Genomic DNA, 56371 nt, shown 5'->3' on the forward strand with positions numbered 1-56371 from the left:
GTGCGCTGGTTCGACGCCCTCACCGTGATGATCGAGTCGGGCGCGACGGTGCTGGTGGAAGCGCCGCCGGCGCAGGTGCTCACCGACATCGCCCGCGAGCAGTTTCCGGACGTGGCCGCGTTGAGTGCTTCGACGCTGCCTCTCGAACGGCTGATCCCGATCGTGCGGCGACGCCTGGACGAGGATGCGTAAATCGCACAAATACGGCGTTTATGCGCATAAAGTGAGATCAGGTTTCCAGCAGCCGGAAATCGGTGCCGGATCCAATAAGCAACGCTCGCCGATCTTCGTCGATACACACCCAATCCCGCAGTCATTTGAGCGCAACTACCGCCTTCCCCGCAATTCCGGCATCACAACCCGGAACGTGAGGTTCAGCCGCTCGCCGCTCACCGCCGGCTCCTTGGGCACGCGATGTCGCCACTGCGCCTGAGTCGGGCCGCGCATCACGAGAAGGCTGCCGCCGGTCAGCCGGAATGAGCGCGTGACTCCCGTCGCGTTGTGCCGCAGATCGAAGCGCCGCGTTGCACCCAGGCTCACCGACGCAATGACCGGCTCCGGACCCAGTTCCGGCTCATGGTCGGCATGCCAGCCCATGCTGTCGGCGCCGCTGCGGTAACGGTTGAGCAGCACGCTATTGAAGCGCGTGCCGCACAGGGCCGATACGGCGTCGCGCAGTTCCGCCACGGCCGGCGTCCACGGCTGAGGCACGTTGCGGATGCCCGAATAGACATAGACGGCATCGGGCTCGCCGAGCCACGCCGTGAGGCGCGGCTGATCCACCCAGCCGCCCGGCGTGCGGATACGTTCCCGACGCCAGTCCGTTTCGGCCACGATGCGCGCAAAGAGGATCGTGGCCTGCTCGGGGGCGAGCCAGTTGGGATGCCACGCCACGTCGGGCTGCGGCGCGTCGTCGAAGAGGTCGAACATGAAAAGGGGTTGCGTGCGCGAAATCAGGCGAATAGTTGCAGTGTTGCACGGAAAGCGCGCGCACGACGCCACCCGCACGCATGCGCACCGGCTTTCGGGATGCGACGCTCAGGTAAAGAGGGCGATATAGAAAACGATCGCGCCGACGAGCGCGCCGACGAAACAGAAGCTCTCCGGCGTGGCGTCGGTCGTGCGCGAGCGCAGCCAGCCGCTGACGACGCCGAACAGACCCGCAATGCCCAGCGTGACGAACACCATCACGACATAGAACAGCGCGGTGCGGCCAAGCTCCGAGATATCGATGTGTCTGACGAACAGGTAGAGTGCCAGCGCCATGACCGATAGCACGACGAGCGGCAGCATGACATGACTGCCCTCGTAACCGACATGGCGACCATGGTGCGCCTGGCCTGCGGGCTTGATGGCTTTCATGATCTGTCTCCCCCTCGGCGTCCCACATACTGCGCGGGATCTGATTCGAGCATAGTCCATCGAAGGGTCGTATTCAATGGACGTTTAACAGGCCCGTGCGAGCGTTCGGGAATGACCGAGGCACAAGGTCGTGCCGCGCTGAAACAGGCGAACGCCCGCCCCGCGCCATCAGAACATCAAGGCGCACCGAAGCGGAACAGTGCGCGCACAGTCCAGCGGCGCCACCAACTACCGACAGGTATCGGCGGTGCGGCCGGCCAGCCGCTTTTCGGCGGTTCCGGTTCCGCGCGCGGCGACACGGAGGCGACGTCCCCGCTGTCGTCGGGTGTCGCATACGCCCAATACTCGTAAGGATGAAAGATTCGCGCGAGCGACAGGGGCGCATCGAATGTCCCGCGCGTGCCGTGCAGCGTCGAAATTTCGGTTCGGGACCGGCTTGCGCGCCGGGTTGGATAAAGCGCCGCGTCTTGTGCGTCGTGGCGGTCAAGCGATGGCTTCTTCGCGTTCATGTTCGTCTCCGTTGAGGATGCCGGGTTGTCGATGCCAGCAAACGGAGACGCCACAAAAACAAAAGGCCTCGTCCGCATTACCGGCGAGGCCTGTTGAGCTTCACTTCCTGGAATCTAGCGCAAACAGGCCTCCGCTGGCACGCCCGAGCAGGCGCCCATATGGCCTCGATTGACGATAGGGAGAAGATTGAAGGTCAACATGGAATCGAGTTTCAACGGGTTTGGTTGCTTTGTCAACAAAGTGCCTGTCGCCTGGCCGCGACAGGCCAACGGCTCGTCGACACTCACAGCCCCAGGTCGTCGATGACCTGCTCGCCGAGCGCAAACCCGGTGGAGGCGCCCGTTCCGCCCGTCACCATGACGAGGCGAATGTGATCGTCGGGCCGGTCCACCAGCACGCGACGTCCGCTCGACGACACATAGCAGCCGGTCCAGCGATTCGCCACCGTGCGAGCCGGCAGATCGAACACGCGATCGAACTCCTCGAGGATCAGATCGTCGAAACGCGCCTGCGCAAACGGCGCCGGCGCATCGCCATACACGTGGCTATCGCCCACGACGAGCGAGCCGTCGGCGGATTGCACCGCGATCAGGTGAATACCCGCGGCGCGGTATTCGCTCTCCTCCTCGTCGAGCCGGCGAATCAGCGCCTGCGCTTCGGGCAACGCCGCGAAGCCTTCGTAGCGTGCGAGGCTCTGATCGGACATCACCGCCGCACCGAACGCCGACTGCGCGCCGCCAATGGCGAGCCGCAGCATCTGCAGCGTGCAGATGCGCAAGCGGTACGGCGCGATGCGCTCGGGAAAGAGCGTAGAGAGGTCATCGCCGGGACAAACGATCACGGCATCCGCATGAATGGGACCGCGGCTCGTTTCGACGCGCTTGCCGTCCACTGCGAGCACGGCCGTATTCCAGTGAAACGCAACGCCGTGCCGTTGCGCGAGCCACGCGGCGATCTTTGGCAGTGCTTCCGATGATTCGACACGCAGTTCGTGCGGGCTGTAGAGAATCTCGCTGGCCGCGTCGAGCCGCAGCGCCGGCACGATGGCTGCCGCCTCGGTGCGCGAGATCAGCTTGCAGCCGGCAGCCATATCCGTTTCCAGGAAGGCATGCAGCACGTCGGCCGCCTCTCCCCGCCGCGCAGGGATCACCGCGCCGCGATGCTGGACCGCTATGCCGGCCTCTTCGGCCACCTGCATCCACACGTCGCGGCTGCGCATCGCGCGCGCCCAGTGATCGCCGGCTTCCTGTCCCGTCACGGTGACGAAACCGAAATTGCGGATGGAAGCGCCGGTGGCGCGCGCACTGCGATCCAGCACGGCGACGCGTTTGCCCTTGCGCACCGCCGCCAGCGCGACCGCCAGCCCGACAATGCCGCCGCCGACCACGGCGACGTCGAAATGACCGTTCATGCGGACCTCCCCATCAGATGAATGCGAAAGACAAGATGGGACGCGGCGCCGCGGAACGGGACACACAGGCCCCGGCATGAAATCGACATGAGCATGGTTGCGCAATGGGACGTAAAGAACGGGCGCGCGAATATACCCGATCTTGAAGGCATCTGTGTGACAAGCCCTGCACCCTGTCCGCCAGGCCGTGGCTGCGGTCACGGAGGTCGGGATGAACGAGACGGTTACGCGAGATTGCGTTGCTTTAATGTTATGTTATAACATATCCGACACAGCGTCGGCGGTCGCCAGCCGCTTTCTCAACCGATTACAAGAACATGAAACGCCACACTCTCATTTCGGGCGCTACGTTGCTGCTGTTTGCAGAGACGTTCTCGCTCTCCGCCATGGCCGCAGGCCCCTCCCTGACGGGCACCGTCACCGACGCGCAGGGCCACGCGCTCGATAACGCGACCATCTCGGTCCAGGACGCGGACGGCCGCACGCTCGCGCAAACCCATACCGGCCACGACGGCCGTTTCGTTGTGCAAAATGTCCAGCCCGGCACCTATGCCGTCACGGTGGACGCGAACGGCTTCGGCACGAACACGAGCATCGCCACCGTCGACAAAAGCGCGCCGCCGCCCATGAAGGTGACGCTCGAAAAGGGCAGCACCATGGACGTGAGCGTGCAGGCGCAGCGGCTGAACGAGGCCCGCAACGGCTTGCAGCCCGACATCGGGGCAAGCGTCTACCGCTTCACGCAGGAGGACATCCAGAACTTGCCGCAAGGCGACAACACGCCGCTCAACCAGGTGCTGCTGCAGGCGCCCGGCGTGGCCAACGACTCGTATGGCCAGTTGCATGTGCGCGGCGATCACGCCGACCTGCAATACCGGATCAACGGCATCATCATTCCGGAGCCGATCAGCGGCTTCGGGCAGTCGCTCGACACGCACATCATCGACCAGGTGAACCTGATCACGGGCGCGCTGCCGGCCCAGTACGGCTATCGCACCGCCGGGATCGTCGACATCACGACCAAGACCGGCGATCTGGGCAACGGCGGTTCGATCGACGTCTATGGCGGCAGCCACCAGACGCTGCAGACGAGCGCCGACGTCTACGGTTCGCAGGGGGCGCTCAGCTACTTCTTTACCGGTACGCTCGGCGTGAACAACCTCGGCATCGAAGCGCCGACCTCGGACCCGGACCCGCTGCACGATCACACGCGCCAGGGCAACGGCTTCGGCTACCTGTCGTATCTCATCAATCCGCTCACGCGCCTGAGCGTGATGTTCGGCACCGCGGCGAACCAGTTCGAACTGCCCGACACGCCCGGCCTGCCGACCAATTACGCGCTGGCCGGCCACACCACCTTCAATTCCGCGAGCCTGAACGAAACGCAGTCGGAGCTGAACAACTTCGGCGTGGTCGCGCTGCAGGGCACGAACGGCGGCGCGCTCGACTATCAGGTGGCCTTTTTCACGCGCTATACGCGAACGCAGTTCAACCCCGACGAAGTCGGCGACCTGATGTTCAACGGCGTGGCCTCGGACGACTTCCGCAGCAACCAGGCGGAAGGCGTGCAGGTCGACACGACCTGGCGCCTCAACGACGCGCACACGCTGCGCGCCGGCCTGATGGCGCAACAGGAGCACGCGGTGTTCAACGACAGCGTCGCCGTGTTCCCGGCCGACGCGAACGGCAATCAAACGTCCGACGTCCCCTTCACGATCAACGATTCGGGATCGCAGACCGGCTATCTGTACAGCGTCTACCTGCAAGACGAGTGGAAGCTCACGCCGAAGCTCACGCTGAACTACGGCGTGCGCTATGACGGCATGAACGAGTATGTGACCGCCCACCAGTTGAGCCCGCGCATCGGCCTCGTGTACCAGCCGACCAATGCGACCACGCTGCATGCCGGCTACGCGCGCTACTTCACGCCGCCCGACTTCGAGCTCGTTTCCGCTTCCACGGTCACGCGCTTCAACGGCACGACCAACCAGAGCGAAGTCACCACGGACAGCCCGGTCCAGCCCGAGCGCGACCATTACTTCGACGTGGGCATCTCGCAGCGCCTCACGCCGGCACTCACCGTGGGGGTCGACGCTTACTACAAGATCGCCTCGAACCTGCTCGACCTCGGCCAGTTCGGCACGGCGCTGATCTATACGCCGTTCAACTACGCACGCGGCCGCGTCTACGGTATCGAATTCACCGGCAACTACAAGGCGGGCAACATCAGCGGCTATCTGAACGTCGCGCTGAGCCGCGCCCAGGGCGAGGATGTCACGTCCGCTCAATTCAACTTCGGCGCGGCCGAACTTGCCTATATTTCGGATCACTGGGTATATCTGGACCACGACCAGCGCGTGACGGTCTCGATGGGCGGCGCTTACGATTTCGGCAAGAACACCGTCACCGCGGATGCGATTGTCGGCAGCGGTCTGCGCAGCGGCTTCGCGAACACCGACAAGCTGCCCTGGTACGGTCAGCTCAACCTCGCGCTCATTCGCCACTTCAACGAGCCGATCGTCGGCAAGTTCGATGCGCGCGTCGTGCTGATCAACGCCTTCAACAGCGTGTACGAACTGCGCGACGGTTCGGGCATCGGCGTGGAAGCCCCGCAGTACGGGCCGCAACGCGCGGTCTATGCGGGCGTCACCAAGCTGTTCTGATAGCCCTCCTCAAGGAATCCGGACATGAACGACTGGACTGCTTTCTCCGACTCCGCGCGGCTTGGCGGCTGGGCCATCTACCCGCTCACCGTTCTGGCGATTGTCGCTCTCGCCATCACGCTCGATCGCGCCTATGCATTCTGGCGCTTCGGCCGCATGCCGCGCTGGGCCGACGACACGTCCGCCGCGCCGGCAGGCGTCGCCCCCACTCGCCTCGTCGCCGAATTCGCCTCCGGGCTGCCGCCCCGTCACGCGCTGGGCCGCATCGGCCGCTTGCTGACCGATGCGCAAGCGCCGCTCTGGCGCATCGAGACGCGCATCGAAGCGGCCGCGGCGCAGATCGAGCGGGACATGAGCCGCGGCCTGTGGCTGCTCGAAACCATCGTCACCGCGGCCCCGCTGCTCGGGCTGCTCGGCACGATCGCCGGCATGATGCACTCGTTCAGGCTATTTGGCGGCAACGGTCTCGTGAATCCTGCGGGCGTCACGGGCGGCGTGGCCCAGGCGCTGATCGCCACGGCGATCGGCCTCGTCATCGCGCTCGTTGCGCTGTTCGCGTTCAACTTCTTCTCGCGACGCATCGACCAGCTGATGGACGAGATCGAGTCGTTCGCCAACGAAGCGCTCAGCGACATGCGCCTCGCCACCGAACGCGCCGGGCTGCCGGCATGAAGCTGCGCCGTTCGCGCCGCTCGAAGCGCGGCCGCATCGAGATCATTCCGATGATCGACGTGATGTTCTTTCTGCTGGCCACGTTCATGCTGGCTTCGCTCGCGATGCAGCGGCTCGACGCCGTGCGTCTCGACCTTCCGCAAGGCCGCGCCGAGCAGCTTGCGCAGGACGAGCCGCTGACACTCTCGGTCGATCGGTCCAACCAGGTCTTCGTCAACCGGCAGCCGGTGCGGCTCGACGAAGTCGCGCCCGCCATCGCGCGCCGCTTGCGTCCCGACGGCAACGTGATCGTCGCCGCCGACGATCACGCCTCGCACGGCATCGTGGTGAAGGCCATGCTGGCCGCGCGCCAGGCGGGCGCCGTGCACTTCCTCGTCGCCGTGCATCGTGAGTAGCGGTACGCGCAGGCTGTTCGCGCTGGCCGACCACGACCGCGTGCGGCTTGCCGCGGCCATCGTTCTTGCCGCGGCGCTGTGTCTCGCGTTGCTGGATCGCGTGGCGGGCTGGCTCAGCGCACGCGAGCGGGTGGCGCCGAGTCCGGCGATCGAAATGCGCCTCGTGGAGATCGCGCCGCCGGCGCCCGCTCCTGCACCGGCAGCGCGTGCCGCGGCGGCGAAGCCCATGCCTGTGCGCACGCCGGCACCGCCAACCCATGCGGCCGCACCGCATAGCCATCCGCCGCCGCTCATGGCGGCGCGCGACGAAACCCCTGCGGCTAACGTACCCGCTACTACACCGGAAGCACCTGCAGCACCGGCAACGCAGGCAGCACCACCCACAGCGGCCTCGTCGAACGCCGCTGCGGCCGGCAACGCATCGTCGGAAGGCGCCGGCAGCATGCGAGCCCGAGTCCTGGCCCAGCCCATGCCGGTTCTGCCCGACGACCTGCGCGAGCAGGGCTATGCGCTCACGGCCGTCGCCCACTTCAAGATCCATCCGGACGGCAGCTTCGAGGTCGAGCTCGCGAGACCCACGCAGAACCCGCGGCTCAACCAGATCCTGCTCGAAACCCTGCACCGTTGGCGCTTCTTCCCGGCCATGGAGAACGGGCACCCGGTCGAGAGCGAGCAGGACGTGCGCGTGCACTTCGTGGTGAGCTGAGCGGCACGACCCATCCGACGTCTCGCCGAAATAAGGCACGGCAACGGGGCGCGCGCCGATACCTGCCGGCGGGCAAGCAGGTATCGCCTGCGAGGGAGTAATCGCTTACACTTTTGCTTCTCCCGACTCCCCCCGTGCGCCCTTCGGGCGACACCGCCATGCCCCAGCCCATGCGCCGCCGTCTCGTGATCGCCAGCGCCCTGGCGGCTGTCGCCGCCGCGTGCCCGGCGGTCCGCGCCGACGAGCGAACCTGCAAGATCGGCCTTGTGCTCAAAGGGCTCGACGACCCCTACACGACCGCGATGATCACGGCGGCCAAGGTCTTTCAGGCTCACTCGCCCTACCCGTTCACGCTGGTCGTGCGCGGGACCGAAGGACAAACCGATGTCGACCCGCAGATCGCGCTCGTCGGCGCACTGGCCGAAGAAGCCGTGAACGCCATCGTGCTCGCGCCGGCCGATTCGCGGGCCCTCGTGCCCGTGGCCAGCCAGTGCATAAGGCGCGGCATGCTCGTCGTGACGATCGACAACCCGCTGGATGCCGATGCCCAACGCACCGCCGGCGTGACCGTGCCGTTCATCGGCCCCGACAACCAGCGCGGCGCACGTCTTGCCGGCGACTATCTCGCCCGCCTTCTGCACCCGGGCGACGAGGTCGCCATCATCGGGGGCGTCTCGACGGACCGCAATGCACAGCAGCGCAATGCGGGCTTTCGCGAGGCCATGCAGAGCGCCTCCGCACGGATCGTGGCGGTCGAGCCGGGAGACTGGGAATACGGCGCCGGGCGGATCGCGGCGGCGGCGATCCTCGCGAAGTATCCGCGCCTGCGTGCGCTGCTCTGCGGCAACGACAACATGGCGCGCGGCGCGGTCGACGCGATCCGCGCCGCGCATCTGAAAGGCCGCGTGCTGGTTGTCGGCTATAACGACAGCGCCGCCGTCAAGCCGATGCTGGCCGACGGACGCGTGCTCGCCACGGTCAACCAGTTCGAGGAAAAACAGGCCGTGTACGGCATCGACGTGGTCTTGCAGGCGCTCGAAGAACGGCATACGCAGGCCGACTTGCCGGAGTTCTTCGAAACGCCAACCGCGCTCGTCACGCGAAACGGGAAATAGCGGCAAAGCCCTCGCGCGGGAACCGCGAGCGCCGGCCCCCTCAGCCCGCGGGATTCTCCTCGTCCAGATGCGGCGCCGCGCCTCCGGCCGGCATCCCGATGATGCTGATCTGGAACGTGGACGTGGCCGCCAGCGATTCGAGACCCGGGTCTTCAGGATATCGAAGCAGTAACGGCAGGAACACCGATCCGCCGATCACGGCGCGGCGGCTGTTGTCCGCCGGCCGCAAACCCCAGACGTCCTGGTAGACGAGCGGCACGGCACGGCCGTCGCGCTGCGCATCGCCAACATAGAGCATGACGTGGCCGCCGATGTAGATGAGCGTGCGCATCGGCTTGCCGTGCCGGGCCAGGTAGTCGAGCCGCGCCGCGGGCGTGAGCGACGAGAGGTCCGTCATCTCGCCGGCGCTCATCTGTGTCGACGAATGCCGCGGCAGCCACACGCCGAAGGCGGCGAAGATGCTTTGCAGTTCCGCCGAGCAGTCGTTGTCGAAGTTCGTGTTGCCCCAGCCGTAGGGACGCCCGATCAGCGCCTTGAGGAGCCACGCGAGATGGCGCGGCGTTGCGGCAAGCGGCGCCGGCACGATCGCGGTATCCGCCAGCGCCGCCATGCGCACGGCGGCACGGCCGTCCGTATCGCGCACCGGCACCGCCGCGAGGCGCGTGCCGGCCGCGGGCGCGCCTTGCAGCGGCAGCAGCGTGCCCGCGGGCGCATCGAAGCGAAACACGCCGCCCGTGTCCCGCACGCCCGCAAGCGCCCCGATGACGACACCCGGCGTCTGCCGCGTCATGGCGCGCCAGCGTGCGACGAACGCATCGTCGACATAGGCGAGGCCGTCGCTCTTCACCCAGCCCTGCACGTCGGGCGTCTGCACGTAGGACCAACTGCCGTCCGCGCTCGCGCCAAGCACGTAGAGCGGCGTGCCGGGCCGCGCGGCGCTCACCTGGAGGTTGTCGAAGGGATAGCCCTCGCCGGCAAGGTGACGGCTGTAGAACGACGGATCGAGCGTCGGCAGTTCGCGCACGAGCAGCGCGCTCGTTGCGATGGCGCGCTTCGACGCGTCGTAGGTCGCCGCGCGCCGGAACTGCGCCGGGTCGACCTGCTGCGCGATCGCGTCGATCCATGCCTTCGTGTGCGGCCGGAAATTCATGCCGTAGCCGATGCGGCGCGGCGACTGGTCCGTGTTGTCGTAGGCGTCGAGCCGGCGCGTCTGCAGCGCGACGATGTCGCTGCCTCCCTCGCCGTACACGCGATTCCGGATATAGGCCGGATTCCACGGCGAAGGATCGCCCGGGCCGCTGCCGAAGTAGCGGGCGTAGAAAGCGTCGAACTGGGCGCGCTGTTCGTCGGACGAGAGAAACGGTGTGTCGTAGCCGGGGCTCGAAGGATCGATCCAGTGATCGACGTTCTGGTCGTAGTTCTCCAGCGGGAAAAGCGTAATCGGATCGACAGGCTGCGCTGTCGACGCTTGCGGCGCGATGGCGGGACCGCCGGCACAGCCGGTCAACGCGCTGGAGACGGCCAGCGCCGCCGCGAGTGCCCAGGCACGCGCGCGCAAGGGTGCGGTGCCCGGCGCGGCATTACCTGGCGGATGGCCGGAGGAACGAAAGACGGCGTGCATGAATGACCAGAGATGTCGGCGAGGTGTCGATCATACCGCCAGTCACCGGTCACAAGGCGCATGCGTCGGCGGGCAATGCCTGATCTCGCCAACCCGGTTGGCGAACACGACTCCGGGCTTGCGTTCGCCGGCACGGACGGCCCGCACGCCCGCTTCGCCGAGCCCTTCCAGCCGGATACTTCATGAAAAGGCCGACTGATAGACCTTCGGCGTCACGCCGGTTTGTTGCTTGAACACCCGCGTGAAGTGCGCCTGGTCCGCAAAGCCGGTTTGCGCGCCGATCTCGGCAATGGACCTGCCTTCGCGCAACATCGGCATCGCATTGCGTATGCGCTCCTGTTGCTGAAAGGCATGCGGACTCAAGCCCGCTTCGCGCACGAAGGCGCGCAGCAGCACAAACGGCGTGACGTCAAATTCGGAGGCAAGGGTCGACAAGGTCAGCCGCGCGTGCAGGTCTTCGCGCAGACGGCGCTTGACCGCCCGTATCAGAGCCGGCTCGCGGCGCACCACGGGCAGGTTGCCGGAGCGGCCCGCATGCCGTGCGTACAGACCCACGACGGCGCAGGCCAATGCCTCACTGCGCTTGAAGCGGTCGTGATCGGTTTCCGAGCACCAGTTCACGCCATACAGGTGCCGCGATAGTTCGGCGTCGACAATAAACGGGCTCCGCAATGCGAAACGCTCGCGCCGGGCAATGCCAAGACGCTCGCAGTAGGCGGCCAGCGCGGCGGGCTGCACATGCTGGACGCGCATCTTCCACTGCCCATCGTCGCCGGCCGCGCCCGCGTGCACGACGTCGGCATCGATGACGACTACGTCGCCACGGCGGCACACGCGCCGCTGGTCACGAACCTCGACCGCCAGGGCGCCGCCGGTAATCACCGCGAGGCAATGCGTGTCGTGCGCGTGCGGCGGATAGCGGTGGCCGAAGAACTGGCCCTTGAGCATGACGGCGTCCATGACGTCGGGTGCGCGCCAGAGCTTGATCGGATGGGGCGGCGCTGTAGCTTTCATGATGAGACGGACCGCGGAAAAGATCGGAACACGTCATCTTATTCCTCAAACTCAGGCGAACAGCGAAAAACCGCCGACCAGTTTGCCGACCTTGTTCCTCGGCCCGATCAGACCGACGGCCAGATACCGGAGCCCATCTCCGCGGTATGTCTCGACGGCATTCAGAAACGCGCCGTAGTCGGTGGTGGCCTGCCCTTGTACCGGGAAATCCACCACGTCGCAGTGCGGGAGCGACTTGTGGCGCAGCTCGCTCAACTGAAGCGTCGTCGCCTTGAGCACCGGAATGCCGACAGGGATGAGCCCGGGGTGCGAAGTGCCGTCGTGCTCGCGCAACGGGGCCCCAACTATGTGACCGTGACGCTGGCCTAGCGTGAACGCCACCACCGCGGCCGCGTTCGACGCTTTGCCGGGCGGCAGCGATTCGTCGACGACGATCACACAACGCTCCGGTTTCTGCGGAGCCTCCGGGCCGTTCGAAGTCCGTGCTGTGCTTTGCAATGCCTCTCTCCTGGGAAACTAACGGTGGAGAGCATGCTAGGGGCTTCGCGGCCCAAAGTATTGAACGATTTTGCAGCGGGTCGATGCCGGCATCAGGCATGCCGCAGACCGGCAACCTCAGTTTTTCAGTCGATAGCCGGTTTTGAAGATCCACGCGGTGATCCCGACGAACGCGGCGAGAAACGCCGCCGTCATGGCGAGACTCACGCCGACATCGACGTCCGCGAGTCCGTAGAAGCTCCAGCGAAAACCGCTGATGAGATAGACGATCGGATTGAACAGCGTGATCACCCGCCACGCCGGCGGCAGCATGTCGACGGAGTAGAAGCTGCCGCCGAGGAAAGTCAGCGGCGTGATGATCAAGAGCGGCACGATTTGCAGCTTCTCGAAGTTGTCCGCCCAGATGCCGATAATGAAGCCGAGCAAGCTGAACGTGACCGCCGTCAGCAGCAGGAACAGCGCCATCCACAGGGGATGCTGGATCTGAATCGGCACGAAGAGCGTTGCGGTGGCGAGGATGATGAGCCCGAGCAGGGTCGACTTGGTCACCGCCGCGCCGACGTAGCCAATCACGATTTCGAAATACGACACGGGCGCGGACAACAGCTCGTAGATCGTGCCCGTGAAGCGCGGAAAGTAGATGCCGAACGAGGCGTTCGAGATGCTCTGCGAAAGCAGCGACAGCATGATCAGGCCCGGCACGATGAACGCGCCGTAGCTGATGCCGCTCACTTCGCGCACGCGCGAACCGATTGCGGAGCCGAACACGATGAAGTAGAGCGAGGTCGAGATCACGGGCGCGATGATGCTCTGCATCAGCGTGCGCCTCGTGCGCGCCATTTCGAAACGGTAGATGGCGCGAATCGCGTAGAGGTTCATAGGGAAGTCACCTGCCCTTTGCCGTTGTCCGCGCCCGACGGTTCGGCGGGCAGCGAAGCGGCCCTCGGGTCCTTGCTGACGAGACTCACGAAGATGTCCTCCAGCGAACTCTGCATCGTTTTCAGGTCCGTGAAGCCAATGCCGGCCTCGCTCAGGCTCTTGAGCAGCGCGATGATGTCGTTGTGCTCGCTTTCTGCGTCGTAGGTATAAATGAGCTCGGCGCCGCCGCCGGCCAGTTCCAGGCGCCAGTTGGCCAGCGCGGCCGGAATTTCGGTCAACGGAGCATCGAGCTGCAACGTCAGCTGTTTGCGGCCCAGCTTGCGCATCAGCACGTCCTTGCGTTCGACCAGCATGATCTCGCCGGTGTTGATCACGCCGATCCGGTCGGCCATCTGTTCCGCCTCGTCGATGTAGTGGGTCGTCAGGATAATCGTCACGCCGTTTGCCTTGAGCCCGCGCATGAGCTCCCACATGTCGCGGCGGAGTTCGACGTCCACGCCCGCGGTCGGCTCGTCCAGAAACAGAACCTGAGGCTCGTGCGCAAGCGCCTTCGCGATCAGCACGCGGCGCTTCATGCCGCCCGAGAGCGTGAGGATCTTGCTGTTTCGCTTCTCCCACAGCGACAGGTCGCGCAGCACGCGCTCGATATAGGCGGGGTTGGGCGCCTTGCCGAACAGGCCGCGGCTGAACGATACGGTGCCCCACACCGTTTCGAACGCGTCCGTCGTGAGCTCCTGAGGCACGAGGCCGATCAGGGAGCGCGTATAGCGGGTCTGTGACGATATCGTGACCGCCGACGCGCACGCAGCCTTCGCTCGCATTGACGATGCCGCAGATGATGCTGATCAGCGTGGTCTTGCCGGCGCCATTCGGTCCCAGCAGCGCGAAAATCTCGCCGCGGTGAATGTCCAGGTTGACGCGCGTGAGCGCGCGGAATCCCGACGCATAGACTTTCGAGAGATTCTCGATGGAAAGTATGGTTTGCATAGACGCGACATTACCAAAAGCGCGCTTGCCGCGTGGAAAAGCGACCCGCCGACCCGGGCGCAAAAGCCCGCCGCGCCGCAAACGCCATCCTCCGCATGCCGCGTCGCGGCGCGCTTCCAGACCAAGCCCTAATTTTTTTGGTTTGGACTCGCGCGATTAACCGATCTGGTCTACTCTCCGTTCAATCATATGAATTGATTGAGGGGACCCCGTGCTCACGTCCGTCAAGGGCGACAAGGCCTGGGCCACCGGCCTTGTGCGACGCATTTACGTGCTCAGGGCCCTCGGCTACGCGATAGGCTCTGTGCCCGTGCTGTCCTTGCTGCATCTGCAGCATGCGTCGCCATTGCTCCTCGTCGGCGTTCTGGCCGTCTGCCTCATCTGGCCGCATGTCGCCTACGCGCACGTGCGTCCCGCCGCCACCCATGCGCCCGGCAACGAGCGCTGGAACCTGCTCTTCGACTCGGCATTCGGCGGCTGGCTCGTCGCGGCCGTGCATTTCGAGCCCGTCGCAACGGTCGTCATCCTGTTGATGTTTGCGCTCGACACCATGGCGATCGGCGGGTGGCCTCTCTTCATTGCCGGGATCGGCGCAAGTGCCGCCGGCCTGATGGCCGGGGCCGCGCTGTTCGGCCTCGCCTTCTCGCCCCTGGACGGACGGATCGCGCCGGCGTGGCTGCCCATCATCTTCGTCTATCCGCTCCTCTTCGCCAAAACGACCCACGACTTCTCGGTGAAGCTTCTCGATCGCTCGCGCCGTCTGCGCGAACTGAGCGAATGCGACAGCCTGACGGGGCTCCTGAACCGTACGGCGGTCAGCGCGAGATTGCAGGCACTGCTTGTCGACCCCAACCGGGACGGCGGATCCGTCCATGTCGTTTTCCTCGACCTCGATGCCTTCAAGACCGTCAACGACGCGCTCGGGCACAACGTCGGCGATCTGCTGCTCGTCGAAGTCGCCGCGCGTCTGCGGGCCTGCGCCCGCCCGGGCGACCTGGTCGGCCGCTACGGCGGCGACGAGTTCGTCGTCGTCGCGGCAGGCGGGCCCGACGACACGGCGCGCTTCGATTTGCCCGATGCCGTGCTTGCGGCAATGGCGGCGCCGGCGCTCATCGGCGGGCATGAGCTCGTGGTCAGCGCGAGCGTTGGCGTCAGCGTGTATCCCATGGACGGAAACGATGCGGGAACGCTGATCCCCTACGCCGACATGGCGATGTACGCGGCCAAGAATCGCGGCCGCAACTGTTGGGAACGCTACCGGCCCGAGATGCGCGCGGACGCCGACGCGAAGCTCATCCTCTCTGCACGGCTCAGAAAGGCGATCGACGCCGGTGCGCTGCGGCTGCATTACCAGCCGCAGGTCGACATGCGCGACGGTCGCGTGCTTGGCGTGGAAGCACTCGTGCGTTGGTACGACGAGATTTACGGCGAGATCGCCCCGGCGGAATTCGTCCCGATTGCGGAAACGTCGGGATTCGTCGCGAGACTCGGCGAATGGGTGCTGCGCGAGGCTTGCCGTCAGTCCGCCCTGTGGCGGCGCATGGGGATTCCTCCCGTGCGCGTCTCGATCAATCTGTCGCCGCTGCAGTTGCAGCGCGCGAACATTGTCGAGACGTTTCAGAGCATCTTGCGGGAGACGGGCGTCGATCCGAACCACGTCGAGCTCGAAGTGACCGAGACCGCGCTGATGCAGCAGCCCGAAATTGCCGTGCGCCGGCTTCACGAGTTTCGCCGCGCCGGTATCAGCGTGGCGATCGACGATTTCGGCATGGGCTACTCGAGCCTCGGCCAATTGCGCGCGCTGCCGGTCGATCGTATCAAGATCGACCGGGCGTTCATGCCGGGCGCCGCTGCGCACGGCATGGCGGAAAGCGACACCGGCGCGATCGTGAAAGCAATCGTGACGCTTGCGGGGGCGCTGGGCTTATCCGTCATCGCGGAAGGCGTCGAGACGCTCGCGCAGCAGGAGTTTTTGCTGGCGCTCGGTTGTGTGGAAGCGCAGGGCTACCTTTTCAGCAGGCCGCTCGATGCCGAGAACATCACGCGTGTGCTGGCCGACGGCGGGCCGCTGCCGCAGCCGTCGCTGGCGGCGCATGGCGACAAGGTTGTGGTTTGAGGGGGGCTGCAGCGCGGCCGAGAGCTGCCTGCCTTCGGCCGTCATCTGATAGCCCCCGTCGCCGCGCTCCACGAGACCGGACGCCCGCAATTCCGCAAGCCGCGTATTGAGCAGCCGGGCATTGGTGCCGCAGGCTTCCTGAAGCGCCCGAAACGTCAACGCCTCGCCGCGAAGTTCCCACAGTATCCGCAGTGTGGTGCGCCGCCCGAGCAGGTCCAGCACGACCATGATCGGCCGCCCGGTTGTCGAGCCGCGAACGGGTTGTCCAGGACGTGGGATTCTCATGCTGCACTTTCTAAAGCCTCGTCCGCGGGCTGTCGACGCTGCACTAGCCCGTGACCGCGAACCGTTCCATCAAAGACCGCAGTCGACGCTCCTGAGTGTCCAGGATCCCCGGCGTCGACTGAAGTTCAAGCACCCGTCCGCGCCAGTAGCCCGGACCGAAAATCTCCATCGTCTGGTCCGCGCACATAGCGGTTTCGAGGTGGGCAATGGCGGTGTCGAGATTGTGGACGGTATAAGGGCTGGGTGGTCTCCTCGCCGTCTCCGTCTTTGTTGTCGCAGGAATCGGTTTTTTGCGCGCGGCCCGCTTATCCCCGAAGCAAGGTCCGCGCGTGCGGCATTTGTTTTCCGGCAGCGAACTCATGGTGGCGTTCCCTATCGTCCGACCTGAGACGACTCCATCGTGCCCGGCCCGGCGCTCGCGCAAAACCGGCCATGCCGAGGGAAAACCGCCTCCGGAAGGGGGCCCCGGACGAGTCCCCCGCTTTGGGGGGATAGCATCCCGAACGAACGCGGGTACCATGGTCACGACTGGAGAAGCGCCGATGGACAACCTGTATTTCCGCCACGTACTGCTCGTAGAAGACGAAGGCCTGACGCGGATCGCGATGAAGAGCCTGATCCTGACCGCGGAGCCGACGCTCGACATCGACGAAGCCGGCTCGTATGCGGCCGCTGTCGAGCGGCTGCAAAGCAAGGCTTACGACCTCGTTTTTCTCGACTACCAGATCGGCGACGATCGCACCGGGCTCGACCTGCTGCGCTGGCTGCAGGAGAACGAGCGCGCCGCGCATGTGGTGATGCTGTCCGCGCAGGACGACCGCGAGACCGTGCTGGACTGCATCAAGCATGGCGCCGGCGGCTTCATTTCGAAGGCCAGCGAGGAAGGGGGGGCGGTTTTCCGCGAAGCCCTGCAGACCATTCTGAATGGGCGTGTCTACCTGCCCAACAGCGTACTGGGCAAAGGCGGCCATACTCCGCAGCCCCCGGGCCCGAACAAGGGTATTCCGATCGACTCGCTGAATCTGCCGCCGCGCCTCGCGCAAACCCTGCGTTTTCTCCTGCAGGGCATGTCGAACAAGGCCATCGCGCGAAAAATGAATATCACGGAGAACACCGCGAAGGAGTACATCAGCGATCTGCTGAGCCGCTTCAACGTATCGCGGCGCACCTTTCTGATCGTTGAAATGGCACGCCGCGGCATCGAGGTTCCCACCGTCGCGGACAGCACGGCGGTCTAGCACGCGCGCACGGACGCCTCCGTCAATTCGAGCATGCGCGCGATCAGCACGTCGGCGGATAGCGGCTTGCTGAGCACGCACCGCTCCGGCAACACGCCCTGTGTGCTCGCCCCTGCTTCACCCGTCACCACAAGACACGGCACCGGCCGCGAAAAATGCCGCGCGAGGAGCCGCACGACGTCGTGTGCGGTCGACTTCTCCGGCAGCCGGTAGTCGCTGATCACCAGGTCGGGCACGCGCTCGACCGTCTGTAGCAGATCGTCGAACTCGGCCACGGAGCGGACGGAGTCGAACAACACGCCCCATCTCGCCAGCAGCGCCTCCATCGACGCGCGTACCAGGCTGTCGTCCTCGACCAGCAGCACGTAGAGACCGCGCAGCAACGACGGTGACGGCGACGACGACGCATCGGCAGGCGATATCGGGGTGTCCTCGAGCGCCAGTTGATCGGCCACCGGCATGCGCACCGAAAAGCGCGATCCTCGTCCCTCGATCGACTTCAGTTCGAGACGGTGTCCATCCAGCAACGACACCACCGCATTCACGATCGACAAACCGAGCCCAAGCCCTTTCTCGCGGTCCCGCTCGGGGTTGCCGATCTGCACGAACGGCTGGAAGATCGCGTCCCAATGCTCCGAGGCAATGCCAATGCCGTTATCGAGGACGTCGAGGCGCACATAATTCGGCATGCGAACCAGGCCGACGAGCACCGCAGAGCGGCCCGCTTTCGATGGATCCGCGTATTTGATCCCGTTCGAGATGAGATTGCCCAGCACGCGCGGAATCCACTCGGCGTCGGTGCGCACCCACGCGGGTCGTTGCTGCGCCGTTCCATAGCGCAGCGCAACGCCGCAGCTGGCAGCGAACGGCGCGAGTTGCTCGACGGTCTCCTCGGACACGCGGTTCAGGTCGACGCTCGAATAGTTCGGCTTGACGTGCCCCGATTCCAGTTTCGACAGATCGAGCACCCCGTTGAAAAGACGCGCCGTTAGCACCGACGCCCTGCGCGCCTCGCCAATCAATCTGCCCGACGCTTCGACGTCGCCCGCCTCCAGTGCTTCATCCGCCGCGGCAAGAAAGAGGTTCAGCGCATGCATGGGCTGCCGCAGGTCGTGCGCCGCTGCCGCCAGAAAGCGCGATTTCGCCCTGCTCGCCCGCTCCGCGGCTTCGCGCTGCTGCTCGCGCAAGGCGATCAGCGCTTCCGACCGGCTCTGCTGGTCGCGCCGCGCGTGCTCGAGGTCATGGTGCTTTTGCGCGAGTTCGACATTGGCGCTTTTCAGGGCGTCGTTGCTATGGGCGAGCGCCTGAACCGCAACGTACCGGTCGCGCACATGCCGTTCGGCATTCACGTTGACGCTATGGCCCAGAACGGCCACGTTCAAAAGGTAGAACATGCCTGCCGCGAAATTGTCCGGCTCGATCGCCCGCGTGACCAGTTGCGCCATCACGATCGCGACGATCACGCACGCCGTCAGCATCAGCGTGGCCTTGGCCCGCAGACGCAGAAAACCGAACTGATAGAAAAGAATTAAGTAAAAGCCGACAAAAAAATGGGTGAAATTGAACGGGCGCGGCGCGAGTATCGTTTGTATCAGAAGGCACAGACACATGAACGCCAGCCCCAACAGCAAGATCCAATGTGCGACCTCGTCCCGATGAAATGCGAGCCTGAAGGCCAGCACAATGCCGACGGTCGCACCCAGCGCGCCGGCGCAACGAAACGCGAAAATCTCCGGGAAATACGGCTGGAACACCGCACTGGTCTGCGCAAGCCGGATTTCCCAAAAGCCAAAACACACCCAGATCAAGGTGCCGAGCACTAACGCCGCACGACGGAAGTCGGCAAAACGTCGGCCATAGTCCTCCGTAAACTCCTGCTCGACCCGCGGATCCTCGAACCGCGCCGGCCAACAGAGGATATCGACCAGCCAGGCACGAATTGCACCTGGCGCCGACGAGGGCTTGAGAAATTTCGACTCCGTCGCCGACTGAAACCTGGACATGTTCATCGCATCTCGCCGGTAGACTCGCCTGGCCGCTGTTCTTAAATATCCTTAACGCAATCGATGTTCGATATCATTCGATATTGAATAGCGCCAGATTATTTCCGTAAAAATTATAACCCTCCTGAAAAGTGAAATTAATCCCATCGCCCATAATATGCATATTGCATTTAAAAGATATCGCCTGGATCGATGCCATTCCGGGTGTGCGCTGCCGCACAGACGGCAGGATCATCTCGTCAAAATATGGATTGAAGCGGGGCTTACCGCCTGTCCACCGATTGACAAGGATTCGCTTTCCGATCCGGCCCACATCACGTTTAATAACAATCGTCTTGAATGGCTTTATAGAAAACCCTGAAATAAGGGTCGCGCGTTTACCCCATATCGCTACTTCAAAAAACTAAACTACCATTGCCGACGATATGCATAAGTTATTCAAGAACCATCGCCTGGCACCACCCATTTCGCAGCGAAATTTGCTCAAGCATTCCGAATGACTTAACCACGCAATTAATGAATTAATGTTGGCCAAAGCAGGAGATTTGCTGACCATGGCCGTAGCCACACAACCACTGACCGGCCGCATCGAAGAACCTTTGACCGAGTGGCATCTCAGGGCGGCTCCGCGCGCCCTTCTCCTGAGCGCCGCGCTGGTCGGGATCAACGTCGCCGGCGGGCTCTTTTTGTGCAAGCTGATTGAACGCCCTCCGGCGCAGCTTGAAATTGCCATCACGCTTGCGGCGTTCGTCACCGTCCTCATGGGCGCGCCGCTCATCGCGTTCCTGTGTCTCGGCTGGTACACCCGATATCGCGAGTTTGAAAACAGCCTCAAAGGCAAAGCGCTATCCGCCTATCTCCAGCGGTACTGGTCCAAGCGGCTCATTCAGGGTCTCCAGGACAACCATACGATCGCGGCCCTTTCCAAAGGCCTCCCGCTCGCCGGCGACAAATGGCGCGAAACGGCAGACGCCCGCCTCGATCTGTGCGATCGCCTGTTCGCACGCATCTATCACGAGCAGTATGGTTTGCCGGCATTCGTTCCGCCGTTTGTCATCCTCCTGTGCGTGGCTTACGCCGCAGCGGCCCTTGTCGGTTGCAATTACGTCACGATGCAAGCCGATATCGCTTCGGCAAAAACGCCGGTTTATGGAATCACCCAGCAAGTGCTGCTGGCCTCTTTCGGTGGAGCGCTGATGTTTGTGGTCAGCGACTCCGTGCTCAGCATTCGGCGCAGGGCACTCAATGTTTCGGACGTCTATTGGTACGCACTGCGGCTGCTTCTGGCGATACCCATCGCGCTGGTGGCGGGCGGCACGGACGGCTCGCGTGCTGCCTTTGTCTTCGCACTGGGTACGTTTCCTGTCGACTCGTTGCTCAAGGTTATCCGGAGAATCGGATTTCCGCAGGTCACGGCCTTCGAGAAAGAGGCGAGTGCTCCCGACACGCTGCTCGCCCTGAACGGCGTCACGCTTCCCATCGTTTCCGTGCTGGAGGCGGAGGGTGTCAATTCCATCGAGCAGGTTGCGGCCGCCGATCCCGTCATTCTCTCCATCCGGACCGGCTTCCCTTTCCGCTTCACGCTACGGCTCTGTTCTCAGGCGATCGTACGCCGCCACTTTGGCGAGAACGCGTCGTTGCTCATTCCCATCGGCCTCGCCGATGTCGTGCCGATCTACGTGCTGATGAAGGCCGTGGATGGTGTGACGTCCACTAATTTGCCGAAAGTCGAAAACAGCGCCAGCGTAATCGAGGACGCCGCGAGCCGTCTGTTTCCGAACGATAATGACGAACAGCGCAAAGCCGTCATCACGATGAAATTCCGGCAGATCGCCGCGGAAGAATTCACCGTGATGCTCGCCAGAATTACGCCGCTGGACCCCTCGCTCTGAATGCAATCGCAGCGCGTCGTCTGAACGATGCACTCAGCGCATCACGCTACCTGGAGCCCCGAAATGAGCAAAAACATCGTGTTATGTCTCGACGGTACGTGGGATGGCCCCGATGCGAAGGATCCGGCCGGCACGGCCGTCCCGACCAACGTCCAGAAGGTGTTCGAGAGCCTGAAGGGTTCCGCGCCGCTCTCGCCTGCCGACAACGAGTGCGAAATCGCATTCCCTGGCAGTCCCACTGAACAGGAGCAGGTCGCCAAGTACATTAACGGCGTGGGGGACTGTTCGAACGTGCTCGCCAAACTGGCCGAGGGATCCGTGGGGTTGGGACTCGTAGCCCGTATCGTTCGCGGATACACCTATTTGTCACGTCAGTATCAGCCCGGCGATCGGATTTACATCACGGGATTTAGCCGCGGAGCCTATACGGCGCGAGCGCTCGCGGGCTTCGTGGTGGGCAAAGGCTTGCTCGACTGGAATGCCATGAAGCTCGTGGCAGACTCCGCGGAAAGCTATAGCGCGGGCCTCGCGGCGTGGCAACAGTACAAGCAGTCGGTGCACTCCGACTCCCCCGGCATCCTGCAGGCGCTCGCGAGCAGCATCACCAGCCTGTGCGATCGCTTCGCGCTCGGGCTGCGTCCGTCGCCCGCCCTGCGGTTCGTCGATAATGTCAGCATCGTCGCCGTCGGTGTTTGGGATACGGTTGGCGCGCTCGGCATACCCAACGATGTTCGCGAGGCAGACGGCACACTGGTGCGCGCCGACGCATTCCAGTTCTGCAACAACGATCTGAACGCCAAAGTCGCGAACGGATTTCAGGCAATCGCCGTCGACGAACAGCGCGTCGACTTCACCCCGACTCTCTGGAACGAACGCGATGGCGTCGTGCAGGTCCTGTTCCCAGGCGCACACGCCGACGTGGGCGGCGGCTATCCACCGGGCGAATCGGGGCTCTCCAACGGCTCGCTGATCTGGATGACGAACCGTCTCGCCGCGGCCGGCGTGGCGTTCGAGTGCACGCCACCCGGCACGCCGAACGCGTGCGCCGTCGCGCATCGCCCATGGGCGAATTCCGCCTACATAACGGCACCGAGGGAATTTCCTCCTGCGCTTCTGCTCAGCCAACGTGTAGTACAACGACTGGTCGCGCTGAGCGTACCGGTCGAGGGCGCAGGATCGCAGCCTTACCGCCCGGCCAATCTGTTCAATAGCTATATCAAACTGGATGGATCCGGGCCGGCGCCTCACGTTCAGATTGAAACTTGAGGTGTACTGATTTCGCTCCGATTGATTCCATGGGCTTGGGGGCCGTTCATCCCGCGGCCTGGTGCGTGCCTGCCGCGATGAGCTTCAGTGTGTGAACGGCCGTACCCGGCAGGAACGGCGCCGCAGCGCCATGGACCCATGTTTCATGCCCTGCGATGAAGTACGGCGACATGGGATTGCCCGACTGCCCGCCCGGCATTTCGAAGATGCCATCCGCCTCGCGCCCCGGTGACACCGCAAAACGCTCGGACGCGCCGAAAGCCGGCGACTGCACACGCGGCATGTTGATGTCGCCTGGCAGCGGATCGGCCGGCGTGCCGAGCCAGCCGCGTACCCACGGCAGCCACGCCGGCAGGATCCGCGCGAACGGATGCGCGATTGCCGAGCGATTACGCTCCCCCCAGCGGGCGTCGTCGAGCTTCGTGCCCTGCGGCAACTGTGCGATCGAGTGGTCGATCCGTTCGAGCACGAAAGCGCGCCAGTCCGCGAAGCCGTGGGGTATCCACGCGTGATGGTCGGCGAGCGTTTCCATCGTCGCTTCGTAACGCGAGTTCGCCGCCCGATAACCGAGCTCCGGCGCCACCGCGCTCATCTGCCGGTCGAGCGCGCCGAACCACGCGTCGTACAGCGAATAGTAGAACGCGCGCAGCAGCCGATACCCGACCGCGTCCGTATCCGCACGGCCGTCCCAGGTCTCTACGAGCCGCCGGAATGCCGCCCGATCGGGATGGCCGTCCAGCGCGCGCATCAAGCGCCTCGACCGCGCATCGGGCGATTCTGCGGGGAGAAGCCATTTATCGAGCTTACGCACAGCCACACTCAGGCGTGCCGCGAGCTCTGCTCGCGTCATGCCCAGTTCCTCCATCGCTTCTCGCAGAATCAGTCCGGTGAAAGCCGCTCGAGAGCGGCGACGGCTTCCGGCAAGACAACGGCCAGCTCGAATACCCGGAGTGCAGGACGCGGTGCCAAAAACTGCGCGATCGCACCGGTTACGGGAGATAATCGTGCGATGGCAATCGACCAGAAAGCGGAGAAAGGATGGACAAGCAGGGATTCACCACTGGCATCGTTCACGGCGACAGAATTGCAGGTACTGAGCACGGCGGTGTGCGTCAGCCGATTCATACGTCCGTGCAATATGGTTTCGAGCGCGTCGAGGATCTGATCGGCGTGTTTCAGGGAACAAAGAAGGGAGGCTTCAATTACGCCCGCCAGGGCACCCCCACCACCGCCGCGCTCGAGCGCAAGATCACGAGCCTGGAAGATGGCGTTGGGACGGTCTGCTTCAGTACCGGCATGGCCGCGATCACGGCGACGTTCCTCACGCTCCTGCGCGCGGGCGATCATCTCGTGTCGAGCCGTTACGTGTTCGGCAACACCAACAGCCTGTTTGGCACGTTGCGCGCGCTTGGCATCGAAGTCACGACCGTCGACGCGTGCGACGTTGATAACGTGAAGAACGCAATCCGACCGAATACGCGCATGGTGTTCGTCGAAACCATCGCGAATCCCGGCACGCAGATTCCCGACCTGCAAGGCATCGGTAACGTGTGCCGCGAGCGCGGCGTCGCGTATGTCGTCGACAACACGATTACCTCGCCCGCCTTGTTCAGGCCGAAGGGGGTGGGCGCGAGCCTCGTCATCAACTCGCTGACGAAGACGATCGCGGGCCATGGGGCCGCGCTCGGCGGAGCCGTGACCGACACGGGCCTGTTCGACTGGAGCGCGTATCCGAACATCGCTGACGATTATCGGCGTTCGGCGGCCAGGGATCAGGGGCTTTTGCAGATCCGCAAAAAAGGCCTGCGGGATATGGGCGCGGCCTTGTCGTCCGAACAGGCACACACCATCGCGATGGGCGCGGAAACGCTCGCCTTGCGTGTGAAGCAAAGCAGCGACAATGCGCTCGCCCTCGCGCAGTTTCTCGAAGGGCACGACGCCATCGGCAAGGTGTTCTACCCGGGCCTCGAGAGCCATCCGCAACACGAGCTCGCGCGGACGCTGTTCAAGAGCGCGTCGTGGCTGCTGTCGTTCGAATTGCTCAACGCGGAGCGCATGATCGAAGTCGTCAACGCGCTCAAGCTGCCGATCAAGGCCACCGGTCTCGGCGACACACGCACGCTGATCATTCCCGTCGCGCCAACGATCTTTTTCGAAGCGGGACCGGAAACGCGCAAAGCAATGGGCATTTCCGACGGCATGCTCAGGCTGTCGGCGGGCATCGAGGATATCGACGATCTGATTGCGGATTTCGCACAAGCGCTGACGTTCGCAGCCTAGCTGAACAGGCCTTCGATACAACCTTATGACCACATCGGCGCAGACAACCCGATCAAGGTCATAGACACCTTCGTCGACGAACGGGACCTTGCAGAACCCGGTTTCAACGGTATCTTTTTTCGCTATGACTGCATTCCCGTCGCAAAACTCCCCACGGATCTTGCTGGTTGGCCTGTCGTCCGGCATGGGGGGGATGCATCTCCCCCGACGTCTGGCGCATGCGGGTCTCGAAGTTGTCTTCGCCGGCGTAAGGACATGCATGGCGTCCCGTTCCGGCCATGTCCGAATGTTTTATCCATGGCAGCCCGATGGGGGTGGCCTGGCTGTGGAGCCATTCATGGATTGCGTCAGACAGTCCCAGCCCCAATGGGTCATCCCGCTGGACGAACTATCGATCCAGGTCCTGCAGCAAATCGGCATCGGACAGCTTCACGGGGGTACGTTGCCGCTGCCAGCCGACGTTGTGGAACTGGTTCGACGCTCCCTCGGTGATCCGGCTGGGTATCCGCTTTTCGCCGTGCGCCGCCGCGCATACGAGATCGCTCATGCGGCAATGATCCCGGTGGCAGCACAGGCGAACGCGGCCACGGCCGAAGCGTGCCGCGAATTTGCCCGAGAGCATGGCTATCCGGTGGTTCTAAAACAGGAGGCATCCAGCGCGGGCGTCGCCGCTTTCATTCTGGACAGCGAAGCAGCCCTGGATGACTTCACTTCCAGGGAGCCATTTTCCCGGGCGGGCCAGCCATGGGTGATTCAACGCTTCATTCCCGGAGTGCTGGGCATGCACGCCGTCTTTGCCGTGCGGGGCCGTATCTTGGCGAAACTTAGCGCGGTCCAGAGCAGACGGCGCAACGACAGGCCGACAGCACCGAGCAGCGTGGTCAGGTTGCTTCAGCACGATGCGATGGCAGCCAGTTGCGCCGCGTTCGTGGCGGCCACCGGCGCCTCGGGATTTCATGGCTGGGATTTCCAGGTGGACGAAGCCGGGAATGCCCTGATGATCGAGCATAACCCCCGACCCATTTCCATCTCCCATCTGGGATACCTGCTGGGTGACGATCTATGCCAGGCGCTGGCTACCGCTTGTGGCGGAACCATCGGCAACCCGGTTCCGAGCACTGGCGGGGACTGCCATGTCGCACTTTTCCCGGACGAGTGGCAACGAGATCCCCTCAGTCCCATGCTTCACGAAACGTTTCACGATGCCCCCTGGGACGATCAGCCGTTGTTCGCAGCCTTGCTGCAAGAGAATATGCGCTTAATTTAGTGAGAGAGCGCGCGCGAGCGGCTGTAAGGTGATCCGAAAAGGGATACTTCATCCGCTACAGGCAGTCACTGGGACTCTATGAATGGTGAACTGGGTCGGATTCTCATTGTGGGCGCCCGAGCCTGTCCCGCAAGGGTTTGGGCGATGTGGTGATGCGCCTTTTATCCCCTGAGCTAATCCCGGGGGGGAACGGCGGAACGCAATGGACTTTGCGCATGAGAAACGATGCCCCTACGCCCGTTGTCTCTCACCTGGCAACTAGACTGAAAGGCGTGGGCAGAAAACTCAAGGTTTTAATCAGGTAGCCGATAACCAGCTACCCAGTCTAGTTTTCCAAGAAGGATTTGGAGAAACACACAAATGGCAGGCCAATTCGAAAAGCCGATCTCGATTCGTCAGGCGCTACGGAACATTGATGATCGAACATTCTTGCTACCAGCGATTCAGCGCAATTTCGTCTGGTCGACGCAGCAGATTTGCGTCCTGTTCGACTCGCTGATGCGAGGATACCCGATCAGCACCTTCATGATGTGGGACGTCACAAGCACGGCGATCAAGAACCACTACCGCTTCTATGATTTTTTGACTCACTACTGCCAGCGATTCAAGGAATCTAATGATCATGTTCCCACTCATGGGGATTTCAAAGATTTCAAGGCGGTGATCGATGGCCAGCAACGGTTGACATCGATCTATATCGGATTGAAGGGCACGTATGCCTATAAGCGCCCTCGCGTCTGGTGGCCCAACACACGAAACGATGAGATATTGCCACCGCGACGCCTGTTCCTGAACTTGACGAAGGGCTTGGAGGGACAGGAAAACGAGTCGATGACACAGTACGACTTCCGCTTCCTGGCTGAGAGCCAGGTTGAACAGTACGCGGAAGACCCTTCTTCTCACTGGTTCGAAGTGGGTCAAGTGTTAAGACTGCCGGAAGTGGCTTCGTTGGACCAGATTCCACTCGAAGTGGTGTTGCCTTATCTCAGGCAGCACTCCCTGGCGGACAACGAGTATGCGCGCAATACATTAACCCGCCTGTACTACGTCATTCGGCATCAAGAGGTGATCCACTACTACAACGAGAAAAGCCAGGACATCGATCACGTCCTGGACGTGTTCATCCGGACAAATAGCGGGGGCACGCCGCTTGCTTTCTCAGATCTGCTCATGTCGATCGCGATCGCCAATTGGGAGGGCGACGCTCGCACGGATATCGATGATCTCGTGGTCGAAGTACGGCAAAGTTCGGCTATGAACTTCTCGATAGGCCGCGACTGGGTGCTGAAAACGTGTCTCATGCTGACTGAGGCCGACGTGAAGTTCAAAGTCAAGAACTTTGACACCAACCAGGTCAGCAAGATTCAGGAGCAGTGGAAAGGGATCAGGGCGTGCGTGATCGAAACGTTCAAACTGCTTCGCCGCTTCGGGCTTAACGACCAGTCTTTGAGAGCCAAAAACGCGGTTATCCCATTGGCCTACTATCTCTACCGCCAGTCCTATGCCGGCGAGCCGCTCTATTTGAGCATCAACAACCTCAATCACCTTCGTGACGAGCGGGCGGACCTGTCGCGCTGGCTCAATATGGCTCTTCTGCGCGGGGTGTTCGGCGGACAGGCGGATGGCGTGCTGACACGAATGAGGAATGTCGTCACGTCCAACAGGTCCAAGGGCGCCTTCCCGTTGAAGGAAATCATCGACGCCTTCAAAACCACCAACAAGGATTTGCGTTTCGACGAGGATTACCTGAAAAGTCTGCTGAATATTCAGTACGGGGATCCGCGTTGTCGCCTGGTGTTGAATCTCCTTTTCCCTGAAGTCAACGAACATCTGCTTCTGGACATCGATCACCTGCATCCGGCAAGCGCTTTTGACAAGGCGGCGCTCGCATCGGCATCGTTTCTCCAGGACGCGCCCGATCGCCTTAATTTCTACAGCGATCCTGTCAACTGGAACTCGATCGCGAACTTGCATCTTCTGCATACATCGCAGAACCGGTCGAAGCAGGATATGGCGCTGGTCGACTGGATGGCAGTGCCCCATACTGGCTTCAAAGCTGCAGACCTGCTGCTCACCGGAGAAGACAGCTTGTGCTTCGCAGATTTCGAAGCCTTCTGTTGCAAGAGGCGTGAGGCATTGCTTCGACGCTTGCGCGACAACGTCGAAGTCACCACGTCACTGCTGGTACCCCAGGAAGTGCTAGACGAGGAAGAGGAAATGGCCACGTCCGCCGCGTAAGGGGCGATAACGGGCGCGACATGTTTCCTTCGTCGTTCGCGGCGGAATAACGGCGCACCGAATCCAGTATCCATAAAATTTCGGTACCGAACGGACGTTGAAATCGTGCGTAGCGAGCGTCCGATGGGGGTGGCGCACTGAGTCCGTCACACGCAACCACTCGCGGGCGCGTCCATGCAAAACGCATGAGTCGGTAGTCGGCGGCGGATTCAATCGACAGTGAGGTCAGGATTGTCGACAATGTCCGTTCCAGTACTGGATCATTCGCTACGGAACGTCTAAAGAACATCGTTTTCAGGGCGATAACCGATATATCGCCCTTATCAACCCTCTGTGCACGATGCCATCGTCCTTAATGATCCACCCGACAATGCCAGAGCGGCGCGTGAAGTTCGGTTTCAACTAGTCCGCCTTGGTATTCGGCACCATTTGGGCATACTCCGAAGGGCTGATTGTTCAAGGAGGGCGGATGGCCGCCGCCGATGCCGCCGCCGGTCTTCTGTGCTTTTCCCACCGTCCAGCCTTTTTGACGGCAGCTTTGATTCTGTTTGGGGCAAAGAACGTGTACTGTGCGCGCCATGGCGCCGCCTGGGTGGGCCAGCGATTGCGAGATCAAGGCTACCGCGCGCTCCAATAGCCTCGCTTTCGACATACAACGGCGAGCCCTGGTTTCAATATCAACTTTGGGCGACCGTGATTATCTCGGTTATGGGGCACCGAGCGGCCGGCTTCGGTCGTTCGTCATCGTAGGCCAGATCGTTGGCATTCGACCGACACGTAAACGTCATCTTGGGGAAATCGATGAAGGCTGGATTGTGCGGATGTTGCCTGCTACTGCTCTTTAGCCCAATTACGAGGGCACAGGAAATTGGCTCAATTGTTCAAGCGACGTCGATCACTTTCGCATGTGTACAACTCGAAGATGCTACATCTATAGGTGTTTCATTGGATAAAGGCGATGATTCGAAACTCAAGGACCTGGTCAAGCAGCATCTCTGCGTGAACATTTCCCGAAACGTTTCATGGCAGGTTCAGCGCGTCAGCGCCCCTTGGGTCTTGATTTCCGTCCCTGGACTGCCCGAATCCGCGGCATGGTCTCCACTGGACAAATACGCAGCCGTCAATCCGAAGTAGCCACTCCGCACACCGTCTCTGGCGGAAAATCTGGTGTGGGTATCTGTGCGTGAATGTCCGCTTAGGGCATTGGCGAATCGCGGTTGTTGTCGACTTACGCTCGTTGCATGAGTTGACCGCCCGTGGTGATCTTCGCGCTCGGTCGTCGGACGGTAGCCGGCCAGTTTGGGACGTTCGACGCCGTCACACGAATCATCGACAATCCCGAGATTTAAATGCAAAGACGAGCGCGATGAGAATAATGGCTGATCGACAGCACTTACTTGACGGACGGACACTCACATTACTACTGCTGGCCTCCTTCTGGTTCTCCGCCAACGCAATGGCCATTGGCGGCCACGGTGGAGAGGGAGCGCATTTCGGGGGCGAGGACGCTGGTTTTGGCCGCTATGGTCGTCGCGGCGAGGCAGATGTACTTCATGACGGCACAGGCAATCGCTTGCCGGGCGTGGTCACTGCACAGGAGGAGGGAAGCAGGATCGCTGGCCACGACTATGATCGGGAGGGGATCGATCTCAGCGAGCAGAAGATCCATCCCGATGAATACCCGGTTGTTTCCGGCGGGCATCTTGTCGGCTGGCAATCCCTAAACGACCGACAGGCAAGCCGAGCGACTTGGCGTGACGCCCATCGTGTCCGCACGCTTTTCATTCTCGTTGGCCTTGTCGTGCTCGGCGTTGCTGTATCTGTGTTTGCATTCAGTTAGCCCATGCGTGAACCTGCTAGAGAGACGCCAGCCGGCCACGAGCAGACGGTCGACGTCGTCGGGTAGATCGTCGACAATGAGCGTCGCAAGGCTTCTGTCCAACACGCAGCACAACACTCGATGGTAAACAGCCTGCCCCAGCACCAGCCGCCACGAGGGAGAAAATGGGCCGCCTGAGAAAGACAATGGCATCGCTTCGAATTATTGGCGATGATCTCGACCCGGATGAAATTACAAGCCTGCTCCGTTGTGCTCCGACAGAGTCGCAATCGAAGGGTGACGAATTAGTTGGCAAGAAAAGCGGGCGGTCGCGCATCGCTGCATTCGGAAGCTGGTCGTTGAAGGCTCCCGCACAAGAACCTGGTAACCTGGAAGCACAGGTCACTTGGCTGTTGAAAGCAACGACTGGCGATCTCGATGCATGGCAATCAATTGCCGCGCGTTACAAGGTCGATCTATTTTGTGGGCTCTTCATGGATCAGTGGAACGATGGCGAATCGATCTCTGCTGCGTCCCTGTTAGCGCTCGGATCACGGCACATTCAGCTGGATCTCGATATTTACGGGGCCGCTGTTGGCGCGCAGGAAGGTTCAAACGAAATGTCCAACGTCGGTTTGTAGGCGACGCGACTGTCTCTTGCAGTCGTGTTATGCCTGTTGCATCGTGCACGTGTCGGACACGATCGTGGCGCTCCGTCGTCGGGCTCTGGTCGGCCATGAGTGGTCAGTCATAGCCTCCTCCAAAACGTGAGGAGATTTGCCGTAGCTTTGTCAGAACTTCAAGGAACGTCGCAACCAAAGGAAGGTGGTGAAGCCTGCGACGGATATTAGAATAATGAGTAGAAAATAGCCCCATTCTTTTCGCGTGGTTGGCAACGTGCCACCAACGATATCCGCCCCCCCTCCTGAGAGCAGGGCCACTATCAGTATGGCTACGCCCACGAATACCATCACTCCCTTCGCTAGACCGCCAAAGAACTCCTCAGCAAGTCGTGCCATTTTGGATGCGCTGTCAGCCATTTGCTCCGGTCGTCGGTGTCTATTACAGATTCATCATGTAAGTTCCTTAGCCTAACATGAAGAGTGACCGCTTCGAGTAAGGTGCGATGTCCGCTCAGGGCGGCGGATTCAACCGGTCGATGCAACCGCATTGACGTCGGATCGGATCGTCGGTTCAGCATCGGACCGTGCTCGGCGGCCGCTCGCGAAATGCGGACTAGCGGCGCTGGCCCTGAGTGAAACGGACGTTCGCCGACGTGGCTTTGATATGGGCCGGTGGGATTGACAGATTCCGGTGGGAAACTTAGCATCGTTGCTATGAACTCAACTTCGCACACCCTCCGCGCCTATTACGCGTCGTTCCCTCTAGAGCGACGCGGTTGAGTCACGTATAGCAAACGCCGCCGACAAGGCGGCGTTTTTGTATCAGTCCACCTTGCGGCTATCCCCAAGGAAAGGACTATGGCCTCAAATTCCCATGCCTCGTTAGATAAACCGACCTCCCGGTCGAACGCGCTACGGACCCTGACCGAGCGCGGATATATCAATCAGTGCACGAACCTCGAAGGTTTAGATGCGCTGTTCGATGAGTGCTGCGTTCCGGTATATCTTGGGTTCGATGCCACAGCCGACAGCTTGCACGTAGGCCATCTGATGGCGATCATGGCGCTCAGGCATTTGCAGCAGTGCGGTCACAAGCCAATAGTCCTGGTAGGTGGCGGCACCACGAGGATCGGTGATCCGAGCTTCCGATCCGAAGCCCGCCCGATGCTAACCGACGAACAGATAGCGATCAACATTACAGGAATCCGGAAGGCATTTTCCCAGTACCTTGAATTCGGCGATGGTCCTACGGACGCAGTCATGTTCAACAACGCCGAGTGGCTGGATTCACTTTCCTATTTAGGCATGCTGCGCGATGTCGGGCGTCATTTTTCCGTCAATCGAATGTTGTCGTTCGACAGTGTGAAGTCCAGACTGGATCGGCAAGAAGGGCTGAGCTTGCTTGAGTTCAATTACATGGTGCTGCAAGCGTACGACTTTGTTGAGCTGTCGCGCCGCATCGATTGCCGTGTGCAGTTGGGAGGTACTGACCAATGGGGCAACATTGTCAGTGGCGTGGACCTCGTCCGGCGGGTCGACGGTAAGGAGGTGTTCGGATTGACCGTACCGCTGCTGACTACCGCCTCCGGGGCCAAAATGGGCAAGACCGCGTCGGGCGCGGTCTGGCTCAATGCCGATCGTTTGTCGCCATACGAGTACTGGCAATTCTGGCGAAATACCGAGGACGGAGATGTGGCCAGATTTCTGCGCCTGTTCACGGACCTTTCGCTCGACGAAATCACTCACTTGGTCGCCGACCTGCGAGTAATCAATGAAGCCAAGAAGCGGCTCGCGGACGAGGCAACGCGGCTTGCTCATGGAGCCGACGCAGCACGTCGCTCAGCAGAAACAGCAAGACTGGCGTTTGAAGAGGGAACGGATGCCGGAGGGCTACCGTCGCTGTCAGTCACGGCAGAGGAACTTGGAGCGGGTATCTATATCGTCGACCTGCTTGTCAACGCGGGTCTTGCTGCTTCGAAAAGCGATGCACGCCGATTGATCGCCGGCAATGGTGTGCGTATCGGAGGCGGAGTTATCGGTAGGGTGGGTGCGAAGCTGACCGAAGCGGAGTTTGGCATGCAGCCCCAAGTTCGCTTGTCGGTTGGTCGAAAACGACACGTTCTCATCGTATTGAGCGAGTCTGATCACGGCAACGATGGCAGTGGAGGTGCCCGCTAGGCCGCCACAATGTTGACGGCCATGATCATTTCCTGTTCCCACGCGGATACGAAGGTCCGAGATTGGCGAATGACTTGACGTTCGCCCCTACCGTCGCCGACGGCGGCTTAGGGTCGCTTTGCTGCGTTCGCCGTCGGCCCGGACTCGGTCACGAACGGTACTTCGCGCTTGCCGTGTCCTCGACAGAACAGGCGACCACGTGGGACTATGCGAAGGCACTGGGAGGTTTCAATGGCTGACCACGACACGTTGCATCCATTACGCCCGCTCCTGAAGAATTGGGTCTGGGAGCATGGACGCATCGGTACTCGCTATCTGGACTGCATGGATGGCGAAATCAAGTTTGATGAAGGTAAGAAATCGCGCTTTGCGGCCGAAAAATATGTCTATGTACCGCTCGATAAGGACGCTGATGGGGATGCGTCTGCGGCTGGCCCTGTGATCCAGGAGGCGGGACTTGCCCGGTTCTTGCGGGCAGCGCAGTTGGGCAAGCCAGAAGACGCCGGCTCTGTGGCGGAGGTCCAGCGTGCAGTTCAGGACTGCGTCGAGCTCGGGCTCTTCAGCGCATATCAGTTGGACGCACGTGGGGCATTGGCCCGCTATGCGCAGGAGCCAATGTTCGAGGATGAAATTCGCGCCGCGGTTGTCGCTGATATTCGGCGTATTTACGCGGCCACGCGCGAGCATCTGGCACTGTACGATTTCAGTGTGCTTTACGGCTTGCCCATGCCGCTGCTTATCAGTGAAACACCCTTCATCGACTGGCGCGTGCGCGCGAGTCCGGCGCTACCGTTCGTATCGCTTCCGCTTGGACCTTACTGCCTGCTGGTAGGCGCGGCGTCAGGCAGGAGCAGCCGTATTGGCCCGGTGGTCTGGAAGGCCGCTACCGCACTGGGCCCGTTGAAGGACCACAACCGGCAAATTGCGGAGAACGCGCATTTGTGGCTGGTGGCGACCACTGACGACCAACTCGTCGCTGTACAAAGTCGCTTCGTTACGGCCAAAAGCCCCAAGCCAGACGATGCGACGCGCTGACTGAAGTCGGCGGGGAACGCGCGGTCGGGTGCGGCCGAATCTGGTGCTGGTTGAGCCTCTGCGAAGCGGCAACGCTCCAGTGCGGCCACGGAAAGTCACTCGATAAAGCGGTCAAGATTGCTGACAATCGGCAATCAATTGCGTGCTACCGGTGACGCATACGGCGTAATATGCCGTACGTTATTTTGGCGGCCAACACAGAGGAAGGCGACTTCATGGCAGAAATACACATTGTTTTTGGTCCGCAAGGCGCGGGCAAGTCTTCTTACTCGCGGACCCTCGCAACGACATCCGAGGGGACGCGCTTCTCGATTGACGAGTGGATGGCGCAGCTGTACGGGCCAGACCTTCCAGATCCGATTAGTTTGAGCTGGATCATGGAGCGAGTACAGCGCTGCGAGCATCAAATCTGGCGAATCGCCGAGCAGATCGCAAAAAATGGCGGATGCGTCGTTTTGGATCTCGGTTTCATGAAGGTTAGAAATCGCTCTGCGTTTTCGGAACAAGCCAGGGCCGCTGGCATTTTTAGCAAGCTTCACTATGTCACTGCACCGCATGACATACGCCGCAGTCGGGTTATGAGAAGGAACTCCGAAAAGGGCGAAACGTTTTCGTTTGAGGTTTCGCCCGCCATGTTTGATTTTATGGAGGCAGAATTCGAAGCCCCTACACAACTCGAACTTGCATCGGCCACCGTGTTTAACTCTAACATTCTGGCCACGTGACCAGGCCGTAGAGTTCGATGAGATGCTTGCTGGACCACTTGCCGCCCCACCGGCCCTTGACTCCGAGCGTCCATTATCGAGCGAGTCGACCGTCCCTTCAGGGTCGTTTATGCTCGTTGCATGGACTGAGCGCCCGACGCGATCTTCGCGCTCGGGCGTCGGGCGATAGCCGCTGCTTTGAGTCATTCGACTTTGTGCTCCAGATCGTCGACAATCGGTCAGCAGGTCAGTAATGACGGCGGTCGAGACCGACAGGCGCGATTGAGAGCGCTACTTTGGTTCCTGCCCTTGTCCTTATTCGACACAAGGAACAATAAGAGAAATGGATTCAAACACTTCCGTATTCGTGTCAACTAATCGCAGTGCAAACGGCGCATTCCTCTTATACGGTGTAATCCTTGTAGTCCTCATCTGGATCGCATCGCCAGACGCTATCGCATTCAAGATCAGTAGCGGCTATTGGTATAGGAGCTTACCGATCGCAATTCCTGTTGGACTTTTCACCGCATGGAAATTTCAATCGGCACTAGTTGGCCGATCGTACAAGCTACGCTCGGGACCAGAACGCACGTTTGGCCGTTCGGACTCATGGATGGCGAGCTTGATCGGTGCGGCGCTGCTTGTATTTGCTGCAATAGGCGGCTCTGCCAATGTGATGAATCAGATGATAGGCATCCCGTATGCCGCGACATTTACGGTGACCGACAAATACATCGTTCACGGTAAGCATGACTGTTATGGTCTAACGCTGACTAAGACTGACGATCCATCAGACCTTCTGAAGATCTGCGTATCCCATTCGCAACAGGACGCAATTGCGACTCAAGATATGTTGCAGGTTAACGGTCGGCGATCCCCGTACGTAAATCAGGTGCTCAGTTACACCCAAAAACCTTGACGCGGGCTAGATACTGGGAGAACCCGAACCGACAAGCGTCTGCTCTCTGAAACGGTGAACGGCCGCCCTCGATTTGCGCCTCCCACATCCCGATCGCGGCCGGCATGAGCTGACGCTTCAACCCGCCTGCCTCGCCTCAAGGGTATGCCACGACGGCGCGTGACCCATGCTCTGCAGAAAATCCTCAAGACCCCGCCTCGACAACGCGATCGTCACCGTGCTATCGAGCGGATGAAACAAAAAGACCGGCTCGTGCGCCAGGTCGTTGTCGATCACGAGGCGAACACCATGAGCGCGGTCATTGACCAAGGCGAGTGGGCTCAGCGAGCCAGGCCGAACTCCAAGCAGATCGAAAAGGCAATCGGCCGAAGCGAACGACAGACGTTTGCTGTTCAGCGTCCTCGCAACTGCGGACAGGTCCAGCGATTTATGCGCGGTCGTGACAACGAGGTATAAACCTCCCTGTTTATCCTGTAGCAAAAGATTCTTGCAGCGCGCACCGTCGAGCGAAAGCTCGAGCGCCCCGGATTCCGCCATGTTGAGCACCTGTTCATGGTACTCACATTCAAACGCCACGTTCTGCCGCTCGAGAAGCTCGAGCAATTCGTCTCTCTCTATCATTTCCCGTTCGATCCAGAATATTGCAAAGGCCGGCCGTGACCTCGCCCGGCCGGCCAGGAGCCGATCACCGCGGCTCAAAAACCGGATACGAGGCCGCATTGATCGCCAACAGGGTATCGTCGCGCGACAACAGGCCAGATTCGTCGAGAATCTGCACCAGCGGGCGACCTTCCGCAACCGACTGACGCGCCAGTTTGCTGACACGAGCATATCCAAGTTTTGGAACGAGCGCCGTCGCCACAGCCATCGAATCCATCAGATGTCGCTCATTGCACGCCACGTCTGCGGTGATGCCGGCAACACACTTCTGCGTGAAGCGCTCGATTCCGTTGGTCAGCAGCATGATGCTGTCGAACACACGCGACGCCACGACAGGCTCGAAGTGGTTGATTTCGAGCTCTCCGTACTGAACAGCCTGAGCCACCGCGACGTCATTGCCAATGACCGCGAAACTCAGCTGGATCACGGCCATCGGCAGAACGGGGTTCACCTTGCCCGGCATGATCGAGGAACCGGCCTGCGCCTCCGGCAGGCGCAGCTCCCCAATTCCGCCCACGGGACCAGACGAAAGAACCGTCAGGTCCGATGCAATTTTTGCGATGGACGCCGCACAGGTACGGAGCTCGCCTGAAACACGCGAGAACACGTCCATGTTCTGCATCGCATCGAACGAATTTTCCGGCGCGACGTACTCGACGCCTGCGATATCCGAAAGGTGCCTGTAGACGGCGGATCGATACCCGGCGGGCGCGCCAAAGCCCGTACCAATCGCCGTACCCCCTAGCGGCAGTATTCGCAGCTTGTCGCGCATCGCCGTCAATTCTTCCGCCAGACGTCGTGCAAGCGACGCGTAACCGCCGAAAAGCTGACCGAGGCGCATCGGCTGCGCATCCTGCAGGCACGTGCGGCCGAGGTGGAGGATGTTGGCAAACTCGACAGCCTTGCTCTCGAACTGCATGGCCAGCTTTTCCACTTCCGCGATGAGCGGTCCGAGCATCGCGTATGTCGCAATCTTCAGCGCGGCCGGATATACGTCATTTGTGGACTGCGAGCGGTTCACATGATCGTTGGGATGGATCACGTCGTACGAGCCGGGCTCGTGACCTAAAAGCTGCTGCGCCCGGTTGGCGATCACCTCGTTGAAGTTCATGTTCGTCGAGGTTCCCCCCGAGCCCTCGAGCAGATCGACAATCAGGGAGTCGCCAAACCTGCCTTCGATGATTTCCTGACACGCCCGGCTGATTGCGTCGCATTGTTCCGGCGTGATCACATCGTTGTCGCGGTTCGCGAGCGCCGCCGCCCATTTGCACTGCGCAAAGGCCACCGGAAACGCCGGATAGTGAGCAATGCTGAGCGGCGAAACCGTCAGGTTGTCCACGCCCCTTACCGAGTTGACGCCATACAATTTCCCGAGCGGGATATCAACTGCACCAACGTAGTCGCGTTCGATACGTGTTTCAGCTTTGGCTTGACTGTTCATTTGAGTTCCTGTTTCCAACATCAATCAATTGTTCGATTTCCTGACCGAGTGCTTTTCTCACGCGCGGCAGGAATGACGTTTCGATTACCTCAGATGCCGTATCGCACGCATCTTCGAAGAAGGCGCTGTATTCGTCGCGCCGCGCTACCAGGTACAGCGATCGTTCGAGGCCCAGCCTGTCGACAACGTGGGTGGCCACGTGACCTGCATAAGCCGCGCCTTGAAGCAGGCACATCGGCGAAGTCACAGCCCATCCGATGCCTTCGGCCACCATCGAAGTGAGCGCGTCGGCGTTGTCGAGCTCCAGCCTGGTCGGCGTGCGCACTTCGATTCGACGCAGATAGCGCTCGATCTGCGTGCCGACCTGCGATTTCCGGTTAAAGCGCACGATGGGCAATGCATTGGCCAGGGCCCGGATGTCCTCCACGGTTCGGACCGACATGCGGAAATCCCGGGGCGTGATGACAAGGTACTTCTCGGACAGGAGCCAGAAGCGCACTACGTCATTGGCATCCATCAGCGCGTCGCTCGTGACGATGAGATCCAGATCGCGCCGTAGCAACGCTTCGCCTTGCTGCGGACTCAATCCCGTGCGGATGGACAGTTGCGATACCTTCTCCAGCAACCGCTTCGTAAAAGCCGAGCCGCAGGTGGCCGCAAACGAATCGACAAATCCGATGCGAAGATCAGGCTTGATGCCTCGCCCTGCTTCGACGACCTGGGCCTTCAGATTGGCGATCTCCTCGCTGAGGACTGCTCCACGATTCCTCAACGCGATGCCGTACGGCGTCAACGCGAGGGGACGCGTCGTGCGATTGACCAGCACGACGCCCAGTTCGTCTTCCAGTTGGCGGATGATCTGCGAGACTCCCGATTGGGAAATTCCCATGCGCGCGGCCGCCCCCGACATGCTGCCTTCCTCCGCGACCGCGACGAAGACCTGTACCGCGTACATATCAATTGGCTTGTTCGACAACACAATGGACTCCCAAAGTTGCAGCCAGCGAACGTTGTCTGGAGCGCCGGCGCCGGTCGGCGCGTCAAACGCCCGGGTTTCCGTTGCGATGTGCGGCTGTGTGCAGGCTCACGTTCTGGCCACCGTCCGCCGCCGGCTCGTTGCTGCCGTGACCAGAACCCATATCCGAAAGACTCTCTCTGCCGGTTTCCGGTGCGAACAAATGACAGAACACGCCACCGAACACCAATACGGCCACGCACGCACCGAGCGCAGCGTGAATGCCAACCTGCTGCACGGCCACGGGCAGGAGGAACGTACTGATCGCGGAACCGAACCGGCTGGAGGCAACGGCCAACCCTACGCCCGACGCACGCAGGTGGGTCGGGAAAAGCTCCGGCGGATAGACGAATTCGAGGTTCGCCGCGGCCGAGAGAATGCAGGCGAAAATGCCGAATGCGAGTATGGTGCCGACCGGCCCGAATCCGGCATAGGCAAGCACCGCCAGTCCGATTGCAGCAAGATAGAAGCTGCCAATGAGAAATGCGCGGCGCGAGATCCTGTCGGCGATCAGCAGTCCGAAGATGGCTCCGGCGAAGAGCAGCAAGTTATAGACAAGGCCTCCGACAAAACCGTCCTTGACCTGCAAGGCTTGCAGAACCTTGGGAGAAAACGTGCCGAGCGCAAAGTACGGAATGACCTGGCACGCGTAGAAGACGCAGCCGACCAGGGTGTTCTTTCTCCAGCGGGCCGAGAACAGTTCCGACCACGCACCACGACGTCGCTGGGGCGCAGCCGTCGATGCAGGCAGAATGGTCTGTGGTCCGAACTTTGCACGAATGATTTCCAGCGCCTCGTTTTCACGACCGCGTTTCATCAGCCACATGGGCGACTCGGGTACGCCGAGACGCAAAGGCAGGATCAGCAGTGCCGGCAGTCCGCTGGCCGCCAGCATGATCCGCCATGCGTCGGGGCCGATATCACGAATGGCAAAGCCCGCGAGGTACGCACAAACATAACCCGCCGCCCAGGCCGCTGCGAGCACACTCAGGAGACGGCCGCGATAGCGGCGTGGAGCGAACTCCGTGACGAGCGACTTGCTCACGACGTAGTCGGCGCCGAGAATGAGCCCAAGCAGTACGCGCAGCACAAGCAGCTGGGTCGGCGACGTCACAAAATATTGTGCTGCGGATATCGCCGCGAAGAGCAGCATGTCGAAGGCGAAAATGGTGCGTCGGCCATATCGATCCGCCACGGGACCGGCAAACATGCTTCCGAAAAAGAGGCCGGCAAGTGACGCCGCGCCGAGCGCCCCCATCCAGATCGCGTTCAGATGAAGTGCGCCGGCAGCCATGCTCACGGCGATTCCGATAATACCCAGCACGAAGCCGTCGCTGAACTGTCCGCCTGTACCGCTGAACGCCACACGCAAGTGGAAACCGCGCAGCGGAACATCCTCCATCAATATCGGCCTGCTCACTTTCGTCTCCTGAACTCTGGTTATCGGCGAGGCGCCTGCTTGCGCCTTCAGAAACCAGTGTAGGGAGTCAGATTCAAGAAAACAGCATGTCCGGCAGCAGTATCAACAACTCTAATACTATGTCACGCGGTGGCTGAAGTAGCGCGCCGCGGCGGCGAAAGCACCGCCGCGTCTGAACCGGCGACGACGCTTCAAAATTCGTGAAGCATTGCCTGGATACGTGACGGGTCTTTGGTTACCGTAAGCGCGAGCATCAGGAGAATCCGGGCCTTTTGGGGGTTCAGGTCGTCACCGAGAAGACCCACGTAGGCTGGATCTTCCGGTATGAATCCGCCCCCTGTCCGCGAAGAGCGAACCACGATCACACCCTCGGCAATCGCCTTCTTGATCGAGGGAAGGGAAAGAAGCGATTCGCTGCCTGCTCCCACTCCCGCGACGACAATGCCCCTCGCGCCGTGCGCAACTGCGGCGTCGTACATGTATCCGCCGTCGTTCTGGTAGCCGTAGACGATATCGACTTCCGGCAGCGAATCGAGCTTCGACACGTCAAACGGCGTCGAAGTGGTGTTGCGCTTCAACACGGACGTTTCGAAGTGCGGAACCTCGTCTACCAGCGTGCCCAGGTAGCCGGCATCGTTTCCCTTGAATGTGTCCAGCGTGGTGCCATTGGTCTTCGTGGTGTAGCGCGCCGAGCCGATACGGTCGTTCAGCACGATCATCACGCCGCGGCCGCGCGCGTCCGGCGAAGCGGCGACCGTGACTGCCTGCAGGAGGTTGCTCGGGCCGTCGGCACTGATCGCTGTCGACGGTCGCATCGATCCCGTGACTACCACAGGCTTGTCGCTCTTGACGACAAGATCGAGGAAATATGCGGTTTCCTCGAGGGTGTCGGTGCCGTGAGTCACCACGACACCCGCGATATCCGGTTGAGCCAGAAGCTGATTCACGCGTTTGGCCAGTTTCAGAAGGATATCGTTGGTGATGTTCTCACTGCCGACGTTCGAAATCTGTTCTCCGGACACCTGCGCAATCTTGCCCAGTGACGGTACGGATTTGAGAAGCGCGTCAGCCGTCAGTACGCCTGGCTTGTAACCTGTGGTTTGCGTCTCACTCCCCGCTGTACCGGCGATCGTACCGCCGGTTGCCAATACTGCAACGTGGGGCAATTCCCCGGAAGATGTGGATTGTGCAACGGCCGGAGCCACCGACATCAGGCAGAGCGCAAGACCGGCTAAAAGCCGGCGTAAATAGTGGCTCATAAGAGCGTGGTTGTCTCTCACAGAACGTCTCCAGATTAGAAGAGTGAAACGCCGGATAGCCATCTAAATTGGCGTATCGCTGAAGACGAGTGTAGTGACACATTCAGGAAATCAAATCAGGCATGCGGCACCATTAGAGAAATTGATAGTGTGGTGTACGGAAGATGAAGGTACGCGCATTCATGGCGCCCGGTCAGGCCGCTGCCCAGGATTTTTTGGCAGGCGCTCATAGCTTCGAGTTGCCAGGCGTGCTCTCGCCAATGCGAGGCTTGCACGACCCTCAACGTTCAAGCGTTGTTCACCGTAACCAGAGTTCGGCAAACGACACGAGGCCAAACGGAATCTCCCTGGCCCCGGAAACGTGCGATTCGATCTGAACATGCCGGACGTCGTGGGCAATGGGGATAGCCCAGCCTTCCTGCACGATCGATCTGCCGATTGCTGCATATTGGGCCATACGATCCGCGGTGTCCGCCATGGCGCGTATCGTTTGCAATTGTTCGTCGATGATGCGCTGGCGCCCCGCCGGCATCCATTGCCGAAACATGTTTTCTCCCGAAAACCACTCGTAGCAGCCCAGGTCTTCGTCATCTTCGAGTGCTTCGTTGCAGAGCACCAGGTCAGCGGAGTCGAGCCAGTCTTTCCGGGCGAACTCATCGCAGGTCAACGAAACCACGTTCAACTCGATCTGTGCCGCGTTCAGGCGGTCCCCTATTGCGTTGGCCAACGCCATCTTGTTGTTGTCCCCTATCGTCACCATCGTGAGACTCGTGCGCCCGGCTATACGAGGGCGACGGCCGGGAACGGCGACTCGATGATCCCATGTTGGCAGTAGTCCCGATGCGGGTTGCCAGGAAACGTTGTGGCTTCCGATCATCACGGCCGGCGCAAGCCAGTTCGCGAGCGCCAATCGCCGCGCCGCGGTTCTCAATATCGGCCGGGTAGCATTGCATACGATAAAAGCGCAGCCGGTCAGCACCTGGGCCATCGTGTTTCGCGTGCCGGAGCTCACACCCGCAGCACCGAAATGCACGTCAAACTCATCGGTCGATTCTGCTTGCGAGATCACCCAAAGATCGATTTCGTCCAGTAGTGCCCGCTCACGATAGTAGTCGTCGAACGCCGCCAGGGTAAGACGGTACTCGCTACGGCGGATCAACTTGAATGGGCCGCTGCCAATCGGCATCGAAGAGAAGTCGCTGCGCCGCTCGCGCGGGATGATCGACGCGTTTGCCGAAGCAAGGCAATGGGGCCACAAAAAATCCGTGCTTCCAAGATGGCAGGTGACTCGTCTGCCGCTACCGACTTCAACGGACCGAAGATGCCGGTACAGGCCCTGAAAATGGCCCTTTCTGTCGCGCATGCGTAACAACGTCTGTCGCACGTCCTCAGGTTCCAGTTCGCTTCCATCGTGGAACCGGACGCCCGGCCTTAGCCAGAAGTGCCAGACTTTCCCGTCGTTCTCCGATTCCCAATGGTGAGCTAGCGCAGGGACAAGACGCTGAGTCTCTTTGTCGAACGCGGTCAGCGTCGAAAAAATCTGCCGAACCAGATGGAGTTCGAGAATCGCTCCGGCGTCGTAAGGATCGAGCCCTGCCACATTGCGCTGCAGCGGTATGCGAAGCCGGTTGCGCGAGTCACCGGCGCTGCGCACGTGCAGGAAATCCGGAAGCCGGGCCGAAAGCAGTTGACGTTGTTCGCCATCGAGGCTCGCAAATGCCTCCTCCAGTTCACCCTGCGCCAGCAGGTCCGATAGACGATCGAGCGCCAGCTGTTGTGGCGATGCGAGCATCTGCAAGCGAGAGAAGTTTCCCCGACCTCGCGCTGCTTCCCAGTGCAGCCAGCCTCGCTCCGCCATCTTGCGCAGCAACAGGCGTGCGTTGCGCTCGCTGGTATGCAGGGCGCCAGCCAGCGCGGGTAATCCCGGCTGACTGCCCCGTTTTTCCATAAAGGCGTGAAGTGTCTGGAACTGGTCGACGAGCCGCATAAAAGAGGAAATTAAATTTTTAGCACCATCCGTTTTTATCTTCCGCTTTTTCCTGCACGATGTCTACGCGTCCGATCACTCGTGCAACGAAGGAGTGCCGAAGAGTTGGCGAGCCGGGCTGACGGGCCTTGAGCCATGCCGCGAAGGCATCGAGCGAGGGGTGGTCTCCGCTTTCGCCGTCACAAAGGAACGGGTCATGAATCAGCACAGGCTGGGCCTCAATCTGAGGACTGCATCGGCATCGGCCGATAACGGGCGCAAGCCGCTTCGCGCTTACCGCGAGGCTGTTTCGCGAATCCGTGTGTGGCTCGCGGAAGGTTGGTGCGCCGCCCGCGAGCAACCAGGGGTCTGGCTCGCAACCATTCTCTTGAGCGCCGATCTCGCGACCGCGCTGGAACTGTGTATGCAGCTCCAGACACTGGCCACGCTGCTTGTTCCGGTACTGGCGGGCGCGACGATGCCGATGCAGAAGTACCGGAGTATTGCGACCCGATCGGCGGCCCGCGAAACGCTGGATAGCGTCGTGCGCCAACGCGACGCGTTGTTTGCGCTCGCGCTCTGGATCGCGGCGATCCTGTGCATCGGCAATCTGCTGTCGCGCGCGATCAAGCTCGCCAGCCCGGCATGGTGGACGAGTGCTTTCGCACTCGCCGCGAACGACCTGGCTTTGGCTGTCGTGATTGCAGCCGTCTGGTTCGCGCCGGCGCTGATTGTTTTGCATCGTTGTTCTGCGCTTGAAGCGATGACGACGAGCCTGCGTGCCGCGCTGCGTAACTGGCCGATTGCACTGTGTTATGCACTGCTACTGGTTGCTGATGTACTCGCTGCACCGCTCGTGCCAATGATCGTGCGGGGTCTGGTGATAACACCATTCATCAGCGCGCTGATCGTGCTATCGGCGCACGGTAGTTATCGTGACACGCTCTATCGCGAACGCGACTGTGGCCGAGTGGCGCGCAGAAGGTCGTCATACCCGACGCGAGGAAATGGAAAGTATGCCGGGGAAGGTCCGCACGACCCGTTTTCAGAGCGCTGACCCTTTGCCACTTGGAGCGTATCGGCCATAAGCGTCTGCTGGCAGGTTGGTCTTCTGGCTGTTAAAGCACGACGACCTCCGTTTGCAGAGACCCGCGGCCTTGAGCTCCGAGCGTTTCGAGCTTTGCAGCAGCCCAAAGGACGGCTCCGGGTCGGCAAACGCCGGTCGCGCTCCAGTCGATGCCGGACCAGGTTCGCGTATTTTTCCTCCCAGCGAGTCGCAGGAACGATCGGGCCGGTTGCGTGGGTCATGGCCGCCTCCGTGGGTGTCAGAGCTTCGAGCCGCCGTCGACACGCAGCGTGTCGCCCGTTACCCAACGCGCCGCGTCGGATGCGAGGAACAGGGCTGCGCCCGCAATGTCGTTGGGCTGCGCCACGCGCTTGAGGGCCTGCATGCCGAGCGTGAAGTCGCGCCCGGCATCGGTCCTGGCGAAGTTCGACATGTCGGTCTCGACGACGCCGGGCGCGACGGCGTTCACGCGGATGCCGCGCTCGCCGAGCGAGGCGGCGAAGTGCCTGACCAGCGTGTCGATCGCGCCCTTGGTCGCGGCGTAGGCCGACAGGTTGCCAACCGCATTGCGGGCAGCCAGGGAGGAAAGCAGGACCACGCTGCTGCCTTCCCCCAGCACGGGCAGCAGTTGCTGAACGAGGAAGTACGGTGCGCGCACGTTGACGGCGAACAGGCGGTCGAAGTCCTCGACCGTCGTTTCAGCGATGGGCGAGGCCTTCGAGATGCCGGCATTGGCAACGAGAATGTCGAGGCGCTCGCCGACCAGTGCGCGTACCTGACGTGCCAGTTCATGCGGGCCGTTCGCAGTGCTCAGGTCTGCCGCGACCTTGTCGGCCGAACCGCCCGATGCACGGATCGTCTCGACCACCGAATTCGCAGCCTGTTCGTCGCTGCCGAAATGCACGAGCACGCGCGCGCCTGCAGCAGCCAGGGCCAGGGCGGTGGCACGGCCAATGCCGCGCGAAGCGCCCGTGACGAGGGCAGTTTTTCCATTAAGATTAGTACTCACGATTAATTCTCCTTGAATTGCATGTTGAAAATGCGGGTGTATCGACTTACGACTCAGGAAAGGAAGCGGGAAACGTCTTCCACGAAACGCTCGGGGTATTGATAGAGCGAACCGTGATTGGCATCCGGGTAAATGATCAACTGGGCATTCGGAATGTGCTGGCGCAAGATCAGCGAGTTGACCGTGTAGATGATCACGTCGTTGTCGCCATTCACCACCAGGGTCGGCTGACCGAGTGCCGAGAGGTAAGCGTATGGGTTGTCTTGCGGCTTGCCCCATTTGGCGAGCGCCGCGAGCTGGGCCGGTGCCACGGCTTCGTCGGCGGCCGGATCCCGGTTTTCCGTGCGACGGCGCAAGCGTTCGAGAAACGCCAGCCCGGCTGCCTGGCTGGCTTCGGAGGGTGAGAAATGCACGCGCAGCCAGAGATGGTCCGGTTCGGCATAGGTCGCGCCGAAAATTTCCTGGGCTTCGGGTGTCAGCGAGGCCATGCCTTCTCCGCTGCGCGGGCCCGTGCCAACGAGGATCAGGCGGCGAACCAGCGTGGGCTCCGCAATGGCAAGGGTCTGGGCAATCAGGCCTCCCATCGAGAAACCCAGCACGTCGACCTGTTCGAGGCCGAGCGCACGGATGAACGCGGCAGCATGGGCGGCCATTTCCTCGATCGATTCGGGAACACGGCCCGAGCTGCTCGAAATACCGGCGTTGTTGAAGAGGATGACTTCACGCCCGGCGGCGAGGCCCTCGGTCACGGCGGGATCCCAGTGATCCATGGTGCCGGTGAAGTGGATGTTCATGACGAGCGGAACGCCCGCGCGATTGCCGAAGCGGCGATAGGCGAAGCGGATGCCGTTTGCGTCCACGTACTGCGTCGGCGCGGTGTGGTGGGTATGGCGGGTCATGATCGTTGTCCTTGCTGATAGGCGTTGAGCGATTGGCTTTCCGGTATGTCCGGGATGCATGGGGTACTGCCTTTTCCAATCCAGTCGCCTGCCTGATGATCTCGTGCGGCGGCGCCTGTTGATGGGTAATGTATGCGTTGACCGGCAACAGGAAAAAGACTTTGCAGGCAAGCGGTCATGCCTCTCGGGCATGGGTCGTGCGCGACTGCCGCTTGCCGGCGCGAATCAGGATGGAAAAGTCAGGACGGAAAACGTTCACCGAACATGGGCAGGCCGCTCACCGACTGCGCCGCGCTGGCCTCGTCCTGCAGCACGTCCCAGTGTTCTGCCAGCCTGCCGTCTTCGAAGCGGACGATATCGGCGGCAATCCACGCGGTTGGCCTTCCGTTTCCGGAAAACCTGCCGTGCGCGATCACGTAGTCGCCCTCGGCCACCACGAGCTGGTTCTCGTAGCGCAAAGTGTCGGGCAAGGCACGGATCAGGTCGAACAGACCTTCGCGTCCGGGCGCAATGTGCGCGCTGTGCTGGATATAGGAATCCGACCAGAAGCGTTCGGCGGCGGCGTAGTCGCGCCGGTTGAACAGCGTTTCGAAGGCTTCGAGGAGCAGCGCCTTGTTCTCTGCGGGGGTGGTTGTGGCCATGTTGTTCTCCAGTGAGAGTCAGAGCACTTCAAATACGCTGTACACGGGGCCGTAGGCAAAGCGGTGGCCGAGGCCGACGGCCAGGATGCCGTTAAGCCATTCGTAGCGCCCGGCCGGCGCTTCGAACACGGGGTTGATGCGGAAGTAATAGCTTTCGGGGTCGACGACTTCCCCCCGTTCCAGGCGCTGGATCACGTCGGCCGGTCCGTGCCGGACGCCGCGGTATGACATCAGGAGATTGACGCCGTCGTCGGTGCGCAGCGTGAGGCGCACATCGTGCGTCGTGCCGGTGTTGCCGCGCACGGTCTGCCAGTCGTTGCTGCCGTCCAGCACGGCACCGGTAAGCCGGTCGCCGTGGAACGTGCCGGACTCGACGATGCCGACGCGTCGCAAGGCGTCCGGCGTCTGACCGATCGTGACGATGGGCTTGACGCCCAGACGGACCACGAACAATGGCCGGGTCCGGACTTGCTTCATGACCGGGGGAAGATCGTCGAATTGGGGCGTATGGCTCAGGGGCATGATGTTCTCCAGTCGTGAGACGGGTTCAGGCGGTCCTGCCGCCGTTGACGCGCAGCACTTCGCCGGTCATGTAGCTGGCCCTGCCCGATCCGACGAAGACAATGGCCTCGGCGATTTCCTCGGGCGTTCCGGCGCGTTTGAGCGGAACGCCCGAGAGCATGGCGGCTTTGCGTTCGCCGGTGCCGGTCAGCCGGGTGAGCATCTCCGTGTCGATGGGGCCGGGCGCGACGGCATTCACCCGAACGCCGGATGCGGCCGCTTCCAGCGCCGCAGACTTCGTGAGGCCTTCGACGGCATGCTTGCTGGCCGTGTAGAGGGACATGCCGGCCGCCCCGCGCAGCCCCATCGTCGACGACACGTTGACGATGCTGCCGCCCTGCCGGGCGGTCATCGCGCGCAGTTCGTGCTTCATCGCCAGCAGGGTGCCGAGCACGTTGGCGTCGAAGACGGCGGCGTAGCGCTCGGGGGTCTGCTCCGTGACCGGGCCGGATTCGCCTTCCACGCCGGCCGCGTTGACCGCGATGTCGAGTTGACCGAAGCGTGCAAGGGTCCCCTGGACAAGCGCTTCGACCTGTTCTTCATAGCGAACGTCGGCCTGGATGAATTCGGCTTCGATGCCGGTTGCGCGCAGCTCTTCCGCGAGCTTCTCGCCGACTTCCGCCCGGCGGCCGGCAAGCACGACGCGCGCCTTGTCGCGGGCAAAGGCAAACGCCGTGGCGCGGCCAATACCGGACAGTGCGCCGGTGATGAGTACGACGGGTGCGTTATTCATGTTGCGTCTCCTCGCTGGTGGGGTTCCGTGTACGGCGCGCGATCAATCGGAAGCCGTGTCGCCGGGCAGTTCCTCGATCGCGTCGACGCGGTCGGGGTAAAAGGCCAGATGCTCGCGGATCGGGGCCACGGCTGCATAAGGCTGCTCGTAGGTCCAGACGGCATTGACGCCGCGCTCGCCGGGAGACGGGATCGAGAAGTAGGCACAGTCGCCCTTGTACGGGCAGTAGGTGGCGTGGTCGGTACGCTCCAGCAGCGCCATGTCGACGTCCCGGCGCGGGATGTAGATCACGGCCGGGTAGCGTGCCTCGCGCAGTGTCAGCGCCTCACGGGTATCGGCGATCACCTTGCCGCCGGCCTTGACGACGATCCTCGAGGGATGGCGTTCGATCGTGATCGGATGGTCGGGACCCGGGATCTTGACGGGTTTGTCGTTCGGATGCGTGGTGGACATGATCAACTCCTTGTCGAAATAGCGGAGGGTGGCGAGCCGTGCGGCAGCAGCTTGCCGGATTGCGTTCCGTTCAGCAGGTGGCCGGCTCGTCTATCGTGCGCGGATGCTCGCCCGTGAGCACCAGTGTCAGGATCGAGAGCGCGGCGAGCCCGGCGCCGAAGAACATCGCGTTGAAGAGACCGAACCCGTCTACAATCCGGCCGCCGACAAATGAACCCAAAGCAATCGAGATCTGGAAATTGGCGACAAAGAGCGCCATCCCGCCCTCACCCGCTTCGCGGGTCGCCCGGGCCATCCACATCTGCAGCGCGACCGGCAGGGCGCCATACGCAGTTCCCCATGCGGCCAGCGCGACCAGCACCCACGGTCGGCTGGCGCCGAGTGCGGGAAGCATGGCGAGCGGCAATGCGATAAACAGGATGCTTGCGATCAAGGTTGTCCTGACGCTACGTTGAGCGGATGAACCGCCGATGAAATTACCTGCCAGACCGATGAACGTGTAACCAAGCAGCAGCGACGAAATGACCTTGCCCCCAAAGCCCGACACCGTCGCGAGGAACGGGGTGATATAGGTATAGGTCGAAAACTGCCCGCACAGGGCCAGCGTCATCGCGATCAGCCCGATGCGGGCCGGTCGCGTACCGAAAATGCCGAGCAGGTTGCGCGTGCCGATCCGATGCTCGACGTGCAGCGACGGCAACGAAACCCACTGCGCCAGCAACGCGGCGACCGACAACGCGAGCGCCGCCCCGAACGCGGCACGCCAGCCGGCCAGTTCGCCGAGCAGCGCGCCGGCCGGGCCGCCGATCAGCATGCCGAGCGAGACGCCAGCGAAAATCAGCGCCGTTGCCCGACCGACATGCTGCTCCGGCACGAGCCGGGCGCCGAGGCCCACGCTGATCGCCCAGAATCCGCCGATGCCGAATCCGAACAGCGCGCGGGCCGCGACAAGAACGGCGAAGTTCGGTGCCAGCATGGCCATCAGATTGGAGACCATGAGCAGCAGGCCCAGGCCCAGCAGCACGCGCCGACGGTCGAAGCGTCCGACCGCTACCGTAAGAAGCGGCGCGGCGACGGCGGCCAGCAGCCCGGGCGCTGTGACCATGATGCCGGCGGTTCCTTCGCTCACGCCCAGTCCCTGGCTGATATAGCGCAGCAGCCCGACGGGGAGAAATTCAGTTGTGCAGAACACGGTCGCGCTGAGCGCGACCGAAAGAACCGCGAGCCAACGTGGCGCGTGCGGGGGCTGGATTGAGGTGGTTTGCGTCATGACGTCTTCCGGTTTGGGTGTATCGTTTCGGGGACCGAAATGGGGGGTGCGCTATCGACGCGCTCAGAGCTTCGAGCCGCCGTCCACATGGAGCGTCGCGCCAGTTGTCCATCCGGCCTGGTCGGACGCCAGGAAGGCAATTGCAGCGGCGATGTCTTCGGGTTCTGCGAGCCGCTTGATGGCCTGCAGGCCGAGTGTCATGTCGCGGCCTTCGTTGGTGCGGGTGAAGCTCGACATCCCGGTTTGCACCACGCCGGGCGCGACCGCGTTCACACGGATGCCGCGCGGCCCGAGGTCGGCTGCGAAGTAACGCACGAGCGTATCCAAAGCGCCCTTCGTAGCCGAGTAGGCCGATAGCTCGCCCACCGCTGCATGAGCAGCGAGCGACGAAAGCAGCGTGATGTTGCTGCCCTTGCACATGATCGGCAGAAGCTGCTGAACGAGAAAATACGGAGCCCGAACGTTGACGGCGAACAGTTCGTCGAAGTCCTCGACGCCGGTTTCCTCGATCGTGGCGGCCTTCGCGATGCCCGCGTTGGCAACGAGGATGTCGAGCCGTTCGCCGACGATGGCCCGGACCTGCCGCGCGAGCCGGTGGGGCCCGTCGGATTCCGCGAGATCTGCCTGGAGGGCATGGGCACGGCTGCCCGCCGCGGCGATTCCGGCGACAACGGCATCGGCCTCGCGTGCACCGCGCCCATAGTGGACGATGACCTGAGCGCCTGCCTGCGCAAGCGCAAGCGCAGCCGCGCGTCCGATGCCGCGGGAAGCGCCCGTGACGAGCGCGGTCTTTCCGGTGAGTGTCTTCATGATCGTGTCCTTCCCGCAGATGACCGGCGTTGAGGTGAGAGCCGGTTGCGTCCGGCTGCTGGAATCGAACGATAGTGGGCACTTGCCCGCTCGAAAAAGACTTTGTAAGCTGGACGCCATACCTGACAGGCATGGCTACCCGTAAAGGACTGCGCGCATGGAACTGCGTCACCTGCGTTATTTCGTTGCTGTGGCGGAAGAGGGCAGCCTCACTGTCGCGGCGGAGCGTCGGCTGTACACGTCCCAGCCGTCCCTGAGCCGGCAGATCCGGGATCTCGAGTACGAAGTGGGTGCGCAACTGTTCGTGCGCAGCGCGCGCGGCATCGAACTGACCGATGCCGGCAAGGCATTTCTCGACCATGCGCGCCTCGCACTTGCGCAGGTCGATGCGGCGTGCGAGGCCGCACGACGGGCGGCGCGGCCGTCGAAGCCGACGTTTGCCGTCGGCTTCCTGAGCGGGCAGGAAGTCACCTGGCTCGGCGAAGCGACGCGTGTGCTCGCAGGCGACCTGCAGACTCTCGAGATGACGGTATCGAGCGAGCACTCTCCCGATCTGGCGGAGGGCCTGTCGACGGGCCGGCTGGATGTCGCGTTCATGCGCGCCGAAGCCAACCGGCCCGACCTCGAGTACGTGACGGTCGCGCGCGAGCCTTTCGTCGTGCTGATGCCGAGCGATCATCGCCTGGCGAGCCTCGAGGAAATCGACGTGCACGATCTGGCCGGGGAGCCGTTCATCAGCGGCTCGGACGTGGCCGGTCCCATGCGCCGCGCGATCGAAAACTATCTGGCGGCAAACGATCTCGCCATCGAGCCCGCACATCGCGTCCACAACCTGACGATGGCGATGTCGCTGATCGCCTCGACGCGAGGTGTTGCCCTCTTGCCTGCCTATGCCGAGAAGCTGTTGCCCTGGTCGGTGACGAGCCGGCCGCTCAAGGGCGAACCGCCGACGATCGAACTGGTGGTCGGCTATAACCGGAATAACCGCTCCCCCATCCTGTCGACCTTCCTGTCTCGCATCGACCAGATCAGGCGATAAGCGCACGGCCGCGCAATGCTGTCCGAGGCATTAACGCGCGTAAGCACCCACGCCTGCCTCAACGATCCGGCTGCAGGTTATTGGGCATCGGGCACGCCATGATGCGGCTTGACGCAGTCATCTCGTCTGCTAAACTTTGCCGCTGGAGATGGCATTCTCCATAACCGCTCGCTCCGAGCCGATGATGCCTACAACGTTGTGCCGATTGAATACGCTTTTCAAGGCGCATTTCTATCCGGCCGAATCAAATCAACAAAGGCATTGATCATGTATCTCTCGGTTCTGGCGGTTGCAATCGGCGGCGCATTAGGCTCACTGTTTCGCTGGTTTCTCGGTGTCCGCCTCAACGGACTCTTTCCCGATCTCCCCTTGGGCACGCTTGCCGCCAACGTGATTGCCGGCTACATCATCGGCGTGGCCGTCGCGTTCTTCGCACGTCAGCCCGATATCCCCGTGGAATGGCGTCTCTTTGTCATTACGGGCCTGATGGGCGGCCTCTCCACATTCTCCACGTTCTCCGCTGAAGTGGTGGCGGACCTGCAGCAAGGCCGTCTTGGTTGGGCAGCCGGCGAAATCGTCATTCACGTCGGCGCGTCTCTGGCCATGACGGTCCTCGGCATCGTGACGGCCAGTGCCGTCGCTCGCGCCGCTACCGCTTGACCGGTATCGGTCAACGCATGCCGGGCATGTTGACCGGCCCGGCGCGGAGGGGGCGCAGGATGCACTCGCAGGCGTCGGGCCGCAGCGCGCCGTAGCGCAAGCGGCAGACGGCGAGCCCTTCGAGCCGGCATCGCTACAGAAGCGTGAGGAAGAGAATCGCGACCAGCAATCCGCCAATCAGGGCAAGGTAGAAGTTCAGGTTGCCGGATTGGAGGGCGCGAAGGCGCTCCGCGCACGCCGTCACGATCCGGACCAAGGGGTCGAACAAGTGCCGCTCGAAGAGGTCGGTCACGCCAGCGGCAAACACCAGGCGCTTGACGAAGTACTCGCGCTGCTCGTGCTCGCGCGTCGTGCTGACCGTCGGCTGGTAGATGAAGCTGTAGAAGGTGCGCATGGCATTCGAAAAGGTCAGCGCTGTCGTCGCCGCGTCATGCCCGCTTTCCGTCATGCCGCCGAACCATACGGGCGCCCTGCGAATCGCGTGCCGTTTCGTCAGCCACAGCAGCGCGAGCGGCAGGATCGCCAGCAGCGGCATCACGATGACCAGCTTCGTCGGCGAGATGAAGGCAAATTTGTTCGTGAGCGGCACGAGCAGCCAACCCGACACCATCGCCTGCGGGCTGTTGGCATGAAAAAGCGTCTGCGCGCCACTTGCAAGCGCGTTGAGCCACAGCGGCGCGCCGACGGCCACGGCAAGCACGCACAGCCCGAGGATCCCCACCGAAACCGCGCTCGCCCGCGGCACGGGCGGCGTGACGTCAATGCCTGGCAGTCCCAGCAAACCGAGACCGAACACCTTGACGAACGTTGCGAGCGCAACGGCGGCGGCCAGCGCGAGTCCCGCCCCTGCCAGAACAAGCACGAGCCGGCCGATGAAGGACGCGAGGTGGAACCCCTGAAACACCGACTGAAACACATACCATTCGCTGACGAACCCCGCCTGCGGCGGCACTGAAGCCAGGCTCATGACGGCAAACACCGCGCCCAGTCCGAGCAGGAAGCCGCTGCGACGCAGCCAGCCGCGGGGCACGATGTCGTAGCTGCCGCAGGCCGCATGGATCCCGTCCGCCGTGAGGAACAGCGCGCCCTTGGCAAGCGCGTGACCCGCGAGATGCAGTAGCGCAACGGTCCATGCAAGGCCTGCGAGATCGCCGAGATGACCGGCGCGAAAGAGCAGCGTCGCGCCGAGCATGACGACGGCGACCGACGCGTTCTCTGCCGACGAATAGCTGAGCAGCGAGCGCCACTCGTCCTGCTGGAATGCGAACAGTACGGCAAGGATCGCGCTCGCCACGCCAGCCGCGATCGCGATCACGCCCAGGCCGAAGGCCGTGCCGCTCTGCACGGATACGTCGAGCCAGCTGTTCCAGCCGCGACTCAAGGCAAAGTACGCCGCGTTGAGCACGACGCCCGAAAACAGCGTACCCGTTGCGCCGCTACCGCAGGAATAGGCGCGCGGAAACCATTCGTAGAACGGCATCAGCCCAAGCTTTGCCCCGAAGCCGATCAGCAGCGCGAGGCCCGCGAACCAGGACACGACGCCGGCCGCGCCCGGCGCGTTCGTGACGAAGCGGTCGAAGCCGATGCCGCCCGCCGCCCGGTCGAGCACGACAACCGCGAACACCAGCGCAACGGCCCCCACTTCGAGCAACGCGAGCATGAGCATGACCGGCCGGCCCTCGCGCTCGTCCGCCCGCTCGCCGGCCAGCATGAGCGCGCCGCCAAGGCTCATGGTTTCCCAGGCGACGAGGAGCGACATGCCGTCCTGCAGACCGACCACGCCAAGCGCGCCGAGCAGGCTGAACGCGGCGCCGGCGGACCATCGTCCGGAAGCGCCGGCCAGCGGCGAGCCGAGCCAGCAGGCCAGTGCCGCGGGGACCAGCCCGAAGCCGAGCAGCCAGAGGCCCGCGGGTTCGACCGCGAACCCTACCGGCTGCGCCGCGAGCACGATTGGCAACGGCGCGGCGGCGGTGCCGTCCGGCAGGGCGACGAGGCACGCAATCACCGCAAGCACGCATCCCGTGCCCAGCAACCCGCGCGCGACGCCGTGCGCGGCGCGCAAAGGCGAGACGAGCGCGGCGAGCGCCCACAGCACGGCGGCAAGACCCAGGAGCAGGTTAGCGCTCAAGCTGGCCTCCTCTCATGCGTTGATCAGCTCTCCCGACGATTAACAGCAGCGCGTGAATCAGCGCGGCCGGATTCGGCGGGCAGCCCGGCAGATAAACGTCCACCGGCAACACGCCGTCGAGTCCCGTGCCGCAGGCGTAATTGCCGCCGCTCACGCCCCCCGACACCGCACACGTGCCCGTCGCGACAACCCAGCGCGGCGCGGGCATGGCCTCCCACGTCGCGAGCAGCGGCTCGCGCATCGCCTTCGTCACGGGGCCGGTAACGAGCAGCACGTCGGCAAAGCGCGGTGACGGCGTGAAGAAGATGCCAAGCCGATGCAGGTTGTAGAACGGATTGTTGAGCGCCTGCAGTTCCGATTCGCAGCCGTTGCACGACCCCGCATCGACATGCCGCACATGCAGGCTGCGACCGAACTGGCGGCGCTCTCGTTCGACCACCTCGCGCGCGATCCGCTGACTCGCTTCGTGCCATATCAGGTCGTCGCGTTCGCGCACGCCGAGCGCCCAGTCCCCGGAAGTCGTGAACGCGCCCGTCGGGCAGACTTCGACGCAACGCTGGCAGACGATGCAGCGCCCCCAATCCACCTCGGGCTTCGCGGGCGTCTCGTGCGAAGAAGCGAACGAGATCGCACGCGTCATGCAGGCATTCGCGCAGGCCTCGCAGTCGGGCCGGCATTTCGCCGGATCGTAACGCGGCATGCCCAGCACGCCTTGCTGGCCGTGCCCTTCGTCCTTCACGCCCTTCAGTGGCCAGTCGGTGCTCGCACTGCCCTCCTTCAGGCCAAACCAGGTCCAGAGTGACATCGATGCGTTCCTTCCCTGTGCGCTGCGCGAGTCGCGCCGCTAACGGGCACAACCCGAAATCGTCAGGCCAAAGCTCGCCTCGTTGATCGCGTAGTCCATCATGTTGCTGTCGTGAACCGTGGACGGAAACACGCGCCAGTTGGCGAACGACGGCGCCTTGATCTTCACGCGCGCGAGCCGGCAGCCCGCGTCGAAATGGACGGCGTAGAGCACCGTGCCGCGCGGCGACTCCGCCCACCCCAGTCCTTCCGTCCGCGCGGCCGCGACGCAGTCCGCCCGCAACGGACCGTTCGGCACGCCCTCGCCGATCGCCCGGTCGACGAGCGCCAGGCTCGCACGCAGTTCGGCAATGCGCACGCTCATGCGCGCATACGCGTCGCCCGCTTCGGCAATCGCGACGGTCGGCGGTAGCGCCGCATAGGCTGCATACGGGTGGTCGCGGCGCAAATCGCGATTCACGCCCGACGCGCGCTCGACCGGTCCGGTCGCACCCTGATCGAACGCGAGCTGCTGGCTGAGCGGCGCGGTCGAGATCAGGCGATCCAGATGGCTCGTGGTGCGTTCAATCAGCCCAACGTAGCGATCGACTTCCGGCGAGAGCGCAGCGAGTCCTTCGGCAATCGCGTAGACGTCGAGCTCGCGCCGCACGCCGCCCGGCCAGATCAGGCCGCGCAGGAAACGGCTGCCCGTTGCGCGCGCATTGATCTGCTTGGCCTGCTCCTCGAGCAGCTTGCCCTGCGCTTCGCCGACCTTGAGTGTCGTCGTGTGGCACAGGTGACCGAGATAGTGCAGATGGTTGTAGATCCGCTCCAGCTCGGCGGCGACGAGTCGAAACCAGCG

General features: G+C 62.4%; 53 protein-coding genes, 2 pseudogenes and 1 riboswitch (2 of these 56 cut by a window edge). Of the genes and pseudogenes, 22 read left to right on the forward strand and 33 right to left on the reverse strand.

From position 1 onward, the window contains the following. Positions 1 to 192, forward strand: the final stretch of a protein-coding gene (gene mdcH / locus BAC01S_RS19040) for a malonate decarboxylase subunit epsilon (RefSeq protein ID WP_043202806.1). Its footprint begins 747 nt before the window's first position; the window shows 192 of its 939 coding nt (coding positions 748-939); its start codon lies off the left edge, out of view; the stop codon is at positions 190 to 192. 135 nt (positions 193 to 327) lie between these two features. Here the strand turns inward: mdcH and BAC01S_RS19045 are convergent, their stop codons facing one another. From BAC01S_RS19045 to BAC01S_RS19060, 4 genes are all read right to left on the reverse strand, one after another. Beyond that, positions 328 to 930 (reverse strand): alpha-ketoglutarate-dependent dioxygenase AlkB family protein, encoded by a 603-nt coding sequence (locus BAC01S_RS19045; protein WP_027796199.1) that lies wholly within the window; start codon positions 928 to 930, stop codon positions 328 to 330. Positions 931 to 1038: 108 nt separating this feature from the next. Beyond that, a complete protein-coding gene (locus tag BAC01S_RS19050) occupies positions 1039 to 1362 on the reverse strand; it encodes a hypothetical protein (RefSeq protein WP_027796200.1) in 324 nt (107 codons plus the stop codon). A gap of 176 nt (positions 1363 to 1538) precedes the next feature. Next, positions 1539 to 1871, reverse strand: a complete 333-nt coding sequence (locus BAC01S_RS19055) for a hypothetical protein (RefSeq protein WP_027796201.1) — start codon at positions 1869 to 1871, stop codon at positions 1539 to 1541. A 284-nt stretch (positions 1872 to 2155) separates the two neighbouring features. After that, the gene (locus BAC01S_RS19060; RefSeq protein WP_027796202.1) at positions 2156 to 3283 is read right to left on the reverse strand and encodes a TIGR03364 family FAD-dependent oxidoreductase; all 1128 of its coding nucleotides are present in this window, start codon (positions 3281 to 3283) and stop codon (positions 2156 to 2158) included. A gap of 317 nt (positions 3284 to 3600) precedes the next feature. Between BAC01S_RS19060 and BAC01S_RS19065 the strand changes: the two genes are divergently transcribed. The 5 genes from BAC01S_RS19065 to BAC01S_RS19085 all read left to right on the forward strand — a co-directional run bounded on the left by BAC01S_RS19065 (position 3601) and on the right by BAC01S_RS19085 (position 8834). Next, entirely contained in the window at positions 3601 to 5946 is a 2346-nt protein-coding gene (locus BAC01S_RS19065) for a TonB-dependent receptor (RefSeq protein WP_027796203.1), read from the forward strand. Positions 5947 to 5970: 24 nt separating this feature from the next. Then, positions 5971 to 6618 (forward strand): MotA/TolQ/ExbB proton channel family protein, encoded by a 648-nt coding sequence (locus BAC01S_RS19070; RefSeq protein WP_027796204.1) that lies wholly within the window; start codon positions 5971 to 5973, stop codon positions 6616 to 6618. Then, positions 6615 to 7013 carry an ExbD/TolR family protein gene (locus BAC01S_RS19075; protein WP_027796205.1) on the forward strand — a complete coding sequence of 133 codons (399 nt, stop codon included), beginning with the start codon at positions 6615 to 6617 and terminating at the stop codon, positions 7011 to 7013. The genes BAC01S_RS19070 and BAC01S_RS19075 overlap by 4 nt, the downstream gene beginning before the upstream one ends. Continuing rightward, on the forward strand, positions 7006 to 7719 hold the full coding sequence (locus tag BAC01S_RS19080) for an energy transducer TonB (protein ID WP_052408788.1): 714 nt from the start codon (positions 7006 to 7008) through the stop codon (positions 7717 to 7719). The genes BAC01S_RS19075 and BAC01S_RS19080 overlap by 8 nt, the downstream gene beginning before the upstream one ends. A gap of 158 nt (positions 7720 to 7877) precedes the next feature. Next, positions 7878 to 8834 (forward strand): substrate-binding domain-containing protein, encoded by a 957-nt coding sequence (locus BAC01S_RS19085; RefSeq protein ID WP_027796207.1) that lies wholly within the window; start codon positions 7878 to 7880, stop codon positions 8832 to 8834. 40 nt (positions 8835 to 8874) lie between these two features. Here the strand turns inward: BAC01S_RS19085 and BAC01S_RS31855 are convergent, their stop codons facing one another. From BAC01S_RS31855 to BAC01S_RS31860, 5 genes and pseudogenes are all read right to left on the reverse strand, one after another. After that, positions 8875 to 10455, reverse strand: a complete 1581-nt coding sequence (locus tag BAC01S_RS31855; protein WP_084168662.1) for an SH3 domain-containing C40 family peptidase — start codon at positions 10453 to 10455, stop codon at positions 8875 to 8877. A gap of 180 nt (positions 10456 to 10635) precedes the next feature. Then, entirely contained in the window at positions 10636 to 11469 is an 834-nt protein-coding gene (locus BAC01S_RS19095) for an AraC family transcriptional regulator (protein WP_027796208.1), read from the reverse strand. Between the two features lie 51 nt (positions 11470 to 11520). Continuing rightward, positions 11521 to 11907 carry a DUF2000 domain-containing protein gene (locus BAC01S_RS19100; protein ID WP_245616622.1) on the reverse strand — a complete coding sequence of 129 codons (387 nt, stop codon included), beginning with the start codon at positions 11905 to 11907 and terminating at the stop codon, positions 11521 to 11523. Positions 11908 to 12084: 177 nt separating this feature from the next. Beyond that, positions 12085 to 12846 (reverse strand): ABC transporter permease, encoded by a 762-nt coding sequence (locus tag BAC01S_RS19105; protein ID WP_027796210.1) that lies wholly within the window; start codon positions 12844 to 12846, stop codon positions 12085 to 12087. After that, positions 12843 to 13833 (reverse strand): annotated as a pseudogene (locus BAC01S_RS31860) (ABC transporter ATP-binding protein). The gene BAC01S_RS19105 and the pseudogene BAC01S_RS31860 overlap by 4 nt, the downstream one beginning before the upstream one ends. A 211-nt stretch (positions 13834 to 14044) precedes the next feature. Between BAC01S_RS31860 and BAC01S_RS31865 the strand changes: the two are divergent. Further along, a complete protein-coding gene (locus tag BAC01S_RS31865) occupies positions 14045 to 15949 on the forward strand; it encodes a putative bifunctional diguanylate cyclase/phosphodiesterase (protein WP_052408790.1) in 1905 nt (634 codons plus the stop codon). A 3-nt stretch (positions 15950 to 15952) separates the two neighbouring features. Here the strand turns inward: BAC01S_RS31865 and BAC01S_RS35935 are convergent. Further along, positions 15953 to 16234: pseudogene (locus tag BAC01S_RS35935) on the reverse strand (winged helix-turn-helix transcriptional regulator); the annotation flags it as partial. Positions 16235 to 16277: 43 nt separating this feature from the next. Further along, entirely contained in the window at positions 16278 to 16595 is a 318-nt protein-coding gene (locus BAC01S_RS34735; RefSeq protein ID WP_156954462.1) for a hypothetical protein, read from the reverse strand. A 157-nt stretch (positions 16596 to 16752) separates the two neighbouring features. Here BAC01S_RS34735 and BAC01S_RS19125 point away from each other — a divergent pair, with 157 nt between their 5' ends. Further along, positions 16753 to 17472, forward strand: coding sequence for a response regulator (locus BAC01S_RS19125; protein ID WP_245616624.1), 720 nt, complete (start codon positions 16753 to 16755; stop codon positions 17470 to 17472). Here BAC01S_RS19125 and BAC01S_RS19130 read toward each other — a convergent pair. Continuing rightward, a complete protein-coding gene (locus BAC01S_RS19130; RefSeq protein ID WP_169740139.1) occupies positions 17469 to 19475 on the reverse strand; it encodes an ATP-binding response regulator in 2007 nt (668 codons plus the stop codon). The genes BAC01S_RS19125 and BAC01S_RS19130 overlap by 4 nt on opposite strands. Before the next feature lie 554 nt (positions 19476 to 20029). Here BAC01S_RS19130 and BAC01S_RS19135 point away from each other — a divergent pair. Continuing rightward, positions 20030 to 21367 carry a hypothetical protein gene (locus BAC01S_RS19135; RefSeq protein WP_027796213.1) on the forward strand — a complete coding sequence of 446 codons (1338 nt, stop codon included), beginning with the start codon at positions 20030 to 20032 and terminating at the stop codon, positions 21365 to 21367. Positions 21368 to 21430: 63 nt separating this feature from the next. Next, positions 21431 to 22633: a DUF2235 domain-containing protein gene (locus BAC01S_RS31875; RefSeq protein WP_052408791.1), complete on the forward strand. Its 1203-nt coding sequence runs from the start codon at positions 21431 to 21433 to the stop codon at positions 22631 to 22633. Between the two features lie 46 nt (positions 22634 to 22679). On the opposite strand, the gene BAC01S_RS19145 is transcribed toward BAC01S_RS31875, so the two are convergent. Continuing rightward, entirely contained in the window at positions 22680 to 23381 is a 702-nt protein-coding gene (locus tag BAC01S_RS19145; protein WP_027796214.1) for a penicillin acylase family protein, read from the reverse strand. A 131-nt stretch (positions 23382 to 23512) separates the two neighbouring features. Next, positions 23513 to 23758 carry a hypothetical protein gene (locus BAC01S_RS35155; protein WP_169740136.1) on the reverse strand — a complete coding sequence of 82 codons (246 nt, stop codon included), beginning with the start codon at positions 23756 to 23758 and terminating at the stop codon, positions 23513 to 23515. On the opposite strand from BAC01S_RS35155, the gene BAC01S_RS19150 reads away from it, so the two are divergent. The 3 genes from BAC01S_RS19150 to BAC01S_RS19160 all read left to right on the forward strand — a co-directional run bounded on the left by BAC01S_RS19150 (position 23672) and on the right by BAC01S_RS19160 (position 28418). Continuing rightward, positions 23672 to 24913: a cystathionine gamma-synthase family protein gene (locus tag BAC01S_RS19150; RefSeq protein ID WP_027796215.1), complete on the forward strand. Its 1242-nt coding sequence runs from the start codon at positions 23672 to 23674 to the stop codon at positions 24911 to 24913. The two genes, BAC01S_RS35155 and BAC01S_RS19150, sit on opposite strands and share 87 nt — an antisense overlap. 337 nt (positions 24914 to 25250) lie before the next feature. Further along, the gene (locus tag BAC01S_RS19155) at positions 25251 to 26180 is read left to right on the forward strand and encodes an ATP-grasp domain-containing protein (protein ID WP_169740140.1); all 930 of its coding nucleotides are present in this window, start codon (positions 25251 to 25253) and stop codon (positions 26178 to 26180) included. Between the two features lie 360 nt (positions 26181 to 26540). Continuing rightward, entirely contained in the window at positions 26541 to 28418 is a 1878-nt protein-coding gene (locus BAC01S_RS19160; protein ID WP_027796217.1) for a DUF262 domain-containing protein, read from the forward strand. 352 nt (positions 28419 to 28770) lie between these two features. On the opposite strand, the gene BAC01S_RS35390 is transcribed toward BAC01S_RS19160, so the two are convergent. Beyond that, positions 28771 to 28998 carry a hypothetical protein gene (locus tag BAC01S_RS35390; protein WP_218001724.1) on the reverse strand — a complete coding sequence of 76 codons (228 nt, stop codon included), beginning with the start codon at positions 28996 to 28998 and terminating at the stop codon, positions 28771 to 28773. Positions 28999 to 29793: 795 nt separating this feature from the next. Between BAC01S_RS35390 and BAC01S_RS34740 the strand changes: the two genes are divergently transcribed. Together BAC01S_RS34740 and BAC01S_RS31880 are read left to right on the forward strand one after the other, a co-directional pair. Continuing rightward, the gene (locus BAC01S_RS34740; protein ID WP_156954464.1) at positions 29794 to 30258 is read left to right on the forward strand and encodes a CBS domain-containing protein; all 465 of its coding nucleotides are present in this window, start codon (positions 29794 to 29796) and stop codon (positions 30256 to 30258) included. Between the two features lie 185 nt (positions 30259 to 30443). Then, complete coding sequence (locus BAC01S_RS31880) at positions 30444 to 30878, forward strand: DUF4279 domain-containing protein (protein WP_245616625.1); 435 nt, start codon at positions 30444 to 30446, stop codon at positions 30876 to 30878. Between the two features lie 150 nt (positions 30879 to 31028). Here the strand turns inward: BAC01S_RS31880 and BAC01S_RS31885 are convergent, their stop codons facing one another. Next, positions 31029 to 31277: a hypothetical protein gene (locus BAC01S_RS31885; protein WP_043202811.1), complete on the reverse strand. Its 249-nt coding sequence runs from the start codon at positions 31275 to 31277 to the stop codon at positions 31029 to 31031. Positions 31278 to 31718: 441 nt separating this feature from the next. Here BAC01S_RS31885 and tyrS point away from each other — a divergent pair, with 441 nt between their 5' ends. The 4 genes from tyrS (at position 31719) to BAC01S_RS19205 (ending at position 35696) form a co-directional block, all read left to right on the forward strand. After that, a complete protein-coding gene (tyrS, locus tag BAC01S_RS31890; RefSeq protein ID WP_043202813.1) occupies positions 31719 to 33038 on the forward strand; it encodes a tyrosine--tRNA ligase in 1320 nt (439 codons plus the stop codon). A 231-nt stretch (positions 33039 to 33269) separates the two neighbouring features. Further along, complete coding sequence (locus BAC01S_RS19195) at positions 33270 to 34073, forward strand: hypothetical protein (RefSeq protein ID WP_027796220.1); 804 nt, start codon at positions 33270 to 33272, stop codon at positions 34071 to 34073. Between the two features lie 215 nt (positions 34074 to 34288). Next, positions 34289 to 34798, forward strand: coding sequence for an AAA family ATPase (locus BAC01S_RS19200; protein ID WP_027796221.1), 510 nt, complete (start codon positions 34289 to 34291; stop codon positions 34796 to 34798). Positions 34799 to 35390: 592 nt separating this feature from the next. Continuing rightward, positions 35391 to 35696, forward strand: a complete 306-nt coding sequence (locus BAC01S_RS19205; protein WP_027796222.1) for a hypothetical protein — start codon at positions 35391 to 35393, stop codon at positions 35694 to 35696. 117 nt (positions 35697 to 35813) lie between these two features. Here BAC01S_RS19205 and BAC01S_RS31895 read toward each other — a convergent pair whose 3' ends face one another. The 6 genes from BAC01S_RS31895 to BAC01S_RS33360 all read right to left on the reverse strand — a co-directional run bounded on the left by BAC01S_RS31895 (position 35814) and on the right by BAC01S_RS33360 (position 43478). Next, entirely contained in the window at positions 35814 to 36317 is a 504-nt protein-coding gene (locus BAC01S_RS31895) for a prolyl-tRNA synthetase associated domain-containing protein (RefSeq protein WP_052408792.1), read from the reverse strand. A gap of 64 nt (positions 36318 to 36381) precedes the next feature. Then, on the reverse strand, positions 36382 to 37797 hold the full coding sequence (locus BAC01S_RS19215) for an aspartate ammonia-lyase (protein ID WP_027796223.1): 1416 nt from the start codon (positions 37795 to 37797) through the stop codon (positions 36382 to 36384). Further along, positions 37775 to 38776, reverse strand: a complete 1002-nt coding sequence (locus BAC01S_RS19220; protein WP_027796224.1) for a LysR family transcriptional regulator — start codon at positions 38774 to 38776, stop codon at positions 37775 to 37777. The genes BAC01S_RS19215 and BAC01S_RS19220 overlap by 23 nt, the downstream gene beginning before the upstream one ends. Before the next feature lie 61 nt (positions 38777 to 38837). Then, positions 38838 to 40232 carry an MFS transporter gene (locus BAC01S_RS31900; protein ID WP_218001726.1) on the reverse strand — a complete coding sequence of 465 codons (1395 nt, stop codon included), beginning with the start codon at positions 40230 to 40232 and terminating at the stop codon, positions 38838 to 38840. Between the two features lie 191 nt (positions 40233 to 40423). Then, positions 40424 to 41491 (reverse strand): type II asparaginase, encoded by a 1068-nt coding sequence (locus BAC01S_RS19230; RefSeq protein WP_027796225.1) that lies wholly within the window; start codon positions 41489 to 41491, stop codon positions 40424 to 40426. Positions 41492 to 41789: 298 nt separating this feature from the next. Then, positions 41790 to 43478 (reverse strand): ABC transporter substrate-binding protein, encoded by a 1689-nt coding sequence (locus BAC01S_RS33360; protein WP_052408793.1) that lies wholly within the window; start codon positions 43476 to 43478, stop codon positions 41790 to 41792. A 196-nt stretch (positions 43479 to 43674) separates the two neighbouring features. On the opposite strand from BAC01S_RS33360, the gene BAC01S_RS31910 reads away from it, so the two are divergent. Continuing rightward, complete coding sequence (locus BAC01S_RS31910; RefSeq protein ID WP_052408794.1) at positions 43675 to 44514, forward strand: hypothetical protein; 840 nt, start codon at positions 43675 to 43677, stop codon at positions 44512 to 44514. 268 nt (positions 44515 to 44782) lie between these two features. Here the strand turns inward: BAC01S_RS31910 and BAC01S_RS19245 are convergent, their stop codons facing one another. The 8 genes from BAC01S_RS19245 to BAC01S_RS19280 form a co-directional block, all read right to left on the reverse strand. Continuing rightward, positions 44783 to 45532 (reverse strand): SDR family NAD(P)-dependent oxidoreductase, encoded by a 750-nt coding sequence (locus tag BAC01S_RS19245; RefSeq protein WP_027796226.1) that lies wholly within the window; start codon positions 45530 to 45532, stop codon positions 44783 to 44785. 53 nt (positions 45533 to 45585) lie between these two features. Beyond that, on the reverse strand, positions 45586 to 46431 hold the full coding sequence (locus tag BAC01S_RS19250) for an alpha/beta fold hydrolase (RefSeq protein ID WP_027796227.1): 846 nt from the start codon (positions 46429 to 46431) through the stop codon (positions 45586 to 45588). Positions 46432 to 46670: 239 nt separating this feature from the next. Then, positions 46671 to 47072 carry a nuclear transport factor 2 family protein gene (locus tag BAC01S_RS19255; RefSeq protein ID WP_027796228.1) on the reverse strand — a complete coding sequence of 134 codons (402 nt, stop codon included), beginning with the start codon at positions 47070 to 47072 and terminating at the stop codon, positions 46671 to 46673. 18 nt (positions 47073 to 47090) lie between these two features. Then, positions 47091 to 47594, reverse strand: a complete 504-nt coding sequence (locus tag BAC01S_RS19260) for a DUF3237 domain-containing protein (RefSeq protein ID WP_052408795.1) — start codon at positions 47592 to 47594, stop codon at positions 47091 to 47093. Positions 47595 to 47619: 25 nt separating this feature from the next. Beyond that, positions 47620 to 48366 (reverse strand): SDR family NAD(P)-dependent oxidoreductase, encoded by a 747-nt coding sequence (locus tag BAC01S_RS19265; RefSeq protein WP_027796230.1) that lies wholly within the window; start codon positions 48364 to 48366, stop codon positions 47620 to 47622. Between the two features lie 42 nt (positions 48367 to 48408). Continuing rightward, positions 48409 to 48819 (reverse strand): DUF427 domain-containing protein, encoded by a 411-nt coding sequence (locus tag BAC01S_RS19270; protein WP_043202818.1) that lies wholly within the window; start codon positions 48817 to 48819, stop codon positions 48409 to 48411. A 70-nt stretch (positions 48820 to 48889) separates the two neighbouring features. Continuing rightward, positions 48890 to 50089 carry an MFS transporter gene (locus BAC01S_RS31915; RefSeq protein ID WP_043202819.1) on the reverse strand — a complete coding sequence of 400 codons (1200 nt, stop codon included), beginning with the start codon at positions 50087 to 50089 and terminating at the stop codon, positions 48890 to 48892. Between the two features lie 63 nt (positions 50090 to 50152). Beyond that, positions 50153 to 50899, reverse strand: coding sequence for an SDR family NAD(P)-dependent oxidoreductase (locus BAC01S_RS19280; protein WP_027796232.1), 747 nt, complete (start codon positions 50897 to 50899; stop codon positions 50153 to 50155). Between the two features lie 157 nt (positions 50900 to 51056). On the opposite strand from BAC01S_RS19280, the gene BAC01S_RS19285 reads away from it, so the two are divergent. Further along, positions 51057 to 51938 (forward strand): LysR family transcriptional regulator, encoded by an 882-nt coding sequence (locus BAC01S_RS19285; protein WP_027796233.1) that lies wholly within the window; start codon positions 51057 to 51059, stop codon positions 51936 to 51938. A 135-nt stretch (positions 51939 to 52073) separates the two neighbouring features. Then, positions 52074 to 52136, forward strand: a riboswitch (Fluoride riboswitch). A gap of 69 nt (positions 52137 to 52205) precedes the next feature. Next, complete coding sequence (gene crcB, locus BAC01S_RS19290) at positions 52206 to 52598, forward strand: fluoride efflux transporter CrcB (RefSeq protein WP_027796234.1); 393 nt, start codon at positions 52206 to 52208, stop codon at positions 52596 to 52598. Positions 52599 to 52731: 133 nt separating this feature from the next. Here crcB and BAC01S_RS19295 read toward each other — a convergent pair whose 3' ends face one another. The 3 genes in view from BAC01S_RS19295 to BAC01S_RS19305 are tightly spaced (at most 39 nt apart) and all read right to left on the reverse strand, a layout consistent with a single transcriptional unit that may run on beyond the window. Beyond that, positions 52732 to 54726 (reverse strand): proton-conducting transporter transmembrane domain-containing protein, encoded by a 1995-nt coding sequence (locus BAC01S_RS19295; protein WP_027796235.1) that lies wholly within the window; start codon positions 54724 to 54726, stop codon positions 52732 to 52734. Beyond that, entirely contained in the window at positions 54716 to 55531 is an 816-nt protein-coding gene (nuoB, locus tag BAC01S_RS19300; protein WP_027796236.1) for an NADH-quinone oxidoreductase subunit NuoB, read from the reverse strand. Before nuoB ends, BAC01S_RS19295 begins: the two co-directional genes overlap by 11 nt. 39 nt (positions 55532 to 55570) lie before the next feature. After that, positions 55571 to 56371: the 3' portion of a hydrogenase large subunit gene (locus BAC01S_RS19305; RefSeq protein WP_027796237.1), read on the reverse strand. Its footprint extends 687 nt past the window's final position; 801 of the gene's 1488 nt are visible here — the last part of the coding sequence; the start codon falls outside the window, past its right edge; the stop codon is at positions 55571 to 55573.

It is taken from the genome of Paraburkholderia acidipaludis NBRC 101816, from assembly GCF_000684975.1.
Lineage (GTDB): Bacteria > Pseudomonadota > Gammaproteobacteria > Burkholderiales > Burkholderiaceae > Paraburkholderia > Paraburkholderia acidipaludis.

Coding starts and splice junctions, on each gene's coding strand:
- BAC01S_RS19045 (WP_027796199.1), bottom strand. CDS start 930: ATGTTCGACCTCTTCGACGACGCGCCGCAGCCCGACGTGGCGTGGCAT.
- BAC01S_RS19050 (WP_027796200.1), bottom strand. CDS start 1,362: ATGAAAGCCATCAAGCCCGCAGGCCAGGCGCACCATGGTCGCCATGTC.
- BAC01S_RS19055 (WP_027796201.1), bottom strand. CDS start 1,871: ATGAACGCGAAGAAGCCATCGCTTGACCGCCACGACGCACAAGACGCG.
- BAC01S_RS19060 (WP_027796202.1), bottom strand. CDS start 3,283: ATGAACGGTCATTTCGACGTCGCCGTGGTCGGCGGCGGCATTGTCGGG.
- BAC01S_RS19065 (WP_027796203.1), top strand. CDS start 3,601: ATGAAACGCCACACTCTCATTTCGGGCGCTACGTTGCTGCTGTTTGCA.
- BAC01S_RS19070 (WP_027796204.1), top strand. CDS start 5,971: ATGAACGACTGGACTGCTTTCTCCGACTCCGCGCGGCTTGGCGGCTGG.
- BAC01S_RS19075 (WP_027796205.1), top strand. CDS start 6,615: ATGAAGCTGCGCCGTTCGCGCCGCTCGAAGCGCGGCCGCATCGAGATC.
- BAC01S_RS19085 (WP_027796207.1), top strand. CDS start 7,878: ATGCCCCAGCCCATGCGCCGCCGTCTCGTGATCGCCAGCGCCCTGGCG.
- BAC01S_RS31855 (WP_084168662.1), bottom strand. CDS start 10,455: ATGCACGCCGTCTTTCGTTCCTCCGGCCATCCGCCAGGTAATGCCGCG.
- BAC01S_RS19095 (WP_027796208.1), bottom strand. CDS start 11,469: ATGAAAGCTACAGCGCCGCCCCATCCGATCAAGCTCTGGCGCGCACCC.
- BAC01S_RS19105 (WP_027796210.1), bottom strand. CDS start 12,846: ATGAACCTCTACGCGATTCGCGCCATCTACCGTTTCGAAATGGCGCGC.
- BAC01S_RS34735 (WP_156954462.1), bottom strand. CDS start 16,595: ATGAGTTCGCTGCCGGAAAACAAATGCCGCACGCGCGGACCTTGCTTC.
- BAC01S_RS19125 (WP_245616624.1), top strand. CDS start 16,753: ATGGTCACGACTGGAGAAGCGCCGATGGACAACCTGTATTTCCGCCAC.
- BAC01S_RS19130 (WP_169740139.1), bottom strand. CDS start 19,475: ATGTCCAGGTTTCAGTCGGCGACGGAGTCGAAATTTCTCAAGCCCTCG.
- BAC01S_RS19135 (WP_027796213.1), top strand. CDS start 20,030: ATGGCCGTAGCCACACAACCACTGACCGGCCGCATCGAAGAACCTTTG.
- BAC01S_RS31875 (WP_052408791.1), top strand. CDS start 21,431: ATGAGCAAAAACATCGTGTTATGTCTCGACGGTACGTGGGATGGCCCC.
- BAC01S_RS19145 (WP_027796214.1), bottom strand. CDS start 23,381: ATGCGCGCGCTGGACGGCCATCCCGATCGGGCGGCATTCCGGCGGCTC.
- BAC01S_RS19150 (WP_027796215.1), top strand. CDS start 23,672: ATGGACAAGCAGGGATTCACCACTGGCATCGTTCACGGCGACAGAATT.
- BAC01S_RS35155 (WP_169740136.1), bottom strand. CDS start 23,758: ATGAATCGGCTGACGCACACCGCCGTGCTCAGTACCTGCAATTCTGTC.
- BAC01S_RS19155 (WP_169740140.1), top strand. CDS start 25,251: ATGGATTGCGTCAGACAGTCCCAGCCCCAATGGGTCATCCCGCTGGAC.
- BAC01S_RS19160 (WP_027796217.1), top strand. CDS start 26,541: ATGGCAGGCCAATTCGAAAAGCCGATCTCGATTCGTCAGGCGCTACGG.
- BAC01S_RS35390 (WP_218001724.1), bottom strand. CDS start 28,998: ATGGCGCGCACAGTACACGTTCTTTGCCCCAAACAGAATCAAAGCTGC.
- BAC01S_RS34740 (WP_156954464.1), top strand. CDS start 29,794: ATGGCTGATCGACAGCACTTACTTGACGGACGGACACTCACATTACTA.
- BAC01S_RS31880 (WP_245616625.1), top strand. CDS start 30,444: ATGGCATCGCTTCGAATTATTGGCGATGATCTCGACCCGGATGAAATT.
- BAC01S_RS31885 (WP_043202811.1), bottom strand. CDS start 31,277: ATGGCTGACAGCGCATCCAAAATGGCACGACTTGCTGAGGAGTTCTTT.
- tyrS (WP_043202813.1), top strand. CDS start 31,719: ATGGCCTCAAATTCCCATGCCTCGTTAGATAAACCGACCTCCCGGTCG.
- BAC01S_RS19195 (WP_027796220.1), top strand. CDS start 33,270: ATGGCTGACCACGACACGTTGCATCCATTACGCCCGCTCCTGAAGAAT.
- BAC01S_RS19200 (WP_027796221.1), top strand. CDS start 34,289: ATGGCAGAAATACACATTGTTTTTGGTCCGCAAGGCGCGGGCAAGTCT.
- BAC01S_RS19205 (WP_027796222.1), top strand. CDS start 35,391: ATGGCGAGCTTGATCGGTGCGGCGCTGCTTGTATTTGCTGCAATAGGC.
- BAC01S_RS31895 (WP_052408792.1), bottom strand. CDS start 36,317: ATGATAGAGAGAGACGAATTGCTCGAGCTTCTCGAGCGGCAGAACGTG.
- BAC01S_RS19215 (WP_027796223.1), bottom strand. CDS start 37,797: ATGAACAGTCAAGCCAAAGCTGAAACACGTATCGAACGCGACTACGTT.
- BAC01S_RS19230 (WP_027796225.1), bottom strand. CDS start 41,491: ATGAGCCACTATTTACGCCGGCTTTTAGCCGGTCTTGCGCTCTGCCTG.
- BAC01S_RS33360 (WP_052408793.1), bottom strand. CDS start 43,478: ATGCGGCTCGTCGACCAGTTCCAGACACTTCACGCCTTTATGGAAAAA.
- BAC01S_RS31910 (WP_052408794.1), top strand. CDS start 43,675: ATGAATCAGCACAGGCTGGGCCTCAATCTGAGGACTGCATCGGCATCG.
- BAC01S_RS19250 (WP_027796227.1), bottom strand. CDS start 46,431: ATGACCCGCCATACCCACCACACCGCGCCGACGCAGTACGTGGACGCA.
- BAC01S_RS19255 (WP_027796228.1), bottom strand. CDS start 47,072: ATGGCCACAACCACCCCCGCAGAGAACAAGGCGCTGCTCCTCGAAGCC.
- BAC01S_RS19260 (WP_052408795.1), bottom strand. CDS start 47,594: ATGCCCCTGAGCCATACGCCCCAATTCGACGATCTTCCCCCGGTCATG.
- BAC01S_RS19265 (WP_027796230.1), bottom strand. CDS start 48,366: ATGAATAACGCACCCGTCGTACTCATCACCGGCGCACTGTCCGGTATT.
- BAC01S_RS19270 (WP_043202818.1), bottom strand. CDS start 48,819: ATGTCCACCACGCATCCGAACGACAAACCCGTCAAGATCCCGGGTCCC.
- BAC01S_RS31915 (WP_043202819.1), bottom strand. CDS start 50,089: ATGACGCAAACCACCTCAATCCAGCCCCCGCACGCGCCACGTTGGCTC.
- BAC01S_RS19280 (WP_027796232.1), bottom strand. CDS start 50,899: ATGAAGACACTCACCGGAAAGACCGCGCTCGTCACGGGCGCTTCCCGC.
- BAC01S_RS19285 (WP_027796233.1), top strand. CDS start 51,057: ATGGAACTGCGTCACCTGCGTTATTTCGTTGCTGTGGCGGAAGAGGGC.
- crcB (WP_027796234.1), top strand. CDS start 52,206: ATGTATCTCTCGGTTCTGGCGGTTGCAATCGGCGGCGCATTAGGCTCA.
- nuoB (WP_027796236.1), bottom strand. CDS start 55,531: ATGTCACTCTGGACCTGGTTTGGCCTGAAGGAGGGCAGTGCGAGCACC.